This window comes from Tianweitania aestuarii (assembly GCF_018457165.1).
Taxonomy (GTDB): Bacteria; Pseudomonadota; Alphaproteobacteria; order Rhizobiales; family Rhizobiaceae; genus Tianweitania; species Tianweitania aestuarii.
On the sequence record NZ_JAFMNX010000001.1, the window covers coordinates 624,354 to 681,272 of the forward strand.

A 56,919-nucleotide genomic window follows, 5' to 3' on the forward strand; every position below is an offset into this window, starting at 1 on the left:
GGCAGATCCAACCGCTCGCCGAATGCGCTCATCCAGCCGATCTGTCGCGCGGGCACGCCTACCATCAGGGCGAAATCAGGTACGTCGCGGCTGACAACCGCGCCTGCGCCGATGAAGGCGAATTGTCCGATCGTTGCGCCGCACACAATCGTGCAATTGGCGCCAAGGGTCGCGCCGCGCTTCACGAGCGTGTCGCGGTATTCGTTCTTGCGCTCAACCAGCGCGCGGGGGTTGTGCACATTGGTGAACACCATGGAGGGGCCGCAGAACACGCCTTCTTCGAGCGTCACATTATCGTAAAGCGAGACGTTGTTCTGGATCTTGCACCGGTCGCCGATCACAACCTTGTTGCCGACGAAGACGTTTTGACCGAGCGAAACGCCGCTGCCGATGCGCGCGCCGCCGCAAACATGCGCGAAATGCCAGACGCGGCTGCCGTCGCCGATCTCGGCGCCTTCATCGACAATTGCGCTGGGATGAATCGAGGCGGTCATCAACGGAGGTTCCGCATGAAGGGGTGCTGTTCGCCAGCTGTGGTGATCTCAGCGGAGCGGATATGGGCAACGGTCTCGATCGCAACCCGGTTTTCTTCCAACCCGAAGCCGCGTCCGGCTAAGATTTCTTCATAACTGCGCGTATGAAGATCGGTGAAACCGTCCGAGAACTCGATGCTCTCTCCATCGGCAAGAATAGCGCGGTAGGTGCGCTTGCCCTTCGAACGCTCTTCTTCGGGGATGTCGTTGACATCGACCGAAAGGAACCAACGCACCCGAGCGCGCTCATATTCGAGAAAGCCGGATGCTTTCGTTTCATCATGAAGATGAACGATGTTCTCCTGAAGCCCCCCGAAGGCGAAATGCAGCATATCATAGAAGTGCACGCCGATATTGGTTGCGATGCCGCCGGATTTGCGGTCCTCGCCCTTCCAGCTCTGGAGGTACCATTTGCCGCGCGACGTGATGTAGGTGAGATCGACCTCGACCTTGCGGTCGTGGGGCGCGTTTTGCACCTGCTCGCGTAGGGCTATGATGGCCGGATGCAGGCGCAGCTGCAGGATTGTGTTAATCTTGCGGCCAGTGTCGCGCTCGATTTCCGCCAAGCCATCGATGTTCCACGGATTGAGCACCAGCGGCTTCTCGCAGATCACATCTGCGCCGGAGCGCATGCCGAAGCGCATATGGCTGTCATGCAGGTAGTTCGGCGAGCAGATCGAGACGTAGTCGATGCCTTTGTTCTGCCGGCGGAGTTTGTCAACATGACGATCAAAGCGCTCGAATTCGGTGAAGAAGTCGGCTTCGGGAAAATGGCTGTCGATCACGCCAACGGAGTCGTTGGGGTCAAAAGCAGCAACCAGATCGTTACCCGTATCGCGAATGGCTTTCATGTGTCGCGGCGCGATGTAGCCCGCAGCACCAATCAAGGCGAAGGATTTCATGCGCTCTTCCTGTGTCAAAGCCGCAAGTCCGCCGCACCGAGTGGCAGAACGTGCTTTAAATCGTAAAGGACATGTTCGTCCGAGCCCAGCGCGCGGATGCCGTCTGATCCCATGGCAGCAAACTCCCGATGCGCCACCGCCAGGATCACCCCGTCATAGCTCTGCGGCTCAGGCTTGGTGATCAGGTCGATGCCATACTCATGCTTGGCTTCCTCCGCATCCACCCACGGATCGTAAACATCCACCGCAATGTTGAACTCTTCCAACTCGGCGACGACATCCACCACGCGTGTATTGCGAAGATCCGGGCAGTTTTCCTTGAAGGTTAGTCCCAGCACAAGCACGCGGGCGCCGTTGACCTGGATGCGGCGCTTGAGCATGGCCTTGACCATCTGATTGGCGACGTAAGCGCCCATGCCGTCGTTGATGCGGCGGCCGGCGAGGATCACTTGGGGGTGGTAGCCGAGCGCTTCGGCCTTGTGCGTGAGATAATAGGGATCGACGCCAATGCAGTGGCCGCCAACCAGGCCGGGGCGGAAGGGAAGAAAGTTCCACTTGGTGCCGGCGGCCTTCAGCACGGCTTCCGTGTCGATGCCCATGCGGTTGAAGATGATGGCGAGTTCGTTGATCAACGCGATGTTGAGGTCGCGTTGGGTGTTCTCGATGACCTTGGCCGCCTCCGCGACGCGAATCGAATCCGCCTTGTAGGTGCCCGCCTCGATGATGGAGCCGTAAAGCGCGTCGACCAGATCAGCGACCTCAGGCGTAGATCCTGATGTAACCTTGCGGATCGTGGTGAGACGGTGCGCCTTGTCGCCGGGGTTGATGCGTTCGGGCGAATAACCGGCAAAGAAGTCTTCGTTGAACTTGAGGCCAGACAGACGTTCCAGAACCGGAACGCAGTCGTCTTCAGTGGCGCCGGGATAAACGGTGGATTCGTAGATAACGATATCACCACGCTTGAGAACGCGCCCAAGCGTTTCCGAAGCCTTGATCAGGGGCGTGAGGTCGGGGCGTTTGCTGTCGTCGATCGGGGTCGGAACGGTGACGATATAGATTTGTGCAGCGGCGAGCTCCGTTGGATCGGCGGTGAAGCTCAGATGCTTGGCTTCGGCCAGCTCTTCCGGCGATGTCTCGAGCGTATGATCGGTGCCGCCCTTCAACTCAGCGATGCGCGCCTGATTGATGTCGAAACCGAGTACCTTGCGGTGCTTGCCGAATTCAACCGCCAAGGGAAGGCCGACATAGCCGAGGCCGATCACGGCAAGCGTGGCGTCATCCTTGGGCAGCATGGGCGAGCGCTCACTCATTTCTGATAATAGTCCCTGAACCAGGCCACGAAGCGCGCGATGCCTTCGCGGAAATCGGTTTGTGGGCGGTAGCCTGTCAGGCGTTGCAGAAGATCAGCATCGGCCCAGGTTGCCGGCACGTCGCCCATCTGCATGTCCATGGTGTTGCGCACCGCCTTCTTGCCGAGGCAGTCTTCGATCGCGTCGATGAAATCGAGCAGCTTGACCTTGTCGGAGTTGCCGATGTTGACGATGCGAAAGGGCGCGACGGGCGACAGGCTGTCGCCTTGTACGATCGCGTTTTTCGAGGCGGGCCGCACCGGTGGAGCATCGATCAGGAGGCGGATGGCGCGCACGAGATCGTCGACATAGGTGAAGTCGCGATACATGTCGCCGTGATTGTAGATGTCGATCGGGCGATCATCCAGAATCGCATCCACGAACTTGTAAAGCGCGAGATCCGGTCGCCCCCAGGTTCCGTAAACCGTAAAGAAGCGGAACATCGTGGTCGGCAGGGTCCAGAGGTGAGCATAGGCATGGGCCATGCTCTCATTCGCCTTTTTGGTTGCCGCATAGATGGTGAGCTGGGTGTCGGCTTTTTCCGTTTCGGTGAACGGCATTTCGTCATTGGCGCCATACACCGACGAGGTCGAGGCCATCAGCAGATGTCTCACCTCAAGCCGTCTGGCGGCCTCCATAACGTTGAAGGTGCCGATCACGTTGGCATCCAGATATGCGCGCGGGTTCTCCAGGCTGTAACGAACACCCGCCTGCGCCGCGAGATGCACGATCACATCCGGTGCGAAGTCATTCGCAACCTGGTCAAACCGCGCCTGATCTTCGAGCATGCCTTCAGTTGCGGAGAAGTTGCCGTTTTGAAGCAGCATGGCATGCCGACGCTGTTTAAGGCGGACATCATAATAGTCCGTCATTCCGTCATAGCCGTGGACGCGAAAACCCTCGGCGAGCAACAGCTTGGCCAGATGATAGCCAATGAAGCCAGCTGTACCCGTAACGAGGATGCGTTTCATGCAGTCATGCTCCGGAGCAAGCCGTGGTGTGGCTTAGCGCCAACTCACCATAGGTCGCACGGTTATCGTTGATGCAGGTCAATCCCGACCCTGCAGGTACGCATCCCAGCCGGAAGCGAAAGTTGCCGTCGCTGTACATATGACGATCCCGTAACAAGCCGAAACAAGTCCGAGCAGGTTCCGAAGCGCCTCTGTACCGCGTGTGCAGTTACAACGCTTTGTGTGACATGATCAATATCAGGGTTGCGTGAAATACATGGTGGTGTAGGTTCTGCCGCAGAAACAGCACCCGAAAATTTGTTCATGCCGTCACTCGACCAGTCAATTCCCAGGCTCGGCGCGCAACGCCGCCTGTTCGGCATGACGCGTTTTCAGCTCCTGGGGGGGCTGAGTTTTGCGATCCTGCTCCCGGCACTGTTGCGCATGACCAATGGCGGCGTTTCCGTTCTTTCGGAATCCAACATGCAGACCACGCTGGTAGCCGCATTTTGCGCGCACGTGCTTGGCTATATAACCTATCGAAAGCTTGGCACCGTGCCAGGGATCGCAGGCGCCGGATCGATCTTCCCGACTTTTGCGCTGGCGTATGGATCGATCTTCCTGATCATCTTTTTCTGGCGACTTGATTACAGCCGCTTTCAAGCAGCTGGCAGCTTCGTCATGTCGACGCTCTGGTATTTCGGCATGAGCATTGTGAACCGCCGGATCGCTCCACGGGAACTCGCCATCGTTCCCGGTGGGGCGGTCGATGTGCTTATCAGTATCACCGACATCGTATGGCGCCGCGTCTCTGTGCCGACGGTGCTACCAACAGGCGTGAGCGGCATCGTGGTAGACCTCCGCGCCGATCTTTCGGATGAGTGGGAGCGTTTCATTGCCGACGCGGCTTTAGCCGGAATCCCGGTTTATCACCTGAAACAGGTTCTGGAGTCGCTGACCGGCCGCACAGATATCGAGCACCTCTCCGAGAATACGTTGGGATCGCTCAATCCCAACATGCTCTACCTCAAGATCAAGCAGGCGATGGACTGGGGCTGTGCCCTGATTGCTCTGATTTTACTGTCACCTCTTTTCCTGGTGATCGGCTTGGCCATACGGCTGGACTCGCCTGGTCCTGCGTTTTTCCGCCAGCAGCGAATGGGCTATCGAGGAAAGCCGTTCAACATGCTCAAGTTTCGCACGATGCGTGCTGAGCAGCCTTCCAGTCGCAACAGGGAAACCGCAATTACGCGGGATAATGATGTTCGTATTACGCGGCTCGGACGGTTCCTGCGTCGCTCCCGGCTTGATGAGCTGCCTCAGGCGGTCAACATCTTGCGCGGTGAAATGAGCTGGATCGGGCCGAGGCCAGAAGCGATGGCTTTGTCCGAGCTCTATGAAGAACGGCTGCCATTCTACCGCTATCGCCATATTGTCCGACCCGGGATTACTGGCTGGGCGCAAGTGAACCAGGGGCATGTGTCGAGCGTAGATGAGGTCCTAAGCAAACTTCACTACGACTTCTATTACATCAAGAACTTTTCGCCTTGGCTTGATCTGGTCATTGTTTTGAGAACGATCAAGACGATGCTGACTGGTTTTGGTGCAAAATAGGCGGCTTCTGATTTGTTGATCTGTCTTGCAAACGAGAGCCGCGAGGCCGTCTGCCATATGCGTTATCTGCCGATCAGCGATTACGCATCGTTGCAACATCCTCTCGCTTTGGCATGCCGATGAAAGTCGTCATGACCGTTAACGCAGCCTGGAACATCGTCAACTTCCGGCGGTCTGTGTTGAATGGCCTTATTGCAGCCGGCCACGAGGTGACCGTCCTTGCTCCGCCCGACGACAGTGTAACGGAACTCGCAAGGCTCGGGGCCGCATTCGTGCCGCTGACGATGAACGTGAAAGGCCTCAATCCGCTCGACGATCTGAAACTGCTTGGAACCTTCAAGCGGCATCTTCGCGATGAGCGTCCGGACATTGTTCTGAGCTATACGATCAAGAATAATGTTTTCGGTGCGCTGGCAGCAAAGGCTTACGGCATTCCGTTCATCCCGAATGTCAGCGGGCTCGGTACTGCGTTCTTGTCGAACGGCGCGCTCCGGTTGCTTGCTGAGACCCTTTACCGGCGTGCCTTCAGCAAGCTTCCCATCATCTTTTTCCAGAATGGTGATGATCGTACCTTGTTCGTGCAAAGGCGGCTGGTCCACCCAGAACAGGGACGGCTTCTGCCGGGATCAGGCATCGATCTCGGCCAATTCGCAGCAAGCGATCTGCCAGCGCAGAGCAAACCCACGACCTTTCTGATGATCGCACGCTTGTTGCGTGACAAGGGTGTGGTGGAATTCGTTGAAGCGGCAAGACTGATCAAGTCTCACCTGCCGGAGACCCGGTTTCAGCTTCTCGGCGCTGCCGGCTCGCAGAACCGCTCTGCAATTGATCTCTCAACGGTTCAGGGTTGGGAGCGCGAAGGCGTTGTCGAGTATCTTGGCACCACAACCGATGTGCGTCCCTTCATTGAGGCGGCCCATTGTGTCGTTCTACCGTCTTACCGCGAAGGCGCCCCCCGCACTTTGATCGAAGCCGCAGCCATGGCTCGCCCCCTGATTGCGACCGATGTTCCTGGTTGCCGGTCTATTGTTGATGAAGATGTGACCGGCTTTCTATGTGCCCCTCGGAGCGCCAATAGTCTCGCCGCAGCCATGAAGCGCTTTCTCGATCTGCCTCAGCAAGCACGAACGGCGATGGGATTGGCCGGGCGCCTGAAGATGGAAAGAGAGTTTGACCAGACCATCGTTCTGGCTGCGTACAACAAAGCCATCGGCGAGCTGACAACCCGGCGCCAGTGAGCGGCGGCATAAGCAAGGTGCGGCGCCGAAAAGCGTTGTGCTTGAAGAACCGAGATCAGCGGTTCTTTTCAGCGGTGGATAATCGGTTCGATCGACGCCAATGATTGACTGCGATCGCTGTCAAGGTCGGCCAGAACATCGTATTGACCGTGTCCTTCAGGCTCTCCATCCAGTTGATGGTGCCGGTCCAAAGGATCCAGTCATAGGCATCCAGCGCTTCGTTGAAGAGCGTGGCCGCCAGGGTCAAGGCCCACGCGAGCGCAAGGCGACGCGGGCTTCGACGAAACAGCCAAAGCAGAACGAAGAAGATGAACAGTCCGACATGGACATGCATGGCGTCGTGAGACAGCGAGATCGAGTCCGCGACCCAGGACTTGATGTGATACCAGCGCATTGTCGAAGGCTTTCAGATCAGGGTGACAGTAGGGGTTGATCAGCCACCATCAGGAGAGATGAGCCAAGCAACAAAGCGCAGTCGGCACAACGTCCGGAGAGGCTATCACAAGCCTATGGTTGCATAACAGGAGAATGAGGCGGCAGTGGATCCTCGTGCCTGAGCAAGCCACTCCTCCCTCCCTCTCCCAAACGGGAACCCCACCACCCCGCCACGGATTGTCCCCTCACCATCAACCACGCAAGAGGCAATCACCATGGCCAAGCAGAAAGACACACCCTCGGACACAAACGCGGCCGGCGCTGTGCCTGACGTGCCGGGGCAGGGGGATCTCGGCAAGATCAAGAAGGTCGATCTGTCGCTTCATGGCGATGGCATCAGTCATTGGCAGGACGAGCCGCAGGATGCGGATGGAACGTCGGTGAAGGACAAGGATCGCGACGAGCCATAGGGTGGCATGGCGTTCCGCGCGCCCGGTTCGCGAGCGCGATGCGCAAACATCCCACATGCGGCCTTGGTGATCGGCCGATTCGCTGTTAGTCTGGCGTCAACTCAAAGACATGATGCGCCTGCAGCTGCCTTATGGCGCGCGGTGCGGAAGGATTAATTGTGAAGGATCCCGATCCTGACGCGCAGGCGTCGGCGAACAGGGGGTCGATGCATGGATCGGGGCCGGGCGCGCGCCCGGCTGACGCCGTTTCTTCTTCTGAAGGCGCCGTCTCGCGATCCGCAAGGTCCCCGGCCCAGGAGCCGTCCGCGCCATCGTCCAAGCGGCGGCGCAAGCGAAAGCGCGGTCGGCAAGCTTCCGGTAAAAACGGCGCAGCTGGCATCCCGTCCTCGGCTGCCTTGCAGAATGGTGCGAACGGCTCGGCCAAACCGACCGAGCCTTCGGCAAAGGTCGCGCGTGCCGCTGACGGTTCGCCGCAGCCGGCTGTAAAGAAGCGCCGGCGTCGCTCCCGTGGTGGCAAGAACGGCAACGGCGCTCTTCTTCGCTCCCAACAAAACCCGCAGCCCGATCAACAGCGCAAAGTGCCGCCTGTTGCCCATCCCGCGCCTTCCGCGGTTCAGGTTCGCTTGCCCGAGCGACTCGAGCGCAAGGCGTCGCAGCAACCCGCTTATGCCGCACTTGATCTTGGCACGAACAACTGCCGGCTGCTTGTCGCGGTGCCGACGCGCTCCGGCCAGTTCCGCGTGGTGGATGCGTTTTCGCGCATCGTGCGCCTTGGCGAAGGCCTGACCGCGACCGGCAGGCTGGGTGATGCGGCGATGACGCGCGCCGTGGAAGCGCTCAAGGTTTGCGCCGACAAGCTCGCAACTCGCGATATCAAGCGCGCTCGTTTGATCGCCACCGAAGCATGCCGCTCGGCCGCCAATGGCGAAGAGTTTCTCGATCGCGTGAAGCGCGAAACCGGCTTGCAGCTCGAGATCATCGATCGCGAAACGGAAGCGCGGCTGGCGGTTTCCGGCTGTGGTTCCCTGGTGGAGCGCGGCACGAAGGCCGTGGTTCTGTTTGACATCGGCGGCGGCTCGTCCGAGATCGCCCTTGTGGATGTTTCAGGCGAGAGGCGGCCGCGTTTGGCGCGCCATATCGTGGCCTGGACCTCCTTGCCAGTGGGCGTCGTGTCGCTCGCGGAGCGCTTCGGCGGTCGCACGGTGACGCCGGAAATCTTCCAGGCCATGGTGGCCGATGTGGCCGGCATGCTCGATCGTTTCGATGAACGCGGCAAGCTCGGCGCTTTGGCCAACGGCCCGGATTTCCATCTGCTTGGAACGTCCGGCACCGTCACCACTCTGGCCGGCGTGCATCTCGGTCTCGAACGTTATGATCGCCGCCGCGTCGACGGTCTCTGGCTTGATCGCGCCAATGTGGATGCCATGGTGGCAAAGCTCGTTTCGTGGGATTTCGCCGAACGCGTCGCCAATCCTTGCATTGGCGCTGATCGTGCCGATCTCGTTCTGGCCGGCTGTGCCATTCTGGAAGCCATCCGTGCGGTCTGGCCATCGGAGCGCTTGCGGGTTGCCGATCGCGGTTTGCGCGAAGGCATTCTGAGCGAATTGATGGGCGATGACGGTGCCTGGCGCCGCAACAACACTAACAACACCAATCAGCGGCAGGGTACGCGATGAAACCGCCGAGCAAACGTCCGGGCAGTTCGAAGGCAGGCAGCGGCGCACGCGCGCTGAAGACCCGCATCAAGAAAACCAAGCTGAAGAATTCGTCGCGGCGCTGGCTCGAACGCCATCTCAACGATCCCTATGTCCATCGCTCCAAGATGGAAGGCTATCGCGCGCGTTCGGCTTACAAGCTGATCGAGATCGACGACCGCTATCATATCCTCAAAAAGGGAGCGCGCGTCATCGACCTTGGCGCGGCACCCGGCGGCTGGTGTCAGGTCGCGGTTCAGCGCCTTGGTTCGAGCGATGAAGACAAGCGCGTCGTCGGCATCGATTATCTCGAAATGGACGAGCTACCCGGCGTCACGCTTCTGCAGCTCGACTTCCTCGAGGATGAGGCTCCGGCCAGGTTGATGGAAGCCTTGGGCGGATCGCCGGACATTGTCTTGTCGGATATGGCCGCACCGACCACCGGCCACAGCCGTACCGATCACATCCGCACCATGCATCTGTGTGAAGTCGCGGCCGATTTCGCGATCTCGGTTCTGAAGCCCGGCGGCCACTTCCTCGCCAAGACCTTCCAGGGCGGGACGGAAAACGAGCTGCTTGACCGCTTGAAGAAGAACTTCAAGACGGTCCAGCACGTGAAGCCCGCAGCATCGCGTGCCGAGTCCGTCGAGCTTTATCTTCTTGCGCGCGGCTTCAAGGGACAGGTGCAGCCTTCCGAGCAGAGTGTCGACGACATGGAAGACGCGGACAACGCCGGCGGCGAGTGAGGCTTAAACCACCGGGGGTTGTTGGGCGACAGGATCGGCAGCCGGCGGCAAACGGCGGCGATGTCCGGACATGTCGCTGCCGGCGGCCCGATCCAGCGTCAGGAACGGGATAAACGCTGCCATCGACAGCATGCCGACCATCACGAAGGCGATGGTGAAGGTCTCGTGACCGAGCGGCGCACCGGTAAAGAACGGGGCGAATTCCAGAATGCTGCCGGCGATCGCCACGCCCATGGCCACCGCGATCTGCTGCATGGCCGCGTTGATGGCGGTTGCCTGCCCGGCATCCTTGTTGTCGATCTCTGCAAAAACGAGCGCGTTGGTCGAGGTAAAGAACAGCGAGCGGAAAAAGCCTGCAAACAGCAGAACCACGATGATCACCAGATGCGGCGTGGTTGTCGTGAAGAAGCCGTTGGCGACAACCAGCGCGCCACCCACGAGAGCGGCGGTCATCTGCACCGTGCGAAAGCCGCCGAGCCGCAGCAGCTTGGGCGCCAGGAATTTCATCAACAGCGCACCGCCAGCAGACGCGAAGGTCAGCAGGCCGGATTGAAACGGCGTCAGGCCGAACACCAGCTGAAAGAACAGCGGCAGAAGAAACGGAATGGCGCCGATGCCGAACCGGAACAGCGTTCCTCCAGTGATCGCCTTGCGGAAGACCGGATTGCGGAACAGCTTGAGGTCGAGGATCGGGGCAGGGTGTCGCTTGGCATGGCGGATATAAAGCACGGCCGAGATCGCACCGGTCAGCGTTGCCGCGATGCCGACCCATGTCGGCAAAACGGGCAGGCTGATCATGGACAGGCCGAACACCAGCCCAGAGGCCGCCAGTCCCGCCATCACGAAGCCGACGCCATCGATGCGCCCGCCCTTGTGGCCGGGCATATCCGGCATGATGCGGCCTGCGAAGAAGATCCCGGCAATGCCGATCGGCACATTGATCAGGAAGATCCAGTGCCAGGAAAAGTAGGTGGTGATGAAGCCGCCGACCGGCGGTCCCACGAACGGACCGATCAGGCCGGGAATGGTGAGCAGCGCCATGGCGTTGACGAGCTCGGTCTTCGATGTCGTGCGCACCAGAACGAGGCGCGCGATCGGCGTCATCATCGCGCCGCCCATGCCCTGCAGAAAGCGCGCGCCGACGAACTGGCCGAGTGAGTTGGAAAAGGCGCAGGCGATGGAGCCCAGGACGAAAACCGCGATGGCCGAGCGGAAGACGTTCTTTGCGCCGTAGCGATCGGCCATCCAGCCGCTCACGGGAATGAAGATCGCCACCGAAACAAGATAGGCCGTGAGCGCCAGCTTGAGCGCGATCGGGCTTGTTCCGATATCGCGCGCGATCGCGGGCAGGGAGGTCGAGATGACCGTGGAATCCATGTTCTCCATGAACAAGGCGACCGCGAGCACGATGGGAAGCGCACGGTTGATGCCGCTAGGGGCGTCAGGCAGCTTGTTTTCGACTGGAGAAGCAGAGTCCATAGGAGGCTATCTTTATTGACTGCGCTTCTTTGGACCAGATGTTGAACCCTTCGCAAGGCGTAACGTTGGTGTGAAAGGGCTTGCCGCAGCATTGTGTTCGAACAGCTACCCAAAGAACGCATGTCGCCACGCCCGATTGCCGCCGAACCCATCACTGCCAAACCACTACTGCCAGACCATCGCTGCCAAACCCATCGTTGCAGGAGAGTTTCATGACCAAGGATTTCGATCGTCGTTCTGTGTTCAAACTGGGTGCTGCCGCGGGAACGGCGATGGTCGTCGCGCCGCAGATCATGACCCGCGCCGCTTATGCCGAAGCGCCGCAGAGGCCTGAGGTCGGTAATGCCGGCTTCCACCGCTTCGTCATGGGCGACTTCGAGATCACCGTGATCCTGGATGGCGTCCGTCCGGGCGATGGTCCGTATCCGACCTTCGGCGCCGACCAGAAGGCCGAAGATGTCGAAGCGCTCATGGTGGAGAACTTCCTGCCGCCCAAGCGCATGGTCAACCAGTTCAACCCCGTGCTGGTGAACACCGGCAATGAGCTTGTTCTGTTCGACACCGGCATGGGTCCCGATGGCCGCGCCGCAGGCATGGGGCAGCTGACCCGCCGCCTTGCCGATTCTGGTTATTCGCCGTCCGATGTTACGATGGTTGTGCTCACCCACATGCATGGCGATCACATCAATGGCCTGATGGAAGGCGACCAGCCTGCCTTCATCGGCGCGCGTTATGTCGCCGGCCAGACCGAATGGGACTTCTGGACCTCGCCGGACCGTCAGGGCACGCCGGCCGAAGGCAATGCCAAGGCCGTTCAGGCCAAGGTCGTGCCGTTGAAGGACAAGATGACCTTCATCGAGGACAAGGCGACCGTGACGCCGGGCATCACCGCAATGGCAGCTCCCGGTCATACGCCGGGCCACATGGTGTTCATGCTGGAAACGCAGGGCCGCAAGCTCATGCTGACGGCCGACACCGCCAACCACTTCGTGGCCTCGCTCCAGCGGCCGGATTGGGAAGTCTCCTTCGACATCGACAAGGCGCAGGCGGCCGCGACCCGCAAGGAGATCTTCGGCATGCTGGCATCCGAAAAGATGCCCTTCATCGGCTATCACATGCCGCATCCCTCCGTCGGCTTCGTGGAAGAAATGGGTCCGGGCTTCCGCTTCGTGCCGGCGAGCTACCAGTTCATGGTCTGAGCGGATCGCCGCACCGATCGCGAGACGGCAGGGGATCATTCGCCTGCCGTCTTTTCTTTCTGCCGCCGTCGTGGTAGCAGCCACTGCCATTCTCCACACGGAAGAAAAGATCAGGCCCGCCCCACGGTAGTGCCCGCCTTTTCATTTCCGCATTGCAAGGACTGGCATTATGGCGCGCATCATCGAAACCATCACGGGCGCACATGCGCTGACCTTCGACGACGTGCTGTTGCAGCCCGGTCATTCCGAAGTGATGCCCGGCCAGACCGACATCCGCACCCGCATCGCCCATGACATCGAACTGAACCTGCCGATCCTGTCGGCGGCGATGGACACGGTCACCGAAGCGCGTCTGGCGATCGCCATGGCGCAGGCCGGCGGCATCGGCGTCGTTCACCGCAACTTCACGCCGATCGAACAGGCTGAGCAGGTCCGTCAGGTCAAGAAGTTCGAGAGCGGCATGGTGGTCAATCCCGTGACGATCGGGCCGGATGCGACGCTTGCCGACGCGTTTTCCCTCATGAAGATGCATGGCATTTCCGGCATCCCGGTCGTGGACGGCGCCGGCGTCGGCGGTGCCCGCGTTGGCCGTCTGCTCGGCATCCTCACCAACCGCGACGTGCGCTTTGCGTCCGATACGAACCAGAAGGTTCATGAGCTGATGACGAAGGACAACCTCGTCACGGTGAAGGAAAATGTCAGCCAGGACGAAGCCAAGCGCCTTCTGCATCAGCGCCGCATCGAAAAGCTCCTCGTGGTGGACGATCAGGGCTATTGCGTCGGCCTGATCACCGTCAAGGACATGGAAAAGTCGCAGCTCAACCCGCATGCCTCGAAAGATGCGCAGGGCCGTCTTCGCGTTGCCGCCGCCACAACGGTGGGTGCCGATGGTATGGAACGCGCCGAGCGCCTGATCGAAGCGGGTGTCGATCTTCTCGTGATTGACACCGCGCATGGCCATTCGCAGCGCGTGCTGGACGCGGTCACCGCGGCCAAGAAGATGTCGAACTCCGTGCGCATCATGGCGGGCAACGTCGCCACTGCCGATGGTACCAAGGCCCTGATCGACGCCGGCGCGGATGCCGTGAAGGTCGGCATCGGACCCGGCTCGATCTGCACCACCCGCATCGTTGCCGGTGTTGGCGTTCCTCAGCTGTCGGCCGTGATGGCGGCCGCTGAAGAAGCCGACAAGCAGAACGTGTCGATCATCGCCGACGGCGGCATCAAATATTCCGGCGATCTCGCCAAGGCGCTGGCCGCAGGCGCCAGTGCCGCGATGGTCGGTTCGCTTCTGGCCGGCACGGAAGAAAGCCCCGGCGAAGTCTACCTGCATCAGGGCCGCTCGTTCAAAGCCTATCGCGGCATGGGCTCGGTTGGCGCCATGGCGCGCGGTTCGGCCGATCGCTACTTCCAGGCCGAAGTGCGCGACACGCTGAAGCTCGTTCCCGAGGGCATCGAGGGCCAGGTTCCCTACAAGGGCCCGGTTTCCGGCGTTCTGCATCAGCTCGCCGGCGGTTTGCGCGCGGCGATGGGCTATGTCGGCGCACCGACGCTTCCCGAACTGCGGGACCGCGCGACCTTCGTGCGCATCTCCAGCGCGGGCCTGCGCGAAAGCCACGCCCATGACGTGACGATCACGCGCGAAAGCCCGAACTATCCCGGCGTGATGTAACCGGCACCGTGCGCTTTCTGCGTAATCCGGGCGTTCTGACGGTCGCGGCAATCCCTGTCGCGCTCGTCATGCTTGCTTTCGAGTTCCTGTATCTGCGCCCGCTCACCGGCGGGCAGGCCAGCCTTGATTGGCGCTTCGACGGCTTCAAGCCAGTGGAAGCGCTGTCATGGCTGACAGCACTCGGGCCGCGCGGCCGTGAAGCGGTGCTGGTCTGGCATTATCTCACCGCCGACCTTCTGTTTCCGATCCTCGTTGGCTTTGCGCTTGGCGGCTTCACCTATTATGCGGCCCGCCGGCTTCCTTTCTTCCGCCGTCTGGCGGACGCCACCTTGCGCAAGCTCTGCGTGATCTGGATCCTGCCTTACCTCATGGTCGATTACGGCGAGAACGTCATGATCTCGTCCATGCTGGTGGATCCCGTTGGCGTCAGCCATTCGCTGATCCGCACGGCTTCCGTTTTCGTGATCCTGAAGCACGTCTTCTTCGGTATCGGCCTGGTGGTGATCGCGGTGCTTCTCGTGCTTGCCCGTCGTGCCGAGAACGCCGAAAAACCGCAACAGGATTAGCCGGGAAGCACCCCGCGACCAGCCTGTTCGCTTGCCTTCCACGTCTCGCGAATAAGCCCGGCAAGCGTGTCGCATTCGTCGCGGCGCAGACCATTGCGCCGTTGAAACAGCGCAATGGCCCGCGTCGGCGCCGGTGCGGCGAAGGGCACGATCTTCAGTCCCGCGATCGTGTCGGCCGATGGCACCGCCATCTGCGGGATCAGCGTCACGCCCAATCCATTCGCCACCATCTGAAGCAAGGTCGTCAGGCTGGTTGCGCCGAAGCGCTTCATGGCGACGGGTTTGACCTGCGTGCAAACCGCCAGCGCCTGTTCGCGCAGGCAATGCCCTTCTTCCAGCAGCATCAAGCGTTCGAGCGCCGGACTATCCGGCGGCACGGGCGGGGCGATGAAGTCGGGGTCGGAGGCCGGCACGGCCAGAAAGAAGCTTTCCACAAACAGTGGTGTGGCCGTCAGCTGCCGCTCCTCGATCGGCAGCGCCGCGATAAAGGCGTCGATCTCGCCGGCCAGCAGCGCTCCGGTGAGATGCGGCGTCAGTGCTTCGCGCAGTTCGAGCTGAAACGCCGGAAAGGTTTCGCGCAGGGCTGGCAGGAGAGGGGGCAAGAGATAGGGCGCGATCGTCGGGATCAGCCCCAGCCGGAACCGTCCTTGCATCGAGGACGGGCGCTGTCCGCTGCTTTCGAGGCTGCGCGCCGCTTGCAGGATGCTGGTTGCCTGCGGCAGCAGGATATGGCCCTCTTCGGTGAGGCTGACCGCGCGCCTTGCCCGGTTGAACAAGCGGCAACCCAGCACCTCTTCCAGTTCCGCGATCTGCGCCGAAAGCGCCGGCTGCGTCACGCCGCACAAGGCTGCAGCCCTGCCGAAATGCAGCGTTTCGGCAAGCGCCTCGAAATATTCCAGCTGTCGCAGGCTTGTTCTGATCATCACTTCTTCTTATCGAAACGAGAAGAAATGGCAATTTGCGATTATCGCTGATGCCCGTTACGACACGCGGTGAAAAGGTCGGCAGGCGCCGATCGCCACCCACCCAGCAGCCTTGCCAGGGAGTTTTATCATGGATGATGTGACAAACGAGAAGACCGAGGGCCAGTGCCCAGTGGCCCATGGCGGTGGCAAGAGTGGCGGCCCTGGCGAACGCAAGAAGTCGTCGAACCGCGGCTGGTGGCCCGATGCCCTTGATGTCGAGATGCTTCACCGCAACTCCGACCTCTCGAACCCGATGGGCGGCGATTTCGATTATGCCGAAGAGTTCAAGACGCTCGACCTCGATGCCGTCATGGCCGACCTCAAGGCGCTGATGACCGACAACAAGGACTGGTGGCCGGCCGACTTCGGTCACTATGGCGGCTTGATGGTCCGCATGGCCTGGCACTCCGCCGGCACCTATCGCATCACGGACGGTCGCGGCGGCGCCGGTGCCGGACAGCAGCGCTTTGCGCCGCTCAATTCCTGGCCGGACAACGCCAACCTCGACAAGGCCCGCCGCATGTTGTGGCCGGTGAAGCAGAAATACGGCCGCAAGCTATCCTGGGCGGATCTGATGATCCTGGCCGGCAACGCCGCGCTGGAATCGATGGGCTTCAAGACCTTCGGCTTTGCCGGTGGCCGCGTTGACGTGTGGGAGCCGGAAGAACTCTATTGGGGTCCTGAAGGCACCTGGCTTGGTGACGAGCGTTACAGCGGCGAGCGTCAGCTCGAAGAACCGCTCGGCGCCGTTCAGATGGGCCTGATCTACGTCAATCCGGAAGGCCCCAACGGCAATCCCGATCCGCTGGCCTCTGCACGCGACATCCGCGAAACCTTCGCCCGCATGGCGATGAACGACGAGGAAACCGTCGCGCTGATCGCCGGCGGCCATACCTTCGGCAAGACACATGGTGCAGGCGATCCCTCGCTCGTTGGTCCGGAGCCGGAAAGCGGCGCGCTCGAAGACCAGGGTCTCGGCTGGAAAAGCAAATACGAGACCGGCCACGGCACCCATGCCATTACGGCGGGTGTTGAAGTCACCTGGACGCAGGAGCCCACCAAGTGGAGCAACCTGTATTTCAAGAACCTGTTCGAGAACGAATGGGAACTGACCACGAGCCCGGCCGGTGCCAAGCAGTGGGTTGCCAAAAACGCGGAAGCAACGATCCCGGACGCCTTCGATCCCTCGAAGAAGCATCGTCCAACCATGCTGACCTCGGATCTGGCGCTACGCGCTGACCCGATCTACGAGAAGATCTCGCGCCGCTTCCACGAGAATCCGGACCAGTTCGCCGACGCCTTCGCCCGCGCCTGGTTCAAGCTGACCCATCGCGACATGGGTCCGCGCGTTCGCTATCTCGGACCATGGGTGCCGCAGGAAGAGCTGATCTGGCAGGACGTCGTTCCGGTCAACAACCAGCCGCTGTCCGACAGCGACATCGCCGCTTTGAAGGACAAGATCCTCCAGTCCGGCCTGTCGGTCGCGCAGCTTGTTTCCACCGCCTGGGCCTCGGCTTCGACCTTCCGTCGTTCTGACAAGCGCGGCGGCGCCAATGGCGCGCGCGTTCGTCTGGAGCCGCAGAAGAACTGGGAAGCCAACGAGCCGCAGAAGCTCGATGCCGTTCTGCAGAAGCTCGAAGCGATCAAGACCGAGTCCGGCACGCCGGTTTCGCTCGCCGACCTGATCGTTCTGGCCGGTGCTGCGGGCGTCGAAAAGGCTGCCCGGGATGCCGGTCTCGACATCAAGGTGCCGTTTGCACCCGGTCGCGGCGATGCCTCCCAGGAACAGACCGACGTCCTGTCCTTCGCGCCGCTGGAACCGCGCTTCGACGGCTTCCGCAACTACACGCATTCAACCAAGCAGAAGTTCATGAAGCCGGAAGAGGCTTTGGTTGATCGCGCTCAGTTGCTGACGCTGACCGCGCCGGAAATGACCGTTCTGCTCGGTGGTCTGCGTGTTCTCGGCGCCAACTATGGCGACACCAAGCATGGCGTCTTCACCGACAAGCCGGGCACGCTGACGAACGACTTCTTCGTCAATCTGCTCGACATGGCCACCGAATGGCAGGCACCGGATGCCAACGGCATCTATCAGGGTGTCGATCGCCAGACGAAGGCGCCGAAATGGACGGCAACCGGCATCGACCTGATCTTCGGCTCGCACTCACATCTGCGTGCCTATGCCGAAGTCTATGCGACGAGCGACTCCAAGGAGAAGTTCGCGAAGGACTTCGTCTCGGCCTGGACCAAGGTCATGAACGCCGACCGCTTCGACATCCAGAAGCCGGATCGTCTCGAAGGCTGAGCCTTCACGTTTCCAGAATGAAAGGGCCGGGAGCAATCCCGGCCCTTTTCTTTTGGCCGCCATCTCGTTAGCAAGGTTGCGAACGGGTCAATCCGAACACGGGAAACACCGATATGCGTCTTGGCGGCCGACTTGCGGCAGCAATCGAAGTTCTATCCGACATGGAAAAGCGCCACCGCCCTGCGGCCGACGCTTTGAAGGATTGGGGCCTGTCTCATCGTTTCGCCGGAGCAGGCGACCGCGCCGCGATCGGCAACATCGTTTATGACGCGCTGCGCCGCCGTCGCTCCGCCGCCTGGAAGCTCGACGAGGAAAGCCCGCGCGCCGCAGCCTTTGGCGCGCTCCTGCTCGAATGGGGCGAAACATCAGACAGCCTCGACCGCACGCTGGACGGTGACCGCTTCGCGCCCGAGCCGCTGAGCGAAACGGAAAAATTCGCGATCCGCTCGCGCGATCTTATCCACGCCCCCGATATCATCAGGGCCGACATTCCCGACTGGTGCCAGCCGAATCTCGAGCGCACCTTTGGCGACGATTGGGTCGCTGAGGCTGCCGCTCTTGCCGCCCGTCCGCCGCTCGACCTTCGCGTCAACCGGCTGCAGTCCAACAGGGACAAAGTGCTCGCTGAAATCGCTGAAACAGGGGCAATCGGCGCTGCCATATCGCCAAATGGCATCCGCATTCCCCCAATCGAGGGCTCTGGACGCCACCCGAATGTGCAGGTTGAACCGGCCTTTCAGAAGGGTTGGTTCGAGATCCAGGACGAAGGCTCCCAGATCGCCGCCACGCTTGCTGCCGCCAAACCTGGCATGCAAGTCCTTGATTTCTGTGCAGGAGCCGGCGGCAAGACCCTCGCACTCGCCGCCGAAATGGAAAACCGCGGCCAGATCTTCGCCTATGACGCCGACAAAGCCCGTCTGGCTCCCATTTTCGACCGTTTGAAGCGGGCCGAAACCCGCAATGTCCAGGCCGTTACATCGTTGAAAAGCCTCGACAAACTGGAAGGTGAACTCGATCTCGTTCTGATCGACGCGCCTTGCACGGGTTCCGGCACCTGGCGTCGTCGTCCCGATGCCAAATGGCGTCTCAGCACCCGCCAGCTCGAGGTCCGGATCGGCGAACAAGCCGCCATCCTCGACAACGCCGCCCGCTTCGTCAAACCCGGCGGCCGCCTGGCTTATGTGACCTGTTCCGTCTTTGCCGAAGAAAACACCGACCAGGTCGAAGCCTTCTTGTCGCGCCACCCGGACTTCGTCTGCGTCGATCAAAAAGCGCTTTGGGAACAACAGCTTGGAACCGGAAATGCGCGCTTCTCGGCTTCCGGCATTGTTATGAGCCCGCTCACAACCGGCACCGACGGCTTCTTCTTCGCCGCGCTGGAACGCCGCGCCTGATCGCGACTGGACGGAAGGGGAGGCGGCGCTACCTTCATCAACATGAAGCGCATCGTCTCCCTCGTCCTATTTTTCGTTCTCGTTGTCGGCGGCGGCCTCCTTATCGGTGCCACCAACCGCCCTGGCGAATGGTATCAGGGGCTCGCCAAGCCGCCGTTCAATCCGCCTGACTGGCTGTTCGCACCGGCCTGGACGATCCTCTATCTCTTCATCGCCTTTGTCGGCTGGCGCTGCTGGCAGGCGCGTCCCAGCGGGCGTCGCATGCAGCTCTGGTGGGTGCAGCTGGTGCTGAATTTCCTTTGGATGCCGATGTTCTTCGGCCTGCAGCAGATGGCGCTGGCGCTTATCGTCATCCTCGCGCTGCTTGCTGCGATCCTCGGCTTCATTGCCTTGAGCTGGCGCGTCGATCGGCTGTCTGCATGGCTTTTCGTCCCCTATGCGCTCTGGACCGCCTTTGCGACCTATCTCAACATATCGTTGATGGTGCTGAACTAGCCGGGCACGCTCTTTGCGTTGCGTCACTGCCCGCCATTTGCCATAGCTCCATCAATGGGGAGCGTGATTGATGGCAGCTAGCAAGCTCGTTGCAGGGGCAGACTTCGAGGATCGCGTTCGCGAAAGCTTTGCGCGCCAAAAGGTGATGACCACAATCGGCGCCAAGCTGACGAGTGTCACGCCGGGCATCGTCGAGATCGAGATGGACTTTGCCGACCAGCTCACCCAGCAGCACGGCTTTCTGCATGCCGGCGTCATCTCCATCGCAATGGATTCCGCCTGCGGCTACGCCGCCTACACGGTGATGCCGTCCGATGCCGCTGTGCTCACCATCGAGTTCAAGGTGAACCTGCTGGCGCCGGGCAAGGGCGAGCGCTTCCTGTTCCGTGGCGAAGTCACCAAGCCCGGCCGCACCATCATCGTGGCAGACGGACAGGCTTATGCCTTTGGTGCCGACGGCGAAGCCAAGCTGATCGCCACCATGACGGGCACCATGATGACGGTTGTGGGCCGCGACGGCATTGCCGGCTGAGCTTTTGCACGCCGTAGGCGCAAAACGGCTGTTGTTCGTGATGGCCGCGCCCGCCGAATACGGCCCCTTTCTTCAATCCCGCTTCAAGCCGCTGATGACCGGGATCGGTCCCGTCGAAGCCGCGATCGCCTTGTCCACGGCGCTTGCTCAGTTGCAGCAGGGTGAAACTCTTCCGGATCTCATTATCTCGCTCGGATCCGCCGGCAGCCGGGTGCTCGAGCAGACGAAGGTCTATCAGGCCACCAGCGTATCCTATCGCGACATGGACGCTTCGGCACTTGGCTTCCCGCCCGGCGTCACGCCGCTGCTCGATCTTCCAGCTATTCTGCCGTTGCCGATCCACATTCCGGAAATCGCGACCGCGACATTGTCCACCGGTGCAAACATCGTATCCGGCCAGGCCTATGACCGGATCGAGGCGGAGATGGTCGATATGGAAACCTTTGCGCTGCTTCGAGTCGCCATGCGCTATCAGATCCCGCTGATCGCCCTGCGCGGCATCTCGGATGGAGCCGCCGAGTTGACCCATGTCGACGACTGGACAGCCTATCTGCACATCGTCGATGAGAACCTGGCCTATGCGGTTGATCGTCTCGAACACAGCTTGAACAGTGGGATCATTGCGCTCTGATCTTGCGTAAATCTCCGTATGTCTCTAGACGCTCGCCATGAGCGAAGAACTTGCCCCCGACACAGTCCTAATTATCGATTTCGGCAGCCAGGTCACCCAGCTGATCGCGCGACGCGTGCGCGAAGCGGGCGTGTACTGCGAGATCGTTCCCTTCCAGTCCGCAGACGAGGCGTTCGACCGCATCGCACCCAAGGCGGTGATCCTGTCGGGCGGACCGGCCTCCACCACGGAAATCGGCAGCCCGCGCGCCCCGCAGAAGGTTTTCGATGCCGGCATTCCGGTGCTCGGCATCTGTTACGGCGAGCAAACGATCTGCGCCCAACTCGGCGGTGCGGTTGAAGCCGGCCATCACCGTGAATTCGGGCGCGCCTTCCTCGATATTCAAGACGATTGCGCTTTGTTCGAAGGCCTTTGGGCCAAGGGCACGCGCCATCAGGTGTGGATGAGCCACGGCGACCGCGTCACCGCGCTGCCGGACGGGTTCCGCGTTGTCGCCACCTCGACCGGCGCACCCTATGCCGCCATCGCAGATGACAAGCGCCGCTTCTATGCCGTGCAGTTCCATCCGGAAGTCGTGCATACGCCGGACGGCGCCAAGCTGCTGGCGAACTTCGTTCATCATATCGCCGGCATGAAGAGCGACTGGACGATGCGCGCTTATCGCGAGCACGCCGTGCAGGCGATCCGCGATCAGGTCGGCTCGGGCAAGGTCATCTGTGCGCTGTCGGGCGGCGTCGATTCGTCTGTCGCAGCACTTCTGATCCATGAAGCCGTCGGCGAGCAGCTCACCTGCATCCTCGTCGACCACGGCCTGATGCGCAAGAACGAGGCGGCGGACGTGGTCGCCATGTTCCGCGAGCACTACAATCTCCACCTCATCCTAGTGGACGCCTCCGACCGCTTCATCGGGGCGCTGGAAGGCGAAAGCGATCCGGAAAAGAAGCGCAAGACAATCGGCCGGCTCTTCATCGAAGTGTTCGAGGAAGAAGCCGCCAAGCTTGGCGGCGCCGATTTTCTTGCGCAGGGAACGCTCTATCCCGACGTGATCGAAAGCGTGTCCTTCACTGGCGGTCCTTCGGTGACCATCAAGTCGCACCACAATGTGGGCGGTCTGCCCGAGCGCATGAACATGAAGCTCGTCGAGCCGCTGCGCGAGCTCTTCAAGGATGAAGTGCGCGTGCTCGGCAAGGAGCTCGGTCTGCCCGACAGCTTCATCGGTCGTCATCCGTTCCCCGGTCCCGGCCTCGCGATCCGCTGCCCCGGCGGCATCAGCCGCGAGAAGCTGGAAATCCTGCGCGAAGCCGACGCCATCTACCTCGACGAGATCCGCAAGGCCGGCCTCTACGACGCAATCTGGCAGGCTTTCGCCGTGCTCCTGCCGGTACAGACCGTGGGCGTCATGGGCGACGGCCGCACCTACGAATTCGTCTGCGCACTGCGCGCAGTGACCTCGGTCGACGGCATGACGGCCGACTTCTACCACTACGACATGGAATTCCTCGGCCGCGCCGCAACCCGCATCATCAACGAAGTCCGCGGCATCAACCGCGTCGTTTATGACGTAACGAGCAAGCCGCCCGGAACGATCGAGTGGGAATAACGGCCTCCGTCAACCCTATCCGTTCAGATAAGCGGCCAACTCCTCGGGCGCGGCTTTTGGGAAGGCGTGTCTTAGGAACTCCAGGAAGGCGGATACGCGCGCGTTGAGCAGCCGGCGCGTGGGGTAGAGTGCCCATAGGGCGATGTCGGACTTGGCGACGTCGCCCCAATGCACCAGCCGTCCGCATGCAATGTCGTGGCTGACGAGCGAGATCGGCAGCCTGGCCACGCCGACGCCGGTGCGCACGGCGTCGCGGATCATGATCAGCGATGACAGCCGCAGCACGGGATCAACCGCGATCTCGACCGGACCGCCGGCGGTGTCGACCGTCCAGCTTTGCGCGGTGTCACTGCCGCGCACCACGGCAGGCACTCTGTTATCGGCCGGCCGCGCGAGGTCAGGACACGCCACAACCACCAGCCGGTCATGCAAAAACGGACGACCCACCAGCGTGTCGTCCGGCGCGGGATTGACGCGGATCACGAGGTCATAGCCCTCTTCGATCATGTCCACCGCGCGATCGTCGGTGGTCACTTCCAGGCGCACCTCCGGATAACGGCGCATGAAGTCCGCGGCGAGCCGTCCCATGGCCGTTTGCGAGAACAGCAGCGGCGCACTGATGCGCAACCGTCCGCGCGGCGTTTCACCACCCGAAGCAATGGCGGCGACCGTTTCTTCCAGCTCGCCCAGCAACTGCCCGGTGCGCGCAAAAAGCGCGCGCCCCTCTTCCGTCAGCTTCAGCGTTCGCGCACCACGCTCGAACAGGCGCAGATTGAGGGCGGCTTCCAGTTCCGCCACCCGCCGCGACAGCGTCGCCTTGGGACGATGGCTCGCGCGCGCCGCTTTTCCGAAGCCTTCGTGGCGGGCAACGAGGTTGAAGTCGGCAAGCGCGAGCAGATCCATCGAGTGTTCCACTGGTGAGACGGCGCGTCCAGATTACGTATCTATTCGCTCGTACATGGATCGCCCATCTTCGGTTTGTCAGCAACACAAGTCGAAGGATTGATCCCATGACCATTCTCGTAATCGGTGCCACCGGCCGTGTCGGCCGCCACGTCGTGAACCAGCTCCTTGCCCGCAATGCATCCGTTCGCGTTCTCACCCGCGATCCAGCCAAGGCGGATTTCCCGTCGAGTGTCGAAGTCGTTCAAGGCGATCTGCTCGACATCGATGCGCTGCGCGCCGCTTTTAAAGGGGTCAGCACGTTCTTCCTGCTCAATGCCGTGACGGGCGACGAATTCACCCAGGCGCTCATCACGCTCAACGTGGCGCGTGAGGCTGGCGTCGAGCGCGTTGTTTATCTGTCGGTGTTCGATGCTGACGGCGCGGTCAACGTGCCGCACTTTGCGGTGAAGTACGGCGCAGAGCGCATGCTTGCAGCCATGAACTTTAGTACCACCATCCTGCGCCCGACCTATTTCATCGACAACGAGGTCATGGTGAAGGACGTGATCCTTCAGCACGGCATCTATCCCATGCCGATCGGCAGCAAGGGCGTGGCGATGGTGGACGCGCGCGACATCGCCGAGATCGCCGCACTCGAGTTGATCCGCCGTGACCAGGCACCGGGCAAGCTGCCGATCGAGGTGATCAACGTGGTTGGCCCGCAGACGCTGACCGGCGAGCACGTGGCCGCGATCTGGTCAGAGGTGCTTGGCCGTCCTGTCACATATGGCGGTGACGATCCGAGCGGCTTCGAAGCCAACATGGCGACGTTTATGCCGAAGTGGACTGCCTACGAAATGCGCCTCATGGCCGAGCGCTATGTGAGCGACGGCATGATCCCGCAGAGCGGCGATGTCGAGCGCCTCACGACGCTGCTCGGTCGTTCGTTGCACACCTATCGCGAAACGGCCGAGTCCCTTGCCGCCGCTTAGCAGCGCATGCGGACCCGCAACGATCCAAGTCTTGCAGGCAGGTTGTCACACGCGTTCGACAGCCTGCCTGCGGCAAAGGCTAGTCTCGCGCAGACCTAAGCCACACCCGACCGCGAATTCGTCTTCGTGATCCGCAGCTTGCGCAAGAAGGCCACGATGAACATCGCCGTCAGCACGAGAACGATCGTGGGGGCGGGTGCGCTGTCGATGAAGAAGCTGAGATAGGTTCCGGCCATCATGGCGGTCAGACAGGCGAGAACGGCGGCGACAAGCATCCGGCCGAAGGATCGGGTGATCAGAAAGGCAATCGCACCGGGCGTGACGAGAAGCGCCACTGCGAGGATCAGGCCGACCGAAGTCAGGGTGGCGACGATGGTCAGGGACAGGATCGCCAGCAGACCGTAATGCAGCCATCCGACGCGTAGTCCTGAAGCCTGGGCTTGCGTCGGATCAAAGGCGTGCAGCAGGAAGTCGCGCCATTTCAGGATGAGCACGCTCGACACCCCTAGGGCGATGAGGCCGGTGGTCACAAGGTCGCTGCGGCTGATGCCGAGAAGATTGCCGAACAGGACATGGTCGAGATGCTCGTTGGTGGTGATCCCCGTATAAAGCACGATGCCCAGGCCGAACATGCCGGAGAACACCACGCCCATCACGGTGTCGCGCTTCACCCGGCTGTTTTCGGCCAGATAGCCAGTTGCAAGCGAGCACACCATGCCGGCCGTGAACGCGCCGATGATCAGGGGCAAGCCGAAGATCCAGGCAAGCACGATCCCGGGCAAAACGGCATGGCTCACCGCATCGCCCATCAAGGCCCAGCCTTTTAAGACGAGAAAGCAGGACAGAAGCGCGGTTGGAACCGCCACCAGCAGGCACACGAGAAAGGCGTTCTGCATGAACGGCAGCTGGAACGGCAGCAAAAGAAGTTCGGCAATCATGCTGCCTGCTTTCCGCCTGCATTCACCCGCCGCCGCGCGGCCAGAAGGCCGTGCTTGGGTGCGAACACGAAGGCCAGCAGAAACACCAGCGTCTGGAGCACGACGATGATCCCGCCTGTCGCGCCATCCAGAAAATAGCTCGCATAAGCGCCGATGAAGCTCGTTGCGGTGCCGATGCAGACCGAAAGGACGATCAGGCGCGGAAAGCGGTCGCAAAGCAGGTAGGCCGTGGCACCCGGCGTGACCACCATGGCGATCACGAGAAAGGCGCCGACGGTCTGCATGGCAGCAACGATAGCAGCCGATAGCAGGATGAAGAAGACGGCTTTCAGCAGGTCGGGGCGCAGGCCTATCGAGCGTGCATGGTTCTCGTCGAAGAAGGTGACCATCAGGTCCTTCCACTTGAGAACGAGCACGAACAGGCACACGACCCCGATAATGACGAGCTGCAGCGTGTCCTGCGGGCTGATCGCCAGAATATTGCCGAAGGTGATGGTCTGGATGCTGACGCCGATCGGATTGATCGACACCATGAACAGCCCGAGCCCGAAAAAGGCGGTGAAGATGATCCCGATGATGACGTCGACCTTCAGCCCGGACCGGTCCGACAGAAACAGCATCGCCGCCGCGGCAAGTCCGCCGGATAGAAAGGCGCCGAAGGCGAAAGGAAGGCCGAGCATGTAAGCGCCGGCCACACCCGGAACCACCGAGTGGCTGAGCGCATCGCCGATCAGCGACCAGCCTTTCAGCATGAGATAAGCGGACAAGAAGGCACAAACGCCGCCAACAAGCGCGCTGACCCACATTGCATTGGTCATGTAACCATAACCGAAAGGCTCAATAAGAAGCGCCATCACTGGCGGTCCTCACAAGCGTCAGCCGGCTGAAGGTGGTCGACCGATGGCATGACGGGCGGTTTGTCGCGCAGCATCGTATCGCCCAATGCAAACTGACGCAGAACCCCGCCAAAGGCGCGTTCAAGGTTGTCGCGCGTAAACACCTGATCGGTCGGGCCGCAGGCTAGCACGGTGTTCTTCACGAGCAGGGTACGGTCGCAGAATTCCGGTACGGATGCGAGATTGTGTGTGGAAACCAGCATCACCCGGCCTTCCGCGCGCAGCTCACGCAGAAGCGCGATGATCCGGTCCTCAGTCTGGGCATCCACTCCGGTAAAGGGTTCGTCGAGCAGGATGACGCGGCCGTCCTGCGCGATCGCGCGGGCAAGAAAGGCGCGCTTTCTTTGGCCACCGGACAGTTCGCCGATCTGCCGATGCCGGAGGTCGCACATGCCCACACGGGCCAATGCCGCGTCGACGGCTTGTTTGTCGCTGGCTTTCGGTCTGCGCAGGAAGCCCATATGGCCGTAGCGGCCCATCATGACGACGTCTTCAACGAGAACGGGAAAGCTCCAGTCGACCTCTTCTGCCTGGGGCACGTAGGCCACAAGGTTCTCGCGCAAGGCATCCCGCACACTGCGCCCAAGCAGGCGGATCTCGCCCCGTGCCGCCGGGGCAAAGCCCATGATGGCCTTGAAAAGCGTCGACTTTCCCGCCCCGTTGACGCCGACGAGCGCCGTGACGGTGCCTGAAGGGATGGAGAACGTCGCGTCACGCAGGGCGGTATGACCGTTGCGATAGGTAACGGTGACGTCGCGCACCAAGATACCGTCGGGGGGAGGGGGCGACGCTTTAAGAGGATGCACCGGCTCTGACGTCATGATCGATCTTCTGCATGCGAAGGAAGGGGAGCAACAGTTCTTGCGGCACGGGCGATCTGAGCGGCCACTAGTCGACCGCTCCCGTCATGCCGGTCACGACGGTCTCCGAGGTGACGCGAAGAAGATCGAGATAGGTTGGTACCGGACCATCCGCCTCGCTGAGCGAGTCGACGTAAAGAACGCCGCCGTAGCGCGCACCGGTTTCCCGTGCGACCTGCTGGGCCGGCGCCTGGCTGATCGTGCTTTCACAAAAGACAACAGGAACATCGTTCTGCCGGACGCCGTCGATGACCTTGCGCACCTGCTGCGGCGTGCCGGTCTGGTCGGCATTGATCGGCCACAGGTAGAGCTCCTTCATGCCAAACTCGCGGGCGAGATAGCTGAAGGCCCCTTCGCAGGTCACGAGCCAGCGCTTGCCTTCGGGGATCTCCGCAAGCCGGGCTTTCAGCGGTTCGATGGCCTGGCGGATCTTCTGCTTATAGGCTTCGGCGTTGGTTCGATACGTTTCGGCATGGTCCGGATCGTTCGCCACCAGGGCATCCCTGATGTTGTCGACATAGATCAAGGCGCTGTCGAGCCCCATCCAGGCGTGAGGGTTGGGCTTGCCTTCGTAGGACCCTTCCGCGATCGGCATCGGCGCAACGCCGTCCGAGACGGTCACGGATGGAACATCGCCGATATTGGCGAGGAACTGCTCGAACCAGCGTTCGAGATTCATCCCGTTCCATAAAATGAGATCGGCATCCCTGACGGAAAGAATATCGCGTGGGGTGGGCTCGTAGCCGTGGATCTCGGCGCCGGGCTTCGTCACGGAAACGACCTCGGCCGCATCGCCAGTCACGTTGCGCGCCATGTCAGCGATCACCGTAAAGGTCGTCGCCACCTTGAACTTGTCAGCGCCGTCCTGCGCCAGGGCAGGGTGGGCCAAAGCAAGCAGGCTGGCGCTCAAAACCAGGGCGCGAAGCCGGATCATCATGGGGTCTTCCTCATTCTACAGGTCGCCGATTCACACTCTGCTTATGACAAGCATTCGCATCTAATACGTGCACTTGCAAACCATTTGCAAGTTAGGGCTCGTAAAATCGTTGCGAAAGGCGGGAGCAGATCGCAATGTTTGCCAATGAGCTTGGGTTGACGCGCGAAGAATATCCGCCATATAAAAACCCACATCATAGGCCTGCGGGCCTTTTCCGTGATCATCTGACAGATAATCCGCTGTCTGCGAAGGCATAGCGGTGCTTCGTCATTGATGGATTTCGTTCGATCATGACTGATTGAGCCAATCAATATGAGAGAAAAAGCTCAAAGGATTCATGACTACAAAAATCAGTGCAAAAAACATATTCAAGATCTTTGGCAATAATCCGGACCAGGCTCTGGGTCTTCTGCAAAAGGGTCAGAGCAAGGAAGAGATTTACGCCTCGACAGGGCAGACGGTCGGCGTTGACGATGTCAGCTTCGAGGTCGCAGAGGGTGAAGTCTTCGTCGTCATGGGCCTGTCGGGTTCAGGCAAGTCCACGCTCGTTCGGATGATCAACGGACTGATCAAGCCGAGCGCCGGAGAAATGCTGATCGACGATATCGACGTCGCTTCCTGTTCGCGTGATGTGCTGCGGCGCGTCCGGCGCGAAAAGGTAGCGATGGTGTTTCAGCACTTCGCACTCTTCCCGCATCGCACGGTCGCCGAAAACGTGGCCTTCGGGTTGAAGATCCGCGGCGTGAAGCCGGATGAACGGCGTGAGCGCGCCCAGGCCGCTCTGGAGCAGGTCGGTCTCGGCACGCGCGGCGACAGTTTCCCCGATGAACTTTCGGGCGGCATGCAGCAGCGTGTCGGTCTGGCGCGGGGTTTGGCTTCCGAGCCCGAGATCCTTCTCATGGATGAGCCGTTTGGCGCGCTCGATCCGCTGATCCGCAGCGACATGCAGCAGGAACTGCTGGAACTCCAGCGCTCGCTGAAGAAGACCATCGTGTTCATCACGCATGATCTCAACGAAGCGCTGATCCTCGGCAACACGATCGCCATCATGCGCAACGGCAGCATGGTTCAGATCGGCACGGCCGAGCAGATCGTGTCCAATCCGGCAGACGATTACGTCGCAGCCTTCACTCGTGATGTCGATCGCTCGCTGGTGTTCACGGCGCAAAGCATCGCAGATCCGGCGCAGCCGCTCGATCTCGCAAACACCGATGCGACCGCCGCACTCGCGCATATGGAAACGCACGGCCTCGACGCCGTTCACATGGTCGATCACGGCAAGCTTGCCGGCATCGTCACCTATCGCGACGCCAACACGGCCGTTCGCGATGACGTGGCCCTCAAGCACATCATGCAGGAAGACATGCCGACCGCATCGGCTGAAACCCTGCTGGTCGATCTTTATCCATTGGCCGAAAAGGGCCTGCCGATCGCGCTCACCGATGACGAGGACAGGCTCGACGGCGTTGTTGCGCCGCAGGCGGTCTTCGCGCAACTCAGCAACGGGAAGCAATAAAAACATGCTGAGCCCATCCGACTTTCTATCCATTCCGCTCGACGATTGGGTCAATTCGCTGGTTCGCGATTGGCTGGTGCCGAACTTCCGGCCCTTCTTCCGGTCGTTGCAGTGGCCCGTCACCCAGGTCCTCAAGAGCCTCACCGGCTTTCTTGGTGCGACCCCGATGGTCGTCTTCACGGCTGTTCTGTCGCTGGTCGCCTGGCGCACGGCGGGCAAGGGCGTTGCCCTGTTCACGCTGCTGGCGCTGTGTTTCATTGATGCGATCGGGCTTTGGCCTGAAACGATGACGACGCTGGCAATGGTCGTCACGGCCGTGTTCTTCTGCATCGTAATCGGCATTCCGCTCGGCGTGCTGGCTTCGCGCAGCGACGTCTTCCGCGCCATCCTGCGGCCGATCCTCGATATCATGCAGACGATCCCGTCTTTCGTGTATCTCGTTCCGATCGTGATGCTGTTTGGCGTCGGCATGGCGCCTGGCATCATCGCCACCATCATCTTCGCCCTGCCGCCGATCATCCGTTTGACCGATCTCGGTATCCGTGACGTGCGCAACGACCTGACCGAGGCTGCCGTCTCGTTCGGCGCCACGCCCTGGCAGATGTTGATGGAAGTCCAGTTTCCGCTGGCGCTTCGCACCGTGATGGCCGGCCTCAATCAGACGCTGATGCTGGCTTTGTCCATGGTGGTGATCACCGCCATGATTGGGGCAGGTGGCCTCGGATTGACCGTCTTCACCGGCCTTGGACGCCTCGACGTTGGCGGTGCAACGGCCGGTGGTGTCGGCATCGTCCTTCTCGCGATCATTCTCGATCGCATCAGTCAGGCACTGACCGAAAAGCGTTCGGTCCAGTCGCCTTCTCTCCTCCAGACGATGCGCGGGTTCTTTGCGACGCGCCGTCCGGTTCCGCTGGAGGAGCCCGAAAGGGCAGGATGATCCTGCCCACCCTTCGCGCATCTGCGTGATTTCCCAAGCCCCGCTCAAGCGGGGCGCAAGAAAAATACAAGGAGTTTCTATGAAGACCTCTCACCTGCCACGCCTGCTTGCCCTCGCTCTTTCCACGAGCGCACTGCTTGGTGTTCCTGCTGCCTATGCGCAGGATGGCGAACCGGGTGCCGGCACCACGGTACGGATGGCGCAGGCGACCTGGGATACGGGTTGGTTCCACGCCGAGATCTACAAGCAGCTGCTTGAAAAGCTTGGTTACAGCGTCGATGGTCCGACCACGCTCGACAACCCACCCTTCTACCAGGCCGTTGGCCAGGGCGATCTCGATCTGTGGGTGAACGGCTGGTTCCCGCTCCACAACTCCTATGAGAGCGCCTATTCGCAGGGTGCCGAGCTGGTTGGCACGGTTGCCAAGGGCGGCGCGCTCGAAGGCTATCTCGTCGACAAGGCTTCGGTCGAAAAGTACAACATCAAGACGCTGGACGACTTCAAGCGCGAGGACGTGCAAAAGGCGTTCGACCGCGATGGCGACGGCAAGGCCGATCTGGTTGCCTGTCCTCCAGGCTGGGGCTGCGAGCTGACCATCGAGCATCATCTCGATGCCTATGAGCTGCGCGACCACATCAACCCAATTAAGGCTGCCTATTCCGCGTCCATGGCTGACGCCGTTGCGGCGCATCAGCAGGGCAACCCGATCCTGTTCTACACCTGGACGCCAAACTGGACCGTCAATGCGCTGAAGCCCGGCGAAGACGTGATGTGGATCGAAGTTCCGCGCGTCGACCTGCCGGAAGCACAGAAGGACCTGGAAGAGTCCGCGACGCTGCCTGGCGTTCCCGGCTGCGTGGAAGATCCCTGCCGTCTCGGCTTCCCGGCTAACGACATCCGTCCGGTCGCCAATTCCGAGTTCCTGAAGGAAAACCCTTCGGCCAAGGCATTGTTGGAAGAGGTTTCGATCCCGATCGACGACATCTTTGCGCAGAACGCCAAGATGAACGCCGGCGAAGGCAAGTCGGAAGACGTCAAGCGTCATGCCAGCGAGTGGATCGCCGCGCATGAAGACGAAGTGAATGGCTGGCTCGAAACAGCCCGCGCTGCCAAGCAGTAAACAGAGCGACAATGCATCCCGGCTGGACCTCACGATCCGGCCGGGATCATTCATGTTTGATGGGAAGGAGATCAGCTTTGCTGACCGATACAAACAATGCCCGCGAAGCCATGGACGACACGCTGGGCGGACGCATTTCGCTGGCCCGCGATAATGCCGGTCTGTCGATCGAAGACGCAGCAGACCAGCTGGGTGTTCTGGTTGAAAGCTGGACGGCCTGGGAATGTGACTCGAGCGTGCCACGCGCCAACAAGATGACCACGATGGCCGGCATTCTCGGCGTCAGCCCCTCATGGCTGCTGTCCGGACTGGGGCAGGGCCCGATCGACCACGCGGAAACCGCTTCTTGAGGCGAGGCTGATCTTTCGCCTCTGACTGCCTGACCAAAACCATCTGAACGGATGCGCAGTGTCGTCGACACGCGCGCCGGCTTCCTCAGTTGATCACGCGATGATACGGCGTGACCGGCCGGCCGTCACACAGCGCAGCCTGGATCCAAGACGCGCTGCTGCCTCGATTATCAGAGTTCCCTAAAGTATTCCGGGATGCGCAAAGCAGTCATTTGCGTGGCACAACTGCCATTTCAATAAACCTTTGCTCTTCATAGCATAATTTTAATCTGCCCAGGCGAACTGGCTTCTGCTGCAGCATTATTCTTCGTTTGTTGCCATTGCCGCAGTGCAATAGTCCGCCAAATAATCCGTCCGAATTGATTGGCAGGACGGAAACAATGAACAAGATTGTTGTCATCACGGGCGCTGGTGCTGGCGTAGGACGAGCAACGGCCGACGAATTCGCCCGTGCGGGCTACGATGTCGTTCTCCTGTCCCGCGATCCCGAACGGCTGGAGCGTGCGGCGAGCTATGCCCGCGAACAAGGCGTTCGCGCACTACCGATCCCGACCGATGTTGCCGATGCCGCCGCCGTGGAAGCGGCCGCCGACCAGGCCGAGCGTGAGCTCGGTCCGATCGATGTTTGGGTCAACGTGGCCATGGCGACCGTTTTCTCGCCTGTGTCGAAGCTGACGCCCGAAGAGATCGAACGCGGCACGCAAGTCACCTATCTCGGCCAGGTTCACGGCATGATGTCGGCGCTGAAGCGCATGCGCACGCGCGACCGCGGCGTCATCGTCAATGTCGGCTCAGCGCTGGCCTACCGCTCCGTTCCGCTCCAGTCGGTTTATTGCGGCGCAAAGGCAGCCATTCGCGGCTTCACGGATTCACTGAGGTCCGAGATCATCCACGACAAGCTGAACGTGCGCCTCACCATGGTGGATCTGCCCGCCGTCAACACCCCGCAGTTCGATTGGGCGTTGAACAAGATGGGCCGTCGCCCGCAGCCCGTTCCGCCGATCTTCGAGCCCGAAGTTCCCGCGCGCGCCATTCGCTTCGCGGCAGAACATGACCGCCGCAACGTCTGGGTCGGTTATCCGACCGTACAGGCCATCCTCGGCAACCGCATCGCACCGGCGCTTCTCGATCGCTACCTCGCCAAGAGCGGCTATTCCGGCCAGCTCACGCAGGAGCCCAAGCCCGATGATGCGCCGAGCAACCTGTTCGAGCCGGTGAAGGGCGATTACGGTTCGCACGGCCGCTTCGACAAACGCTCCAAGCCGCGCAGCATCCAGATGTTCACCGACCGCCATCGCACCGCCTTCTGGGGTCTCGCAGCTATCCTGGCCATTCTCGGGCTGCATCGTCTCGCGCGTCGCTTCGACGTCTGACGGGCAAAGCGGTTGACCGTCCCTCTCGAAGACTACGCGATGATCGGCGACGGCGAGACCGTCGCGCTTGTGTCGAAAACCGGTTCGGTGGACTGGCTCTGCCTGCCGCGCTTCGATTCGCCCGCCTGCTGCGCCGCGCTGTTGGGCGACGAGCGGCACGGGTTCTGGAGCCTCGCTCCGAAAGGGGAGGTGCGGGAAACCCGCCAGTCCTACCGCCCGGACACGATGGTCCTCGACACGGAGTTCCGCTGCGAGGGCGGGACGCTTCTGGTCACGGATTTCATGCCGCAACGCGAGGGACGTCCGATCCTGATCCGCATCGCGCGGGTCACGCAAGGGCGCGTCGAACTGGTGTCACGCGCCGCCTTCCGGTTCGACTACGGCAACATGCCGCCCTGGATCGTACCGGAAGCCGGTGGGCTGGCCATGCATGTCGGTCCCGACAAGCTGGCGCTCCATTCAAAGGCGCCTTGGGAGATCGAAGACAACGCCGTGGTCTCACGGCTCACGCTCGATGAAGGGGAGAGCTGTTCGTTCGTTCTGGCTTATGGCCGATCAAACGAAGTTGTTGGCGATGGCGTGGATGTGCAGGAAGCGCTAGGCGACACTGAGCGCGACGGCCGCGACTGGATCGCGCGGATTGCGGTGGACGGCCTTGCCTATCCCGATGCGGTACGCCGCTCGCTTCTGACGCTCAAGACCTTGATCCACCGTCCCACCGGCGGGCTGGTTGCCGCGCCCACGACCTCGCTGCCCGAACAAGCCGGCGGCGACATGAACTGGGATTACCGCTACTGCTGGCTGCGCGACGCGGCGTTCACGCTCGACGCCTTTGTGGAATGCGGCTTCATCGACGAAGCGCGCAACTGGCGCGACTGGATCCTGCGCGCGGTCGCCGGCGCGCCCGACAAGATGCAGATCATGTACCGGGTCGACGGCTCCCGTCGGCTGGACGAAGCCGAAATGTCCTGGCTGCCGGGCTATCGTTTCGCTAGGCCGGTGCGTGTCGGCAATGCGGCTGCGGGTCAGTTGCAGCTCGATGTCTGGGGCGAGCTCATGTCCGCGCTCCACATCGCCCAACGAGCCGGCATGGAGCGAACCGACCAGGGGCGGCATCTCGAGCATGCCGTCGTCGATCATGTCGCTGAAATCTGGACGAAGCCGGATCAGGGCCTCTGGGAAAGCCGGGGCAAGCCGCGTCACTACGTGTATTCCAAGGCAATGGCCTGGGTCGTGCTGGACCGTTTCCTCAGAGGTGAGGGGGGAGACGAACTGACGGATGAGCGTCGCTCCGAACTCAACGCTCTGCGCGACCGCATGCACCAAACGATCTGCACCGAAGGCTTCAATGAGGGTTTGAACAGCTTCACCTCCTTCTACGGCGGGTCGCAGGTGGATGCCTCGCTTCTGCTTCTGCCCAAGATCGGCTTCTTGTCGATGAGCGACCCGCGAATGGTCGGCACGCTTGCGGCAATCGAAGCGCAGCTGGTGCAAGACGGCTTCGTGCATCGCCACCGCATGGAAGCGCTGGTGCCGGAAGGCGCATTTCTCGCCTGCTCGTTCTGGCTGGCCGAATGCTTGCTCGGCGTTGGCCGTCGTGCGGATGCGGTGAAAACGATCGAGGCCGTGCTCGGGGTTGCCGGCAACACCGGGCTCCTGTCGGAGGAATATGACACGCGCTCTTCCCGCTTGACGGGAAACCATCCGCAGGCTCTCAGTCATCTGGCACTGATCCAGGCTGTTCTTGCGCTCAAGCGGTTCGACGATGGGGAACGAAACGACAATGCCGACCTCTAGACGGGAGGCCGGCCGATCCATCTGGCAGGGGGCGCAGCGCATGGTTGCACTGAGCTCGCTTGTTCTTCTGGCGGGTTGCGGTTCCGGCATCAGCTTTCTTGATCCCCACGGCCCCGTCGCCTCCACGCAGCGTGATCTCCTCTTCGAGGTCATTGCCTGGATGATGATCGTGGTGCTGCCGGCTATCGTGCTCGTGCCGTTTGTCGCCTGGCGCTTTCGGCGCACGGGAAACAACAAATCCTATCATCCGAACTGGCAATTCTCCTGGCCGCTTGAAATCATCGTCTGGGGCGTGCCGGTCGTGCTCGTCTGCATCCTGGCGACCCTGATCGCAGGCAAGGCCCGTTCGCTCGATCCCTATGCCGCCATCCCGTCCGACAAGCCCCCGCTGACCGTTGAAGTCATCGGGCTCGATTACAAATGGCTGTTCGTTTATCCCGAACAGAATATCGCAAGCGTCGGCGTTCTGGCGCTCCCCGTAGATCGCCCCGTCCGCTTCCGGCTGACGAGCGACACGGTGATGCAGTCCTTCATGATCCCGGCGCTTGGAAGCCAGATCTACGCCATGGCGGGCATGGTCACCGAACTCAATCTTCTGGCCGACCGTCCCGCGGTTCTGATGGGCCAGAACACGCAATTCAACGGCCTCGGCTTCCAGAACCAGAAGTTCGACACGCTGGCCATGCCCCAAGCGGATTTCGACCGATGGATCGCCAATGCAAAACAGGCTGAGCGTCCGCTCGACCAGGACGCGTATTCGATCGTCTCCGAAAAGGGCAAGCTGGCCGATCTGCGATCCCGCTTCGACTTCGACCCATCCAAAGGCCTGATCTTTTCGAGCGTCGAACCGGCGCTGTTCGCCACCGTGGTTGCCCGATACCGCCCGGAAGCCGCCCATCGTCACGAGAGCGACGAAGCCAAGGGCCCCGCACATAAAGGACATGACCATGCCAACCACTGAGGGCTGGTGGCCGCTTTTGTTTGGTCGGTTGTCCTATGACGCGCTTCCCTTCTACAGCGCCATCGCAACCGCCGCCGCTTCGGTCGTCGTGTTGGGCGCGATCACGGTTGTTGCGCTCATCACCTATCTCGGACGCTGGCGCTGGCTGTGGCGCGAATGGCTGACCAGCCTCGATCACAAGAAGATCGGGATCATGTATGTCGTCATCGCCATGGTGATGCTGTCGCGTGCCGTCGTCGAAGGGTCGATGATGCGGGCCCAGCAGGCGATCGCGCTCGACAATCCCGGCTATCTCGAGCCGGAACATTTCGCTCAGCTGTTCTCCACCCACGGTTCGATCATGATCTTCTTCATGGCCATGCCGTTTCTCACGGGCATCATCAATTTCGCCCTGCCGATGCAGATCGGGGCCCGGGAAGTCTCGTTCCCGCTCCTCAACTCCATTTCGCTGTGGCTCACCGCCGGCGGTGCTGGTTTGATGATGGTCTCGCTCGTCATCGGCAAATTTTCGACCGGCGGCTGGAGCGGGTATCCGCCCTACACGGACGCCGCCTTTAATCCGGGTGTCGGACCGGACTATTGGATCTTCGCCGTCACGCTCAGCTCGCTGGCCTCCACCATGACGGGCATCAACATTGCCGTGACGATCTACAAGAAGCGCTGCGGCGGCATGAGCCCGTTTCGCATGCCGCTGTTTTGCTGGACGTCGCTGTGCACCTCCGTGCTGATGATCTTCGCCCTGCCGCCGCTGACGGTCGCCACCGGCTTGCTCGCGCTCGATCGCTATGTCGGCACGCACTTCTTCACCAATGACGGTGGCGGCAACATGATGAACTTCGCCAACCTGTTCTGGCTGTTCGGCCACCCCGAAGTCTACATCCTGATCCTGCCGGCCTTCGGCGTGTATTCGCAGGTCATCTCGAACTTCTCGTCCAAGATCCTGTATGGCTATGACTCCCTGATCATCGCCACCATGTGCATTGCCGTTCTGTCCTTCACGGTCTGGGTCCACCACTTCTTCACCATGGGCCAGAGTGCCGACCTCAACGCGGTGTTCGGCATCGCCACCATGACGATCGGCATTCCAACGGGCGTGAAGATCTTCGACTGGATTCTGACCATGGCATGGGGCCGTGTGCGCTTCACCGTGCCGATGATCTATTCGCTGGCCTTCATGGTGCTGTTCACCGTCGGCGGCCTGACGGGCATCCTTCTTGCCAATCCGGCGATCGACTTTCAGGTCCACAACTCCGTGTTCCTGGTTGCCCACTTCCACAACATGCTGATCCCCGGCCTGCTTTATGGCATGATTGCAGCCTATACCTACTGGTTCCCCAAGGCTTTCGGCTTCCGGCTCGATGAATGGTGGGGGCGCGTGGCCTGCGGCTGTTGGATCACGGGCTTCTGCCTTGCCTTCCTGCCACTTTATCCGCTCGGCCTGATGGGCATGCCCCGCCGCACGCAGGAGTTCTTCGAACCGGCTTATCTCCCCTACACCATCGTCGCCGGCGTCGGTGCGCTGTTCCTGCTGGCCGCTTTGGCGAGCCTGGTGACCCAGCTGGTTGTGTCGATCCGCCGTCGCGAGGAGCTGGCTGTGCCCGGTGGTGATCCCTGGAACGGGCGCACGCTGGAATGGGCGATCCCGTGTCCGGCGCCCGAATACAACTTCGCGGTTCTGCCCATCGTCGATTCCCGCGACGCCTTCCATGCCTACAAGGAAAAGGGCACCGCTTACCTCGACCATCGCTTTTATTCCGACATCGAGATGCCGAAGAACTCGATGACGGGCGTGGTGTTCGGCATCGCGCTTGCCGCGGCGTCCTTCGGCTTTGTCTGGCACATCTGGTGGCTTGCCGTGCTCGGCGTCCTTGTTGCGATCGCAGCACCCGTCGCGCGCTCCTTCGTGCTCGACACGACGCGCATCATCCCCGCTGAAGAGGTCCGGCGCGACCACGAAGCGTGGCTCGCTCGCCTGCGCAAGCTTCCGCCCGCCGATCGCGCCGTTGAAACGACGCCGCAGAACCGCGGTCTGGCAGAGGCGGCAGCGGCATGAGTACCGCAGCGCGCAACCGGCATCCCGGCATCAATCTCGGCAACACCGATCCGCATACCCACGCTCAGGCTGAAGAAACGCTCTTCGGCTTCTGGGTGTTTCTGATGAGCGATCTGGTCCTGTTCGCTCTGTTGTTTGCCACCTACGCCTCCATGATCGGCGCAACCGATGGTGGACCGGGGCCGAAGGACGTCTTCGAACTGTCGTCTGCCGCGATCGAAACCGGCGTTCTGCTTTTGTCGAGCCTGACGATGGGCATGGCGTCCATCGCCATGAAGTACAAGGAACATCCGACAAGGCTTTATGGCTGGCTTGGCGTCACCCTGCTTCTTGGTCTCGTGTTCCTCGGCCTGGAAGCGCATGACTTCGTCAAGATGGCGTCCGAAGGCGCGACGCCCCAGCGCAGCGGATGGCTGTCGTCCTTCTATGCCCTTGTTTCCACGCACGGGCTTCACGTTCTGGCGGGATGTATCTGGCTCACGATATCGATCATCCAGCTGGCCGTGTTCGGCCTGCGCTCTGAGGTCAAGCTGCGGATCATGCGCCTGTCCCTGTTCTGGCATCTCCTGGATGTCGTCTGGATCTTCATCTTTTCCGTTGTTTATCTCGGAGGGCTGGCATGAGCGCCGAAGTCGAAGAGCAGGAAAAGAAACGCGAACTGCGCTCCTATATCGTCGGCTTCGTTCTCGCGATCAGCCTGACTGCGCTCGCCTTCCTGGTTGTCGCCGCCGATCTGCAAACGTCCACTGCCTATGTCGTGATCGGCATTGCGGCACTCGCCCAGGTCGTCGTCCACTTCCGCTTCTTCCTCCACATCAGCTGGCAACGCTCCACCCGCGACGATCTCCAGCTGATCCTGTTCACGACCTTGATCATCATCCTGATGGCCGGCGGAACGATCTGGATCCTCAACAACCTCCATCATCGCATGATGTAGCGCGATCAAGTCCCGCTCAGGCGCGATAACCGAGTGCCCGGCTGATATCATGGGCGACGCTGCGCACTGACAGGATCAGGAGCTCGCGCCTTTCAACGAAGCGCGACGTCAGCGTGCCGAGGTTCAATGCCGCAATGACATGGCCGTCGCCGTTCCAGATCGGCGCGGCGATGCCTGTTGAGCCCGTGATGAACTCCTGATCGTTCAGCGCATAGCCATCCTGACGCACCTTGATCAGCAGCCTGCGGAAGGCCGCCGGGTCGGTTACGGTATAGCCGGTGTAGGTCAGGAACTGCACGCGAGCGAGATAGCTTTCCAGCACATCCGCCGAGGAATGGGCGAGAAGAATGCGGCCCGTCGCGGTGCAATAGGGCGTGATCGCCGCATCCATGTTGACGTCGTAGCGGACATGCTGATGGCTGACGCATTTCGCGAGCCGGCGAATGTCGCAATGCGCGTTCATGCTCGACAGCAGCACGGTTTCTCCCGACATGTCCCGTAGCCTTTCCATATGCGGTCGCGCGATCGCAACGATCGGTTCTTCATGCAGGCGGAAGGGAAAGCCGTGGCTGGATTCGATCAGAACATAGCGGCCGCCGCTGTCCTGTTCGAGGTGGCCTCGCGCCGTCAGCGTTTGAAGCAGCCCATGCGCACTCGATTTGGGAAAACCGAGGTCGCGCGTGATCTGCGACAGGGTCACGGGATCGCGGCGCTGAGACAGGTAATCGAGCAGGTCGAGAATGCGACCGGCGCTTTTGACTTCGGAGTTCATGGATGTGAACAAAACCACGATTGCGGTTACTTTTTAGGCTTGTAACACTTTTGAGGCAGAGGCGATACGCAATGCGCCACCATCAGACCCTGAAAGTCCGCGATGACCGTGACACGTGACCATGATCAGCAGCAACCCTGGACCTGGGCCGACGATGTCTGGCGCCAGAAGGTAGACAAGGCGCGGGCAGGGCGCTCGCTGATGCCAAAGCAGTGGAAGAACGGCGCACGCATGGCCGTTGCTATCTCGTTCGATTCCGATCACGAGACTTTTGAACTGCGAAACGGCGGCGCATCCATCGGCAAGCTGAGCCAGGGTCAGTATGGCGCGCGTCGCGGCATGCCGCGCATCCTGAAGCTGCTCGAAACCTACGGCATCCCGGCCTCTTTCTTCATGCCTGCTGTGTCGGCGATGATCAATGCTGACGAGGTCAAGGCCGTGATTGCTGGCGGTCACGAGCTTGGCATCCATAGCTGGATCCACGAATTCAATTCGCGCCTGGATCACCAGACGGAGCGCGATCTGGCGTTCCGCGCTGCCGATATGCTGGAAAAGCTGTCCGGCGTGCGTCCGGTCGGCATGCGCACCGCATCCTGGGATTTCAGCCCCTATACCCTGGCCATCGCGCGCGAGATGCGTCTCCTTTACGACTCCTCGCTGATGGCCGACGATGAGCCCTACGAACTGTTGGAAGACGGCGAAGCCACCGGCATCGTCGAAATCCCCGTGGAATGGATCCGCGACGACGCGCCTTACATGGCGATGGACCGCATGGCCGGCGCGCGGCCCTATGGTGGCCCGGCAATGGTCGCGGACATTCTGCGTCGCGAGATGGATGTCGCCTGGGAAGAAGGCGGATTGTTCCAGGTGACGCTGCATCCACATCATATCGGGCATCGCTCCCGCATCTTCGTTCTGGAAGAGACCATCCGTCATGCGAAGGCCAAGGGCGATGTCTGGTTCTGCACCCATGCGGAACTGGCGCGTTATTGTGCCGACCAGGCCAATCTTTCCGTCGCGGCAGACCGCTGAGCCTGCTGGCGGGCGGACTGCAAAAACCAATAAACAAGAGGGTGAAGCAATGAGAAGTAGACTAGCATCTGTTGCGGCCGTCGTTATGGCGCTGTTGACCACGACGGCGATGGCGCAAACTAAGGACACGCTGACGATCGACCTGCAGAACGACGCGGCGACGCTCGATCCGCATCTGCAGTGGAACACCGACAGCTACACGGTTTACCGCAACATCTTCGACAATCTGCTGACGCGCGACGCATCCGGCAAGATCGTGCCGCAGATCGCGACCGAGTGGACCTACGACAACGACACCACGATCACCTTCAAGATCCGTGACGACGTCACCTTCCAGGATGGTTCGAAGCTGACGGCGGACGATGTCGCCTTCTCGATCAACCGCATCATCGATCCGGAACTGAAGAGCCCGCAGCTCTCGCAGTTCAACCAGATCCAGACCGCCGAAGTCGTTGATCCGACCACGGTGAAGGTCACCACAAAGTCTGCCTATCCGGCGCTGCTCGCACAGCTCGTGAAGCTGTCCATCGTGCCCAAGGCCTATGTGGAAAAGGTCGGCGATCAGGAATTCAACCTGAACCCAATGGGCAGCGGTCCCTACAAGCTGGTTGAATGGAAGAAGGGCATCGAAACCGATCTCGAAGCCTTCCCAGAATACTGGCGCGGCGAGCCGCCGTTCCAGAAGGTGGTGTTCCGCGCGGTTCCCGACGTGTCCACGCGCATCGCCGACCTCAAGACCGGCAAGGCGGATCTGATCCGCGACGTTCCGCCGGATCAGGCTGCCAGCATCGAAAGCGACAGCAACACCCAGCTTCTCACGGGCGAAACCGAGCGCGTCGGCTATCTCTACATCAACGCCGAAGCCGGTCCGACCAAGGATGTGCGCGTGCGTCAGGCGATCGCCTACGCAATCGACAAGCAGGGCATCGTGGATGCGTTGCTCGAAGGCTACGGCCGGGCCGTCAACGTCGTCGGTGCCGAGCCGATCTTCGGCTACGACCCGGACGTGGAAGGCTATGACTACGATCCGGAAAAGGCTGCCGAGCTGATCAAGGAAGCCGGTGCCGAAGGCGCCACGCTTGAATTCCTGACCTCGCCGTCTTATCCGCGCGCTTTGGTTGAAGCCATCCAGCAGATGTTGAGCGATGTGGGTCTCAAGGTCGACATCTCGTCGAGCGATCAGGCAACCTTCCTGAAGCGTCGTCAGGGCGATGCAGAGAACGCCGGCAGCCTCGCATTCGGTGCATGGTCCTGCGCCTGCCAGGATGCCGATGGCATCATCTATCCGCTGTTCCGCAGCGGCAGCATCTGGGCGAAATATAAGAACGAGAAGTTCGACGCCCTGGTGGATGAAGCGCGCACCATTCTCGATGAGAACAAGCGCAAGGAACTCTACAAGCAGGCCTACGAAATCCTGCGCGAAGACGTTCCGGGCATCGGCCTTTATCAGGTGTTCGCGCTTTATGGCGCAGCGAAGAACCTGGAATGGACCCCTTCAGCCAATGAATCCATGTTCGTCATGGACATGAGCTGGAAGCAGTAAGAGCGAGATGCGATCGTGATCAATTACGCCGTCCAGCGCTTTATTCAGGCAATCATCGCAATTGTCGGCGTGCTCACGATCGTTTTCGTTGTGATGCATCTTTCGGGGGATCCGACCTTGCTTCTGGTCCCCCAGGATGCCTCGGCCGAAATGATTGCCGAACTGCGCAGCCAGCTTGGCTTTGATCGGCCGATCTATGTGCAGTATCTCGATTACATCTATGGTTTGACGCATCTGGACTTCGGCATGTCCGTGGTCCAGCGCGTTCCCGCTCTCGACATCGTCGCGTCGCGCCTGCCTTACACGATCCAGCTCGCCGCCGGCGCGCTTCTGGTCGCCATCGGCGTCGGCATTCCAGCCGGCATCATCATGGCCACCATGCGCGGCAGCGTGATCGAACGCATCCTGACCGCCATCGTCGTCACCGGCCAGAGCGTCCCGACCTTCCTGTCGGGCATTCTCCTGATCTTCGTGTTCGGCGTGACCCTGCGCTGGCTGCCGACCTCAGGCGCAGGCGAGCTTTCGGCCATGATCATGCCGTCGATCGCGCTCGGCGCGCTTTCGATGTCCACATTTGCCCGCATGACGCGGATCGCGATCATCGACGAGCTGAGCAAGGATTATGTCCGCGCCGGTCGCGCTCGCGGCCTGTCGCTCGGGCAGGTGGTGTTCCGCCACGTCCTGCGCAACGCCTCGATTCCGGTCATCACCATCGCGGCGCTGGAGATCGGCAACCTGCTCGCTGGCGCCGTCATCATCGAAACGGTGTTTGCCTGGCCGGGCATCGGGCAGCTCGCCATCCAGTCCATCCAGTCGCGCGACTTCCTCGTTGTTCAGGTCATCGTGCTCCTGATCTCCTTCGTTTACGTGCTGACCAGCGTTCTGGCCGATCTCGTTTACGTATTCGTCGATCCCCGCATCCGGCTGGTCAGGTGAAGAAATGTCCGTGATGACAAGCGCCCATATCGTTCGCCAACGCCTCCGTCGCGTTCCGCTGTCGGTGATCGTGGTTTCCATCATTCTGGCCGTAATCGTGCTTCTGGCCGTGTTCGCACCCCTCGTCGCGCCCTTCGATCCCAACAAGCAGACGCTTTTGGCGCGCTTGAAGGAACCGGGCTTCTCCTACCGCGGCATGACCTATTGGCTCGGAACGGATGATCTTGGACGCGATCTCCTGTCGCGTACGCTCTACGGTGCCCGCGTCTCGCTCGGCGTCGCCTGCCTGTCGGTCGTCGTGTCCACCATCGTCGGCGTGTCGCTCGGCATGGTGGCCGGGTGGTTCCGTGGCTGGACGGAAACGATCATCATGCGTCTGGTCGACATCATGATGTCGATCCCCGCGATCCTGCTGGCGGTTCTGACTGTTGCCGTGCTCGGACCGGGCTTCATGAAGCTGGTTCTTGTGCTCGGCCTCACCCGCTGGCCGCGTTATACCCGCATCGCCTATGCCCAGACGCTGCAGGTCTCGAACCTGCCGTTCATCAAGGCCTCCGAGCTTGCCGGTGCAGGCGCCATTCGCATCCTGCTGCATCACGTCCTGCCCAACATCGCCGGTCCGATCCTGATCGTGGTGACGGCGGAGTTCGGCCTGATGATCCTGATGGAATCCGGCCTGTCCTTCCTCGGCCTCGGCATTCAGCCGCCATCCGCCAGCTGGGGCTCGATCATGAGCACCGGTCGGCAATATATCGAACGAGCCTGGTGGATCGTCGCCGTTCCCGGCTTCGGCCTCTTCCTTCTCGTCTTTTCCGTCAACGTGCTCGGTGACTGGCTGCGCGACCAGCTCGACCCGCGCTCCCGTTCTCGCTGAGGTTCACGCATGACATTCCAAGACAAGACAATGGTCATCACGGGCGCTGCCGGCATTTTCGGCGGCTGGACGGCCGCCTATTTCGCCAAGCGCGGTGCTCGGCTCTGCCTCAGCGACGTCCGCATGGATGCTCTGGAAAAGGTTGCCGCCGATCTCAACCTCGACCCGAAGACGACCCTGCTGCACGCCACCGAACTGACGAGCGATGCCTCCATGCTCGAACTCGTTGATCTGGTGCGGCGCGAATGGAAGGCGCCGGATATCCTCGTCAACAATGCCGGCATTTATACCCGCTTCAGCCTGCTTGAAATGGAGTTCGACGACTGGGACCGCGTCTTCGGCGTCAATCTGCGCGCACCCTTCGTGCTGACGCGCGAAATGGCCAAGCTGATGATCGCGGAGAACAAGGCCGGCTCTGTGATCAACATCTCCTCAGGTGCCGCCCGCAAGATGAACCAGAACTCCGTGCCTTATTGCACCTCCAAGACGGCGCTTGAGCGCCTGTCGAAGGGCTTTGCGATGGAGCTCGCGCATCACAACATCCGCGTCAACATCGTGGAGCCCGGCTTTGCACCGGGAAGCGAGGTCTCGGCCTTGAGCGACGATTACGTGGAGAACATGCTGCGCAACATTCCGCTTGGCCGCGCCAGCGGTCCGGAAGATGCGCCCGGCGCCATCGCTTATCTCTGCTCGGAAGATGCCGGCTTCATCACCGGTGCCGTTCTGAGCGTCGATGGCGGCAATTCCATCGGCAACTACAAGCGCCCGGCAGCGCCCGCGCCGGCAAGCGCAGGCTGAAGGAGCACCGCATGAATACGGCGGCGAGCCCCCTTCTGTCCGTGGACAACCTGACGGTCGAGATCGGCGGCGCCAATGTTGTCGATGGCGTGTCGTTCGATGTCGCGCCCGGCAAGGTGATGGCGCTGGTCGGTGAATCCGGCTGCGGCAAGTCCCTGACCTCCTATGCCCTGCTCGGCCTTTTGCCGGATGCGGCACGGCGCACGGCCGGAACCGTCCGCCTCCAGGACCGCGATCTGACCGCGTTGTCGGAGCGGCAGCTGCGCAAGGCGCGCGGCAAGGAGATCTCGATCATCTTCCAGGAGCCGAGCGCCTCGCTCGATCCCCTGACCACCGTCGGCGCCCAGATCGCGGCGGCCTACCAGACCCACAACAACGTGTCGCGCAGCGAAGCCTATGACCGCGCGCGACAGATGCTCGCCGATGTCGGCATCCCCGATCCCGACCGTCGCCTGCATCAATACCCGTTCGAACTCTCCGGCGGCATGTGCCAGCGCATCATGATCTCGATCGCGCTGATCTGTAGCCCGCAGGTGCTCGTCGCCGACGAACCGACCACGGCGCTCGACGTCACCATCCAGGCGCAGATCCTGGACCTGATGAAGAAGCTCGTCGCCGATCGCGGCACGTCGATCGTCATCATCACCCACGACATGGGCGTGGTGGCCGATATCGCTGATGATGTCGCGGTCATGTATGCCGGACGCATCGCCGAGATCGCGCCCGTGCAATCCTTGTTCGATGATCCGAAGCATCCCTATACCGCGCTTCTTCTCGCCAGCGTTCCCAAGCTTCACCATGCGCCGAAAACCGATCTGGCGACGATCGAGGGCAGGGTGCCGACCTTGAGCGAATTCGGCGCCGGTTGCCGCTTTGCCGATCGCTGCCCTTTGGCGACCGAAAAGTGCCGTATCGAGCAGCCCCCCTTGTTTGATTGCGGCGGAGGCCACCGCTCAGCCTGCTGGCATATCGATCGCATGCCTGAAATCCGGAAAGTAGCCGCATGAGCGAGAGCCAGGAAAACGTCCTCGAAATGCGCGACGTTGCCGTCCACTTCGGCGGCCGTGGCGGCTTCTTCGGCTCGTCGGGCGCGGTCGTAAAGGCCGTCAACGGCGTTGATCTCGATATCAGGAAGGCTGAAACCGTCGCGCTTGTCGGTGAATCCGGCTGCGGCAAGTCTACGCTGTCCAACACCATCGTCGGGTTGCAGACGCCGGTTTCGGGCAGCGTCAAGATCAGCGGCGAAGAGGTTGTCGGCGCCGACAGCCGCAAGCTCAACGACATCCGCCGCAAGGTGCAGATGATCTTCCAGGATCCGGCTCTGTCGCTCGATCCGCGCTCCACCATCGGCGCTACCATCGGCGAACCGCTTCTCGTGCGTGGTATTGCTCGCGGCAAGGCTTTGAAGGAGCGCGTTGGCGAGCTGCTGACGCAGGTCGGCCTGCGGGCCGAACATGCGGACCGCTATCCCCACCAGTTCTCCGGCGGTCAGCGCCAGCGTGTGGTGATCGCCCGTGCCCTCGCGCTCGAGCCGGATCTGCTGATCTGCGACGAACCGGTATCCGCGCTCGACGTGTCGGTGCGCGCGCAGATCCTCAACCTCCTGGTCGCGCTACAAAAGCGAATGGGCGTGTCCTACCTCTTCGTGTCGCACGATCTCAGCGTCGTCCGTCACATCTGCGACCGGGTTGTCGTGATGTATCTCGGCCGCTTTGTCGAAATTGCCGAGCGCGACACCTTCTTCGCCAATCCCAAGCACCCCTATACCCGCGCCTTGATGTCGGCCGTTCCGGAAGCCGATCCGGCAGTGCAAAGAAGCAAGCAGCGCTTTGTTCTTCAGGGCGAGTTGCCGAGCCCGGCCAATATCCCGTCCGGCTGTGCCTTCCACACGCGTTGTCCCTTGGCCACCGAGATCTGCTCGACGGTCCGGCCCGAACTGACGCCGCGTCCCGACGGCGCCCTCGTTGCTTGCCACCATGCCTGAAGGTGCCCCCATGGTTGATCCTGCTATTGAAGAAACCATCGCGCTTCCACAGCTGAAAGCCGAAGCGGAAATCAGGGTCGATCGCTGGGGCATCCCTCATATCCGGGCAGAAGGGGAAGACGACCTTTTTCTTCTTCAAGGCTTCAACGCAGCGCGCGATCGCCTTTGGCAGCTCGACCTTTGGCGCAAGCGCGGTCTCGGCCACCTGTCGGCCGACTTCGGCCCCGGCTATCTCGCCCAGGACCATGCCGCTCGCCACTTCCTGTATCGCGGCGACATGAACCGGGAATGGCTGGCTTATGCACCCGACACGCAAGCCATCTGCACCGCCTTCGCCGCCGGCGTGAACGCCTATATCGCGCTCTGCGAAAAGGAGCCGGAGCGCCTGCCGCCCGAGTTCGCCGTGTTCAACACCCGTCCCGCGCTCTGGCAGCCGGAAGACGTGGTGCGCATCCGTTCGCATGCGCTGACCCGCAACGGCCTGTCCGAAATCCTGCGCGCCAATGTCATGGCGAAAACCGATGCCGCAACCGATCTCCTGCGCTTCGAAATCGATCCGCCGGTCGAGGTGAAGCTCGCGGACGGCCTGTCTTTCGCAGACATCCCCTTGGAAGCGATGCGGCTTTTCAAGCTCGCAACCGCGCCCGTCACGTTCCAGAAGGAGCGGCTATCCGCCGGCATTGCCGACATTTGGACGTGGTCCGAGGTGACGGATCTGGGCGAGGTCGTTCAGCGCAGTGCCGAAGAAGGCTCTAACAATTGGGCCGTTCACGGCACGCGCACGCAAAGCGGCCGTCCGATTCTCGCCAGCGATCCGCACCGCGCCCATGCCGTGCCGTCGCTTCGTTATCTCGTTCATCTGGAAGCGCCGGGCTTCAATGTCATCGGAACCGGCGAACCCAGCGCACCCGGCGTTTCGATCGGCCATAACGAGCGCACCGCCTTCGGCCTCACCATCTTCGGCGCCGACCAGGAAGACATCTACGTCTATGAAACCCGCGAGGGCGATCCCGATTCCTACCGCCATGCCGGTGGCTGGGAAAAGATCGAGCGGGTCGAAGAGCGTTTCGTGGTCAAAGGCCATGACGAGCAGCGTCTGAAGCTCTCCTTCACCCGCCACGGCCCGGTGCTGAGCGAGGATCATGCGCGGCGTCGCGCGGTGGCCATGCGCACAGTCTGGCATCATCCGGGCTCGGCCGCTTATCTCGGCAGCCTGTCTTATATGCGAAGCCCGTCTGCGGAAGCCTTTGCCGCCAGCCTCGACCATTGGGGCACGCCATCGGTCAATCATGTCAGCGCAGATATCGAAGGCAATATCGGCTGGTTCACGGCAGGCTTTACGCCGGTGCGCCACAACTGGCACGGGTTGCTGCCGGTTCCGGGCGATGGCAGCCACGAATGGGACGGCTTCCTGCCGGCGCAGGATCTGCCCCGCGCCTTCAATCCCGCCAGCGGCTTCGTGGCTTCCGCCAACGAAATGAACCTGCCCAGGGATCGCGACCCTTCGGCAACGTCGATCGGCCATGAATGGGCAGAAGGCAGCCGGGCAAAGCGCATCAAGGCCGTGCTGGCCGGTGACCGCAGCCATACGCTTGCGGCCTCCATGGCGCTGCAAACGGATGTGTATTCGCGTCCGGCCGAAGTGATCGTCAGCCTGTTCAAGGCCATCGCTCTGGAAACAACGCTCGATGCGTCGCAGGCCCGCGCGCTCAGGCTATTTGAAGGCTGGAACTACCATCTGGACGCAAGCAGTGCGCCCGCAGCCTTGTTTGAAGTGTGGTGGATGAAGCATCTGCGCCCCGGCCTTCTCCAGCATTTCGCGCCCGACCAGACGATCCGCCAGCTCCTTCTGCCCGGCGATTTCGACAGGCTTCTTTCGCTTCTCGAGACGCCGGAAGACCTCTGGAGCAGTGACGAACGAAACGAATTGCTCCTGTGGACCCTCACCAAGGGCTTCGACGATTGCATCACGAGACTGGGCAAAGATCCGTCCGCCTGGCGCTGGGGCGATCTCCACCGTGCCCTGTTCGAACACGCCGCAAGCCGCGTCAAAGACACGAACAAAACCGACTGGAACGTTGGCCCGCTGCCGGTCGGCGGCAGCCGCTCGACCCCGATGCATGCAGCCTACCGGCTTGGCGACTTCGGCGTGAATGCCGGTGCATCCGTGCGTCTGGTCATGGATGTCGGCGCCTGGGACAACAGCGTTTGCGTCAACACACCCGGTCAGTCCGGCGATCCCCGTTCGCCCCATTATGCCGACCTGTCCGAGCCGTGGTCGCGCGGTGACTACGTGCCGCTGCTTTACAGCCGCGACAAGGTGGATGCCGCAACCACGCATCTGATAAGGCTGGTTCCAGTTAAAGCCGGGGAGGTCCGTACATGAGCCATTTCATCGCCAGTGACGCCATCGCTGTGGAGCCTCTCCTCGAAGAGCTTCGTGCATGGGTCGAGCTCGAAACGCCGAGCGCCGATGCGCAGGCCGTCAACCGTCTGGCCGACCGCATCGAGGCTGACGCCAAAGACGCAGGCTTCACCGTGGAGCGCACTGCGGGCACGCTCGGCTACGGCGACATTCTCGCCGTCCGCACGCCCCGGCCGCAGGACGCAAACACCAAAAGCGTTCTGATCCTCGCTCACATCGACACCGTTCACGCTACCGGCACGATCAAGGACAAGCTGACGCTGCGCCAGGAGGGCGACCGGCTCTATGGTCCCGGCATCTACGACATGAAGGCCGGCGTGCTGATGGCGCTTGAGGCCATGAAGCTTGCAACAAAGGCCGGCCACAACCTCCCCATCGACCTGCTGATCGTGCCCGACGAAGAGGTCGGCTCCAAGAGCTCGCGCCCCATGATCGAGCGCTTTGCGGGCAGCGCCGCTTATGTGCTCGTGGTCGAACCGGCCCGCAACGGCGGCAAGATCGTGACGGCGCGCAAGGGTGTCGGCATGTTCGACATTACGGTGCGCGGTCGCGCCTCGCATGCCGGCGTGCGTCCGCTCGACGGCCGCTCGGCCATCCGCGCCGCCGCCCGCCTCGTCCTGGAACTCGAAGCGCTGAACGATCCCGAACGCGGCATCACCGTCACCACCGGAACGATCCAGGGCGGCACCGGCCGCAACACCGTGCCAGCGGAATGCCGCCTGCAGCTCGACCTGCGCCTTCCCGACGCCGCAATGGCAGACGAGGTGATCAGCGCCGTTCAAAAGATGACGCCTGTTGATCCCGACATCACCTTCGAGATTTCCGGCAGCCTCAATCGCCCGCCTTTCGCCCAAAGCGAGGACGGCGCGCGCCTCTTCGATCATGCGGCCGAAATCGCATCCAGGCTCGGCTTCACGCTGGAAGGCATGGAAACAGGCGGCGGTTCGGACGGCAACTTCACTGCCGCTCTCGGTGTGCCGACCCTCGACGGTCTCGGTGCCGACGGTGCCGGCGCTCACACCTTCGACGAACACATCCTGGTCAGCAGCCTTGCACCCCGCACCGCGCTGCTCGCCAATCTGATCGCCTCGCTGGACCACACGGCGTGAGCGCAACGCTGTTCATGCGGGAGTTCTTGGTGTGAGCGCGACGCAGATCCTTGTCTTCATGGTGATGGCAGGGATCGCCGCCTATGTTCAAACCCTGACCGGCTTCGCCTTCGGCCTCATCCTCATGGCGGCCGTGGCACTCGGTGAAATCCTGCCGCTGCGCGATGCAGCGGTGGTCACCGGCCTTCTGACGCTCGTCAACGCCGCAGTGATGCTGCGCAACGGCTGGACCGAGGTTCTGAAAAGACAGTTCCTGCTCGTTCTCCTTAGCAGCCTGCCGTCGCTGGTGGTCGGCTATTTCGTGCTCGAACATCTGGCCGATCAGGGGCTGGTGATCCTGCGCATCCTGCTCGGCGCGATCATCATCGTTTCGTCGCTGCAGCTGATCATGCCGCCCAAGCGCGAGCAGCGGCTGGCCAGCGATCGCTCCTTTGTGGCCTTCGGCAGCATATCGGGGCTTATGAGCGGTCTGTTTTCCACCAGCGGTCCGCCGCTCGTTTACCACTTCTACCGCCAGCCACTGCCGCTTCTGGCGATCCGCGAAACCCTCGTCGCCATCTTCGGCGTCAACTCGCTGATCCGTCTCGGCGTCGTGTTTGCCGACGGCACCTTCCCGGACAAACGCTACTGGGTCGCCTTCCTGGCCATCATCCCCGTTGTCGCCGGCACGCAACTCGCCCGCCGCTTTCCCCCGCCGATCTCGCCGCAAACGCTGAAGAAGATCGTCTTCATCCTGCTTTGCGCCTCCGGCGCCTCGCTTGCGCTACCGGCAATCCCCGCCGCCCTGCGCATGGCTGGCTACTGAGTGGCCTCTGGTTCGATGCTTTCCAGATAACGCACGAAGGCGCGCCCGCCTTCGATCAGATCGGCACGAAACGCTTCAGCGAGCGCTTCGGCATCGCGCTTGCGCAGCGCTTCCAGGATGTGAAGGTGCTGATGCGGCCCGTCATAGCTCGGATGCCCGAACGGATAGAGGTAGTTCAACAGCGGCCCGATCTGGATCCATAGCCGCTCGAGGATCTCGATCAGCTGCGGCATGCCGGAACGGCGATAGATCAGGAAATGAAACTCGTAATTGGCGAGCAGGGCGGCGGGATAATCCTTGTCCGCTTCCGCACGGATCAACGTCTCGTGGACCTTTTCCAGCTGCTCGATGAAAGCCTTGTCCACATGCGGCAGTGCTTTCACCGCCGCATGCGGTTCCAGCATCAGCCGGATCTCGCGCGTTTCCAGATATTCGTTCAGGGTCAAACGACGCACGCGAATATAATAGCCGGGCTTCATTTCCAGCGCGCCATCGCGAACGAGCTGTAGCAGCGCTTCGCGAACCGGCGTTTCGCTTGTGCCGAGCGATTGTGCGAGCTCACGGATCTTCAACCGCACGCCCGGCTGCATCCGTGCCGCCATCAGCTGATAGCGCAACTGGCTGTAGATCTGCGCCGACAGGCTTTTCGACTGAATATCCGTAAAGGCCTGCATTGCGCCTCTCCATCCGTCCTCGCGATGCCCGAGACGTGCACCGTTCCTGCCTTGCAGCAGGTTCCGATTTCCCGCGCCACCATAAAGCGCTTGCCGCTCATTGATACATGATATATCAAAAAGGGAGCAAGTGAGGGGTGGAAGAGATGGATCGCCGAGCTTTCGATATTGATGCCGCTTTGAAGGCGCGCGCCGCCAAGGTCATTCCGGGCGGCATGTGGGGCCACCAGAACAGCGCGCGCCTTCCCAAGGGCTATCCGCAATATTTCACCCGAGGCGAGGGCTGTCGGACCTGGGACGTGGATGGCCGCTCCTATATCGACTACATGTGCGCCTGGGGTCCGATGATCCTCGGCTATTCCGATCCCGATGTGGAAGCCGCCGCCGCGCGCCAGCGCGCCGAAGGCGATGGGCTGAACGGACCGACCCCGCGTCTCGTGGAATTGGCCGAACTCGTGGTCGACACCGTCGCCCACGCCGATTGGGCGATGTTCTCCAAAAACGGCACCGATGCCACCACCGCTTGTGTCACCACCGCGCGTGCCGGCACGGGTCGCCGCAAGGTTCTGGTGGCGCGCGGCGCTTACCATGGTGCGATCCCCTGGTGCACGCCGTCGGTTGCCGGCGTCACGGAAGAAGACCGCGCCCATCTCGTGCCCTATGACTACAACGATGCCGCCAGCCTCGAACAAGCGGTGGCTTCGGTAAAGGGCGATGTCGCGGCCATTCTTGGAACCGCGTTCAAGCATGATCTCGGCAAGGAACACATTCTGCCGACCCGCGAATTCGCCCAGGCCGCCCGACGTCTGGCCGACGAGGCCGATGCAGCGCTCATCGTCGACGATGTTCGTGCCGGTCTTCGGCTCGACCTCGGCGGCAGCTGGGAACTGGTCGGCGTGAAGCCCGACCTCTCCGCCTGGAGCAAGGCGATCGCCAATGGTCGCGCGCTCGGCATGATGACCGGCAACGACCGCTTCCGCGAAGCAGCCACCAAGATCTACACCACCGGCTCGTTCTGGACCGCAGGCGTGGCGATGGCCGCTTCGATCGCGACGATCACCAAGCTGCGCGAAGAAAACGGCGTCAAGCGCATGGTGGCCGCCGGTCAGCTCCTGCGCGATGGCTTGCAGAAGCAGGCCGACAAATACGGCGTGCCGCTGAAGCAAAGCGGCCCCGTACAGATGCCGGTCTTCCTGTTCGACAATGATGATGATCGCTCGCTCGGCAATCGCTTCTGTCTCGAAGCCCTGTCGCGCGGCGTTTATTTCCACCCCACCCACACGATGTTCCTGTCGGTTGCCCATACCGATGCGGTGATCAACGAAACGCTAGAAATCACGGACGAGGTTTTCAAGGCAATCGCCTGACCCGCGAACGATCGAGCCAGCCGACACAAACGCAAAAAAAGGGGAGCCTTCGATGAGCGACGCTGAACAAGGCGACCGGCGCAACTTCTCGGAAGACTATCTGGCCGAGCGAGCCAAATTCATCCGCCTGGAAACCTTGCGCCTGACGCGCATCGCCGGTGCCGGCCATTATTCCAGCACCTTCTCGGCCGCCGAACTGTTCGCAGCCCTCTACTACGGTCATCTCAGGCTCGATCCCGCCAATCCGAAATGGGAGAACCGGGACCGCTTCGTGCTCAGCAAGGGTCATGCCGCGATCGGCCTGTACCCCGTTCTGGCCGATCTCGGCTTCTATCCCCCATCCAAGCTCGACGATTTCACCCGTCTCGGCAGCGCCTTTGGCGATCATCCGGACATGAAGAAGATTCCGGGCATCGACTTCTCATCCGGATCGCTCGGCCACGGCCTGTCGGTCGCACTCGGCATGGCGATCGCCGGGCGCATGAAGAACCATACCTATCGCACCTATTGCATGCTGGGCGATGGTGAGTTGAACGAAGGCCAGATCTGGGAGGCCGCCATGGCGGCCGGTCACTTCCAGCTGCAGGGTCTCGTCGGCATCGTGGATCGCAACCAGCTTTCGATCGACGGCCCGACCGAAAAGGTCATGTCGGTGGAGCCCCTTGTGGATCGCTTCACGTCGTTCGGCTGGGACGTTCAGCGGATCGACGGTCACAACCTTTCGGCCATCATGGCTACACTGGCCGCGCTCAAGCCGGCCGGCACCGGTCGCCCGCAGATGATCATCGCGGATACGGTGAAGGGCCGCGGCGTCAAATATATGGAGCTGTCGCTCGACTGGCATGTCGGCAATCTCGTTGGCGACGATTACGACGATGCCTGGGCGGAAATCGAAGCCGGGCTGCAGCCGTTCGAAAAGGAAGATGCCTGATGAGCGCTGCAGGACAGGACCAAAGCACGCTGTTTCGCGGCGACGAGGGCGAACTGCGCCTCAAGAATGCGAAGTCGGTTCGCGGAACGCCGGCCAAGGCGATGCCCGCCTTCATCCTTGGCGAAGAACTGGCCGATCTCGCCGACAATGATCCGCGCATCGTGGTTGCGACCGCCGACCTCGCCAATTCCAGCCGTGCCCGCGATTTCGCCAATCGCCATCCGGACCGCTTCATCGATTTCGGCATCGCCGAGCGCAACATGATCACGGCGGCTGCCGGTATGGCGTCCTGCGGCCTTGTTCCTTATGTCGCGACCTTTGCGTCCTTTGCCGGCATCCTGGCGGCCGAAGCGATCAAGACCGATTGCGCCTATCCCCGCATGCCGGTGCGCGTTCTCGCCCATCATTCCGGCATCTCGATGGGATTTTACGGCACCAGCCATCACGCCACCGAAGATCTCGGCATGATGCGACCGATTGCCGATCTCACTGTGGTCTGCGCGGCCGACGCCAACCAGCTTCGCGCCATCCTGCGGGCGTCCGTGGATCATCCGGGTGCGATGTATATCCGCCTCGGCCGTGGCCGCGATGCCGAAGTCTATGGGGAGGTCCCTGCGGATTTCGCCCTGGGCAAGGCCACCACGCTGCGCGATGGCACGGACCTCACCATCATCGCAACGGGCTCGCAGGTCCACGCCTCGCTGATGGCGGCGCAAAAGCTTGGCGAGACCGGTATGTCGGTGCGCGTGATCGACATGCACACGATTAAGCCGCTCGATGGAGATGCCGTGCGCGCCGCCGCGCGTGAAACAAAGGCGATCCTCACCGTCGAGGAGCACAACGTCATCGGCGGCCTGGGCTCGGCTGTTGCAGAAGTGCTGGTCGACGAAGACCGGATCCCCTTCCGCCGCCACGGCATCCACGATGAGTTCTCTCTCATCGGCCCACCGGCCGCCCTTTACGCGCATTACCGGCTCGACGCAGACGGCATCACCGCCGTGGCGAAGGAGTTCCTGCAGATCAACTAAGCCACCGACAGGCTTCCGTAAAACAGCCATAAGGGAACGCGGAGGCCCTGTTCTAGCAAGCTTCAATGGGAGACTGTGATGGAAGGCATCTTTAGAACCGCTGCGCGAGCAGCCGCTGCATGGGCTGCTCTTGGCGCCATGGGTGTGATCCTGCCCGCTGCGGCACAGGATCGTCCGCTCGTGATTGCGCGCAATCTCGAAATCAACTCGCTCGATCCGCATCGCGCCTTTTGTGACACATGCCAGATCTATCTCAGCGCCACCTATCAGGGGCTGGTGAAGCTCGCAGCCGACGACCGGTCTGTTGAACCCTCGCTGGCCACCGAATGGTCGGCCAACGAAAACCAGACCGAGTTCACCTTCAAGCTCGATCCAAAGGCCGTCTTCTCGGATGGCAGCCCGGTTGAAGCCAAGGACGTCAAATGGACGTTCGAACGGCTGAAGAACCTGCAGGGCGACCCTTCCTTCATGATGAAGGGCGTTACCGCCATCGAAACGCCTGACGACAAGACCGTTATCGTGAAGATGGAAAGCCCGAATTCCGAGTTCATCGGCATTCTCGCGGCACCCTATACCGGCATCATCAACAGCGAAGTCGCATCGTCGAACGGCGCGTCGGCGGGCGATGATGCGGCCACGGCCGACAAGGGCGAAACATGGTTCCTCGCCAATTCCGCCGGCAGCGGCCCTTATGTTCTCGACACCTATCGCCCGGATGATGAGCTGCGCTTCCGTGCCAACGACAAGTTCTGGGGCACGGCTCCGGCGATCAAGGAGATCGTGATCGACCAGTCTGCCGACGCCGTGTCGCAGGCGCAGATGCTGCAAAGCGGTGCAGCCGACATTGCGATGCAGGTTGATCCCGACACAGCCGAAACGATCGCGTCGCCGGACCTGACGATCGAAACCGTCCCGTCCTACAACTACATCTACGTGTCCTTCTCGCCCGGTGCCGAAGGCAACCAGACGCCGCTCGACCTGGAAGTTCGCCAGGCGCTGGCCTACGCCATCGATTATCAGGGTGCGATCGACTTCACCGTCGGCGGCAAGGGCGCGCTGCAGGCCTCTCCGATCCCGAACGGCTTCCCGGGCACCGAAGACCTGCCGATGCCGGAAGAGAACCTGGATAAAGCCAAGGAGCTTCTTGCCTCGAAGAACCTTCAGGACGGCTTCACGGTTGATGCAACCGTCGCCTCGATCAACGTCTATGGCGTGGATCTCGCGCTCCTCATGCAGAAGCTGCAGCAGGATCTGTCGCGCATTAACGTCACCTTGAACATCCAGCCGGTCGCTTCGGCGGTTTGGCGCCAGCAGATCGCCAATCCGGGCATTCCCTTCAGCGCGCGCTTCTATGCGCCGGACTACTACGGCTCGGCCCAG

General features: G+C 61.6%; 53 protein-coding genes (2 of these 53 running past the window's edge). 39 read left to right on the forward strand and 14 right to left on the reverse strand.

What is annotated here, in order from left to right; genetic code table 11:
* The 4 genes in view from JYU29_RS02960 to JYU29_RS02975 are tightly spaced (at most 14 nt apart) and all read right to left on the reverse strand, a layout consistent with a single transcriptional unit that may run on beyond the window.
* Positions 1-494 carry the 5' portion of an acyltransferase gene (locus JYU29_RS02960; RefSeq protein ID WP_213983260.1) on the reverse strand. The gene continues 94 nt to the left of window position 1, outside the view, so 494 of the gene's 588 nt are visible here — the first part of the coding sequence; its start codon is at positions 492-494; its stop codon lies beyond the left edge, outside the window.
* Positions 494-1,435, reverse strand: coding sequence for a Gfo/Idh/MocA family protein (locus tag JYU29_RS02965; RefSeq protein ID WP_213983261.1), 942 nt, complete (start codon positions 1,433-1,435; stop codon positions 494-496). The genes JYU29_RS02960 and JYU29_RS02965 overlap by 1 nt, the downstream gene beginning before the upstream one ends.
* A 14-nt stretch (positions 1,436-1,449) precedes the next feature.
* On the reverse strand, positions 1,450-2,745 hold the full coding sequence (gene tviB, locus JYU29_RS02970) for a Vi polysaccharide biosynthesis UDP-N-acetylglucosamine C-6 dehydrogenase TviB (protein ID WP_284144890.1): 1,296 nt from the start codon (positions 2,743-2,745) through the stop codon (positions 1,450-1,452).
* On the reverse strand, positions 2,742-3,755 hold the full coding sequence (locus JYU29_RS02975; protein ID WP_213983262.1) for an NAD-dependent epimerase/dehydratase family protein: 1,014 nt from the start codon (positions 3,753-3,755) through the stop codon (positions 2,742-2,744). The genes tviB and JYU29_RS02975 overlap by 4 nt, the downstream gene beginning before the upstream one ends.
* Before the next feature lie 303 nt (positions 3,756-4,058).
* On the opposite strand from JYU29_RS02975, the gene JYU29_RS02980 reads away from it, so the two are divergent.
* The gene (locus tag JYU29_RS02980) at positions 4,059-5,348 is read left to right on the forward strand and encodes an exopolysaccharide biosynthesis polyprenyl glycosylphosphotransferase (protein WP_213983263.1); all 1,290 of its coding nucleotides are present in this window, start codon (positions 4,059-4,061) and stop codon (positions 5,346-5,348) included.
* Between the two features lie 131 nt (positions 5,349-5,479).
* Complete coding sequence (locus JYU29_RS02985; RefSeq protein ID WP_250157161.1) at positions 5,480-6,586, forward strand: glycosyltransferase family 4 protein; 1,107 nt, start codon at positions 5,480-5,482, stop codon at positions 6,584-6,586.
* A 55-nt stretch (positions 6,587-6,641) separates the two neighbouring features.
* Here JYU29_RS02985 and JYU29_RS02990 read toward each other — a convergent pair whose 3' ends face one another.
* Positions 6,642-6,980, reverse strand: coding sequence for a hypothetical protein (locus tag JYU29_RS02990; RefSeq protein ID WP_213983265.1), 339 nt, complete (start codon positions 6,978-6,980; stop codon positions 6,642-6,644).
* 256 nt (positions 6,981-7,236) lie between these two features.
* On the opposite strand from JYU29_RS02990, the gene JYU29_RS02995 reads away from it, so the two are divergent.
* The 3 genes from JYU29_RS02995 to JYU29_RS03005 all read left to right on the forward strand — a co-directional run bounded on the left by JYU29_RS02995 (position 7,237) and on the right by JYU29_RS03005 (position 9,871).
* Positions 7,237-7,431: a hypothetical protein gene (locus JYU29_RS02995; protein ID WP_213983266.1), complete on the forward strand. Its 195-nt coding sequence runs from the start codon at positions 7,237-7,239 to the stop codon at positions 7,429-7,431.
* 206 nt (positions 7,432-7,637) lie between these two features.
* Positions 7,638-9,107, forward strand: a complete 1,470-nt coding sequence (locus tag JYU29_RS03000) for a Ppx/GppA phosphatase family protein (protein ID WP_488657288.1) — start codon at positions 7,638-7,640, stop codon at positions 9,105-9,107.
* Positions 9,104-9,871, forward strand: a complete 768-nt coding sequence (locus tag JYU29_RS03005) for an RlmE family RNA methyltransferase (protein ID WP_213983268.1) — start codon at positions 9,104-9,106, stop codon at positions 9,869-9,871. The genes JYU29_RS03000 and JYU29_RS03005 overlap by 4 nt, the downstream gene beginning before the upstream one ends.
* A gap of 3 nt (positions 9,872-9,874) precedes the next feature.
* On the opposite strand, the gene JYU29_RS03010 is transcribed toward JYU29_RS03005, so the two are convergent.
* Entirely contained in the window at positions 9,875-11,299 is a 1,425-nt protein-coding gene (locus JYU29_RS03010; RefSeq protein WP_213984234.1) for an MFS transporter, read from the reverse strand.
* A 263-nt stretch (positions 11,300-11,562) separates the two neighbouring features.
* On the opposite strand from JYU29_RS03010, the gene JYU29_RS03015 reads away from it, so the two are divergent.
* From JYU29_RS03015 to JYU29_RS03025, 3 genes are all read left to right on the forward strand, one after another.
* The gene (locus JYU29_RS03015; protein WP_213983269.1) at positions 11,563-12,549 is read left to right on the forward strand and encodes an MBL fold metallo-hydrolase; all 987 of its coding nucleotides are present in this window, start codon (positions 11,563-11,565) and stop codon (positions 12,547-12,549) included.
* A gap of 169 nt (positions 12,550-12,718) precedes the next feature.
* On the forward strand, positions 12,719-14,221 hold the full coding sequence (gene guaB / locus JYU29_RS03020; protein ID WP_213983270.1) for an IMP dehydrogenase: 1,503 nt from the start codon (positions 12,719-12,721) through the stop codon (positions 14,219-14,221).
* 8 nt (positions 14,222-14,229) lie between these two features.
* Positions 14,230-14,787: a hypothetical protein gene (locus JYU29_RS03025; RefSeq protein WP_213983271.1), complete on the forward strand. Its 558-nt coding sequence runs from the start codon at positions 14,230-14,232 to the stop codon at positions 14,785-14,787.
* On the opposite strand, the gene JYU29_RS03030 is transcribed toward JYU29_RS03025, so the two are convergent.
* A complete protein-coding gene (locus JYU29_RS03030) occupies positions 14,784-15,710 on the reverse strand; it encodes a hydrogen peroxide-inducible genes activator (protein WP_213983272.1) in 927 nt (308 codons plus the stop codon). The two genes, JYU29_RS03025 and JYU29_RS03030, sit on opposite strands and share 4 nt — an antisense overlap.
* 130 nt (positions 15,711-15,840) lie before the next feature.
* Between JYU29_RS03030 and katG the strand changes: the two genes are divergently transcribed.
* The 6 genes from katG (at position 15,841) to guaA (ending at position 22,709) form a co-directional block, all read left to right on the forward strand.
* Entirely contained in the window at positions 15,841-18,057 is a 2,217-nt protein-coding gene (gene katG, locus JYU29_RS03035) for a catalase/peroxidase HPI (protein WP_213983273.1), read from the forward strand.
* Positions 18,058-18,170: 113 nt separating this feature from the next.
* On the forward strand, positions 18,171-19,451 hold the full coding sequence (locus tag JYU29_RS03040) for an RsmB/NOP family class I SAM-dependent RNA methyltransferase (protein WP_213983274.1): 1,281 nt from the start codon (positions 18,171-18,173) through the stop codon (positions 19,449-19,451).
* Between the two features lie 42 nt (positions 19,452-19,493).
* On the forward strand, positions 19,494-19,946 hold the full coding sequence (locus tag JYU29_RS03045; RefSeq protein ID WP_213983275.1) for a TspO/MBR family protein: 453 nt from the start codon (positions 19,494-19,496) through the stop codon (positions 19,944-19,946).
* A 70-nt stretch (positions 19,947-20,016) separates the two neighbouring features.
* Positions 20,017-20,478 carry a PaaI family thioesterase gene (locus JYU29_RS03050; protein WP_189501025.1) on the forward strand — a complete coding sequence of 154 codons (462 nt, stop codon included), beginning with the start codon at positions 20,017-20,019 and terminating at the stop codon, positions 20,476-20,478.
* Positions 20,479-20,482: 4 nt separating this feature from the next.
* Positions 20,483-21,109 (forward strand): 5'-methylthioadenosine/S-adenosylhomocysteine nucleosidase, encoded by a 627-nt coding sequence (locus tag JYU29_RS03055; protein WP_431192834.1) that lies wholly within the window; start codon positions 20,483-20,485, stop codon positions 21,107-21,109.
* A 37-nt stretch (positions 21,110-21,146) separates the two neighbouring features.
* A complete protein-coding gene (guaA, locus tag JYU29_RS03060; protein WP_213983277.1) occupies positions 21,147-22,709 on the forward strand; it encodes a glutamine-hydrolyzing GMP synthase in 1,563 nt (520 codons plus the stop codon).
* A gap of 15 nt (positions 22,710-22,724) precedes the next feature.
* Here guaA and JYU29_RS03065 read toward each other — a convergent pair whose 3' ends face one another.
* On the reverse strand, positions 22,725-23,612 hold the full coding sequence (locus JYU29_RS03065) for a LysR family transcriptional regulator (RefSeq protein WP_213983278.1): 888 nt from the start codon (positions 23,610-23,612) through the stop codon (positions 22,725-22,727).
* 107 nt (positions 23,613-23,719) lie between these two features.
* On the opposite strand from JYU29_RS03065, the gene JYU29_RS03070 reads away from it, so the two are divergent.
* A complete protein-coding gene (locus JYU29_RS03070; protein ID WP_213983279.1) occupies positions 23,720-24,586 on the forward strand; it encodes an SDR family oxidoreductase in 867 nt (288 codons plus the stop codon).
* Positions 24,587-24,681: 95 nt separating this feature from the next.
* Here JYU29_RS03070 and JYU29_RS03075 read toward each other — a convergent pair whose 3' ends face one another.
* The 4 genes from JYU29_RS03075 to JYU29_RS03090 form a co-directional block, all read right to left on the reverse strand.
* Positions 24,682-25,524 carry a metal ABC transporter permease gene (locus JYU29_RS03075; protein ID WP_213983280.1) on the reverse strand — a complete coding sequence of 281 codons (843 nt, stop codon included), beginning with the start codon at positions 25,522-25,524 and terminating at the stop codon, positions 24,682-24,684.
* Complete coding sequence (locus JYU29_RS03080) at positions 25,521-26,378, reverse strand: metal ABC transporter permease (protein ID WP_213983281.1); 858 nt, start codon at positions 26,376-26,378, stop codon at positions 25,521-25,523. The genes JYU29_RS03075 and JYU29_RS03080 overlap by 4 nt, the downstream gene beginning before the upstream one ends.
* Positions 26,378-27,241, reverse strand: a complete 864-nt coding sequence (locus tag JYU29_RS03085; protein WP_213983282.1) for a manganese/iron ABC transporter ATP-binding protein — start codon at positions 27,239-27,241, stop codon at positions 26,378-26,380. The genes JYU29_RS03080 and JYU29_RS03085 overlap by 1 nt, the downstream gene beginning before the upstream one ends.
* 67 nt (positions 27,242-27,308) lie before the next feature.
* Entirely contained in the window at positions 27,309-28,217 is a 909-nt protein-coding gene (locus JYU29_RS03090) for a metal ABC transporter substrate-binding protein (protein WP_213983283.1), read from the reverse strand.
* Between the two features lie 337 nt (positions 28,218-28,554).
* On the opposite strand from JYU29_RS03090, the gene JYU29_RS03095 reads away from it, so the two are divergent.
* The 10 genes from JYU29_RS03095 (at position 28,555) to cyoD (ending at position 39,261) form a co-directional block, all read left to right on the forward strand.
* Entirely contained in the window at positions 28,555-29,733 is a 1,179-nt protein-coding gene (locus JYU29_RS03095) for a quaternary amine ABC transporter ATP-binding protein (RefSeq protein ID WP_213983284.1), read from the forward strand.
* Between the two features lie 4 nt (positions 29,734-29,737).
* On the forward strand, positions 29,738-30,670 hold the full coding sequence (locus JYU29_RS03100) for an ABC transporter permease (protein ID WP_213983285.1): 933 nt from the start codon (positions 29,738-29,740) through the stop codon (positions 30,668-30,670).
* A 79-nt stretch (positions 30,671-30,749) separates the two neighbouring features.
* Positions 30,750-31,790 carry a glycine betaine/L-proline ABC transporter substrate-binding protein ProX gene (gene proX, locus JYU29_RS03105; RefSeq protein WP_213983286.1) on the forward strand — a complete coding sequence of 347 codons (1,041 nt, stop codon included), beginning with the start codon at positions 30,750-30,752 and terminating at the stop codon, positions 31,788-31,790.
* A 77-nt stretch (positions 31,791-31,867) separates the two neighbouring features.
* Positions 31,868-32,140, forward strand: a complete 273-nt coding sequence (locus tag JYU29_RS03110; RefSeq protein WP_213983287.1) for a helix-turn-helix domain-containing protein — start codon at positions 31,868-31,870, stop codon at positions 32,138-32,140.
* Positions 32,141-32,520: 380 nt separating this feature from the next.
* Positions 32,521-33,513 carry an SDR family oxidoreductase gene (locus JYU29_RS03115; protein ID WP_213983288.1) on the forward strand — a complete coding sequence of 331 codons (993 nt, stop codon included), beginning with the start codon at positions 32,521-32,523 and terminating at the stop codon, positions 33,511-33,513.
* Between the two features lie 12 nt (positions 33,514-33,525).
* Positions 33,526-35,310: a glycoside hydrolase family 15 protein gene (locus tag JYU29_RS03120; protein WP_213983289.1), complete on the forward strand. Its 1,785-nt coding sequence runs from the start codon at positions 33,526-33,528 to the stop codon at positions 35,308-35,310.
* Between the two features lie 40 nt (positions 35,311-35,350).
* A complete protein-coding gene (locus JYU29_RS03125) occupies positions 35,351-36,271 on the forward strand; it encodes a cytochrome ubiquinol oxidase subunit II (RefSeq protein ID WP_213983290.1) in 921 nt (306 codons plus the stop codon).
* The gene (locus JYU29_RS03130; protein ID WP_213983291.1) at positions 36,252-38,324 is read left to right on the forward strand and encodes a cbb3-type cytochrome c oxidase subunit I; all 2,073 of its coding nucleotides are present in this window, start codon (positions 36,252-36,254) and stop codon (positions 38,322-38,324) included. Before JYU29_RS03125 ends, JYU29_RS03130 begins: the two co-directional genes overlap by 20 nt.
* Positions 38,321-38,947, forward strand: coding sequence for a cytochrome c oxidase subunit 3 (locus JYU29_RS03135; RefSeq protein ID WP_213983292.1), 627 nt, complete (start codon positions 38,321-38,323; stop codon positions 38,945-38,947). Before JYU29_RS03130 ends, JYU29_RS03135 begins: the two co-directional genes overlap by 4 nt.
* The gene (gene cyoD, locus JYU29_RS03140) at positions 38,944-39,261 is read left to right on the forward strand and encodes a cytochrome o ubiquinol oxidase subunit IV (protein WP_213983293.1); all 318 of its coding nucleotides are present in this window, start codon (positions 38,944-38,946) and stop codon (positions 39,259-39,261) included. Before JYU29_RS03135 ends, cyoD begins: the two co-directional genes overlap by 4 nt.
* A 16-nt stretch (positions 39,262-39,277) precedes the next feature.
* Here cyoD and JYU29_RS03145 read toward each other — a convergent pair whose 3' ends face one another.
* The gene (locus tag JYU29_RS03145; RefSeq protein WP_213983294.1) at positions 39,278-40,033 is read right to left on the reverse strand and encodes an IclR family transcriptional regulator; all 756 of its coding nucleotides are present in this window, start codon (positions 40,031-40,033) and stop codon (positions 39,278-39,280) included.
* A 102-nt stretch (positions 40,034-40,135) separates the two neighbouring features.
* On the opposite strand from JYU29_RS03145, the gene JYU29_RS03150 reads away from it, so the two are divergent.
* Genes JYU29_RS03150 through JYU29_RS03195 form a run of 10 tightly spaced genes read left to right on the forward strand, consistent with a single transcriptional unit; the run spans position 40,136 to position 51,539 of the window.
* Positions 40,136-41,065 (forward strand): polysaccharide deacetylase family protein, encoded by a 930-nt coding sequence (locus JYU29_RS03150; protein ID WP_213983295.1) that lies wholly within the window; start codon positions 40,136-40,138, stop codon positions 41,063-41,065.
* A 49-nt stretch (positions 41,066-41,114) separates the two neighbouring features.
* A complete protein-coding gene (locus JYU29_RS03155; RefSeq protein ID WP_213983296.1) occupies positions 41,115-42,608 on the forward strand; it encodes an ABC transporter substrate-binding protein in 1,494 nt (497 codons plus the stop codon).
* Between the two features lie 15 nt (positions 42,609-42,623).
* The gene (locus tag JYU29_RS18275) at positions 42,624-43,544 is read left to right on the forward strand and encodes an ABC transporter permease (RefSeq protein ID WP_213983297.1); all 921 of its coding nucleotides are present in this window, start codon (positions 42,624-42,626) and stop codon (positions 43,542-43,544) included.
* A 4-nt stretch (positions 43,545-43,548) separates the two neighbouring features.
* On the forward strand, positions 43,549-44,418 hold the full coding sequence (locus JYU29_RS03165; protein ID WP_213983298.1) for an ABC transporter permease: 870 nt from the start codon (positions 43,549-43,551) through the stop codon (positions 44,416-44,418).
* 9 nt (positions 44,419-44,427) lie between these two features.
* A complete protein-coding gene (locus tag JYU29_RS03170) occupies positions 44,428-45,216 on the forward strand; it encodes an SDR family NAD(P)-dependent oxidoreductase (RefSeq protein ID WP_213983299.1) in 789 nt (262 codons plus the stop codon).
* 11 nt (positions 45,217-45,227) lie between these two features.
* Positions 45,228-46,223 carry an ABC transporter ATP-binding protein gene (locus JYU29_RS03175; RefSeq protein WP_213983300.1) on the forward strand — a complete coding sequence of 332 codons (996 nt, stop codon included), beginning with the start codon at positions 45,228-45,230 and terminating at the stop codon, positions 46,221-46,223.
* Positions 46,220-47,200, forward strand: coding sequence for an ABC transporter ATP-binding protein (locus tag JYU29_RS03180; protein ID WP_213983301.1), 981 nt, complete (start codon positions 46,220-46,222; stop codon positions 47,198-47,200). Before JYU29_RS03175 ends, JYU29_RS03180 begins: the two co-directional genes overlap by 4 nt.
* Positions 47,201-47,210: 10 nt before the next feature.
* Positions 47,211-49,586 carry a penicillin acylase family protein gene (locus JYU29_RS03185; RefSeq protein ID WP_213983302.1) on the forward strand — a complete coding sequence of 792 codons (2,376 nt, stop codon included), beginning with the start codon at positions 47,211-47,213 and terminating at the stop codon, positions 49,584-49,586.
* The gene (locus JYU29_RS03190) at positions 49,583-50,734 is read left to right on the forward strand and encodes a M20 family metallopeptidase (protein WP_213983303.1); all 1,152 of its coding nucleotides are present in this window, start codon (positions 49,583-49,585) and stop codon (positions 50,732-50,734) included. Before JYU29_RS03185 ends, JYU29_RS03190 begins: the two co-directional genes overlap by 4 nt.
* 31 nt (positions 50,735-50,765) lie before the next feature.
* Entirely contained in the window at positions 50,766-51,539 is a 774-nt protein-coding gene (locus JYU29_RS03195; protein WP_213983304.1) for a TSUP family transporter, read from the forward strand.
* On the opposite strand, the gene JYU29_RS03200 is transcribed toward JYU29_RS03195, so the two are convergent.
* Positions 51,533-52,213, reverse strand: coding sequence for a GntR family transcriptional regulator (locus JYU29_RS03200; RefSeq protein WP_213983305.1), 681 nt, complete (start codon positions 52,211-52,213; stop codon positions 51,533-51,535). The two genes, JYU29_RS03195 and JYU29_RS03200, sit on opposite strands and share 7 nt — an antisense overlap.
* A gap of 146 nt (positions 52,214-52,359) precedes the next feature.
* Between JYU29_RS03200 and JYU29_RS03205 the strand changes: the two genes are divergently transcribed.
* The 4 genes from JYU29_RS03205 to JYU29_RS03220 all read left to right on the forward strand — a co-directional run.
* Entirely contained in the window at positions 52,360-53,580 is a 1,221-nt protein-coding gene (locus JYU29_RS03205) for an aminotransferase class III-fold pyridoxal phosphate-dependent enzyme (RefSeq protein WP_213983306.1), read from the forward strand.
* A 52-nt stretch (positions 53,581-53,632) separates the two neighbouring features.
* Positions 53,633-54,511, forward strand: coding sequence for a transketolase (locus tag JYU29_RS03210; protein ID WP_213983307.1), 879 nt, complete (start codon positions 53,633-53,635; stop codon positions 54,509-54,511).
* Entirely contained in the window at positions 54,511-55,539 is a 1,029-nt protein-coding gene (locus JYU29_RS03215; protein ID WP_213983308.1) for a transketolase family protein, read from the forward strand. The genes JYU29_RS03210 and JYU29_RS03215 overlap by 1 nt, the downstream gene beginning before the upstream one ends.
* A gap of 78 nt (positions 55,540-55,617) precedes the next feature.
* A protein-coding gene (locus tag JYU29_RS03220; protein ID WP_250157164.1) for an ABC transporter substrate-binding protein crosses the window boundary here: on the forward strand, positions 55,618-56,919 show its 5' portion. Its footprint extends 294 nt past the window's final position; only the first 1,302 of its 1,596 coding nucleotides appear in the window; it begins with the start codon at positions 55,618-55,620; the stop codon falls past the right edge of the window.

Bases quoted from the DNA above. Each gene is read 5' to 3' on its own strand.
- JYU29_RS03180 (WP_213983301.1), top strand. From the start codon at position 46,220: ATGAGCGAGAGCCAGGAAAACGTCCTCGAAATGCGCGACGTTGCCGTC.
- JYU29_RS03165 (WP_213983298.1), top strand. From the start codon at position 43,549: ATGTCCGTGATGACAAGCGCCCATATCGTTCGCCAACGCCTCCGTCGC.
- JYU29_RS03150 (WP_213983295.1), top strand. From the start codon at position 40,136: ATGACCGTGACACGTGACCATGATCAGCAGCAACCCTGGACCTGGGCC.
- JYU29_RS02990 (WP_213983265.1), bottom strand. From the start codon at position 6,980: ATGCGCTGGTATCACATCAAGTCCTGGGTCGCGGACTCGATCTCGCTG.
- JYU29_RS03090 (WP_213983283.1), bottom strand. From the start codon at position 28,217: ATGATGATCCGGCTTCGCGCCCTGGTTTTGAGCGCCAGCCTGCTTGCT.
- guaA (WP_213983277.1), top strand. From the start codon at position 21,147: ATGAGCGAAGAACTTGCCCCCGACACAGTCCTAATTATCGATTTCGGC.
- JYU29_RS03175 (WP_213983300.1), top strand. From the start codon at position 45,228: ATGAATACGGCGGCGAGCCCCCTTCTGTCCGTGGACAACCTGACGGTC.
- JYU29_RS03065 (WP_213983278.1), bottom strand. From the start codon at position 23,612: ATGGATCTGCTCGCGCTTGCCGACTTCAACCTCGTTGCCCGCCACGAA.
- JYU29_RS03130 (WP_213983291.1), top strand. From the start codon at position 36,252: ATGACCATGCCAACCACTGAGGGCTGGTGGCCGCTTTTGTTTGGTCGG.
- JYU29_RS03205 (WP_213983306.1), top strand. From the start codon at position 52,360: ATGGATCGCCGAGCTTTCGATATTGATGCCGCTTTGAAGGCGCGCGCC.
- JYU29_RS03215 (WP_213983308.1), top strand. From the start codon at position 54,511: ATGAGCGCTGCAGGACAGGACCAAAGCACGCTGTTTCGCGGCGACGAG.
- JYU29_RS03040 (WP_213983274.1), top strand. From the start codon at position 18,171: ATGCGTCTTGGCGGCCGACTTGCGGCAGCAATCGAAGTTCTATCCGAC.
- JYU29_RS03070 (WP_213983279.1), top strand. From the start codon at position 23,720: ATGACCATTCTCGTAATCGGTGCCACCGGCCGTGTCGGCCGCCACGTC.
- guaB (WP_213983270.1), top strand. From the start codon at position 12,719: ATGGCGCGCATCATCGAAACCATCACGGGCGCACATGCGCTGACCTTC.
- tviB (WP_284144890.1), bottom strand. From the start codon at position 2,745: ATGAGTGAGCGCTCGCCCATGCTGCCCAAGGATGACGCCACGCTTGCC.
- JYU29_RS03145 (WP_213983294.1), bottom strand. From the start codon at position 40,033: ATGAACTCCGAAGTCAAAAGCGCCGGTCGCATTCTCGACCTGCTCGAT.
- JYU29_RS03210 (WP_213983307.1), top strand. From the start codon at position 53,633: ATGAGCGACGCTGAACAAGGCGACCGGCGCAACTTCTCGGAAGACTAT.
- JYU29_RS03000 (WP_488657288.1), top strand. From the start codon at position 7,638: ATGCATGGATCGGGGCCGGGCGCGCGCCCGGCTGACGCCGTTTCTTCT.
- JYU29_RS02980 (WP_213983263.1), top strand. From the start codon at position 4,059: ATGCCGTCACTCGACCAGTCAATTCCCAGGCTCGGCGCGCAACGCCGC.
- JYU29_RS03075 (WP_213983280.1), bottom strand. From the start codon at position 25,524: ATGATTGCCGAACTTCTTTTGCTGCCGTTCCAGCTGCCGTTCATGCAG.
- JYU29_RS03015 (WP_213983269.1), top strand. From the start codon at position 11,563: ATGACCAAGGATTTCGATCGTCGTTCTGTGTTCAAACTGGGTGCTGCC.
- JYU29_RS03170 (WP_213983299.1), top strand. From the start codon at position 44,428: ATGACATTCCAAGACAAGACAATGGTCATCACGGGCGCTGCCGGCATT.
- JYU29_RS03100 (WP_213983285.1), top strand. From the start codon at position 29,738: ATGCTGAGCCCATCCGACTTTCTATCCATTCCGCTCGACGATTGGGTC.
- JYU29_RS03135 (WP_213983292.1), top strand. From the start codon at position 38,321: ATGAGTACCGCAGCGCGCAACCGGCATCCCGGCATCAATCTCGGCAAC.
- JYU29_RS03050 (WP_189501025.1), top strand. From the start codon at position 20,017: ATGGCAGCTAGCAAGCTCGTTGCAGGGGCAGACTTCGAGGATCGCGTT.
- JYU29_RS02995 (WP_213983266.1), top strand. From the start codon at position 7,237: ATGGCCAAGCAGAAAGACACACCCTCGGACACAAACGCGGCCGGCGCT.
- JYU29_RS03125 (WP_213983290.1), top strand. From the start codon at position 35,351: ATGGTTGCACTGAGCTCGCTTGTTCTTCTGGCGGGTTGCGGTTCCGGC.
- JYU29_RS03095 (WP_213983284.1), top strand. From the start codon at position 28,555: ATGACTACAAAAATCAGTGCAAAAAACATATTCAAGATCTTTGGCAAT.
- JYU29_RS02985 (WP_250157161.1), top strand. From the start codon at position 5,480: ATGACCGTTAACGCAGCCTGGAACATCGTCAACTTCCGGCGGTCTGTG.
- cyoD (WP_213983293.1), top strand. From the start codon at position 38,944: ATGAGCGCCGAAGTCGAAGAGCAGGAAAAGAAACGCGAACTGCGCTCC.
- JYU29_RS03085 (WP_213983282.1), bottom strand. From the start codon at position 27,241: ATGACGTCAGAGCCGGTGCATCCTCTTAAAGCGTCGCCCCCTCCCCCC.
- JYU29_RS03190 (WP_213983303.1), top strand. From the start codon at position 49,583: ATGAGCCATTTCATCGCCAGTGACGCCATCGCTGTGGAGCCTCTCCTC.
- katG (WP_213983273.1), top strand. From the start codon at position 15,841: ATGGATGATGTGACAAACGAGAAGACCGAGGGCCAGTGCCCAGTGGCC.
- JYU29_RS03185 (WP_213983302.1), top strand. From the start codon at position 47,211: ATGGTTGATCCTGCTATTGAAGAAACCATCGCGCTTCCACAGCTGAAA.
- JYU29_RS03045 (WP_213983275.1), top strand. From the start codon at position 19,494: ATGAAGCGCATCGTCTCCCTCGTCCTATTTTTCGTTCTCGTTGTCGGC.
- proX (WP_213983286.1), top strand. From the start codon at position 30,750: ATGAAGACCTCTCACCTGCCACGCCTGCTTGCCCTCGCTCTTTCCACG.
- JYU29_RS03155 (WP_213983296.1), top strand. From the start codon at position 41,115: ATGAGAAGTAGACTAGCATCTGTTGCGGCCGTCGTTATGGCGCTGTTG.
- JYU29_RS03080 (WP_213983281.1), bottom strand. From the start codon at position 26,378: ATGGCGCTTCTTATTGAGCCTTTCGGTTATGGTTACATGACCAATGCA.
- JYU29_RS03115 (WP_213983288.1), top strand. From the start codon at position 32,521: ATGAACAAGATTGTTGTCATCACGGGCGCTGGTGCTGGCGTAGGACGA.
- JYU29_RS02975 (WP_213983262.1), bottom strand. From the start codon at position 3,755: ATGAAACGCATCCTCGTTACGGGTACAGCTGGCTTCATTGGCTATCAT.
- JYU29_RS03030 (WP_213983272.1), bottom strand. From the start codon at position 15,710: ATGATCAGAACAAGCCTGCGACAGCTGGAATATTTCGAGGCGCTTGCC.
- JYU29_RS03200 (WP_213983305.1), bottom strand. From the start codon at position 52,213: ATGCAGGCCTTTACGGATATTCAGTCGAAAAGCCTGTCGGCGCAGATC.
- JYU29_RS02965 (WP_213983261.1), bottom strand. From the start codon at position 1,435: ATGAAATCCTTCGCCTTGATTGGTGCTGCGGGCTACATCGCGCCGCGA.
- JYU29_RS03005 (WP_213983268.1), top strand. From the start codon at position 9,104: ATGAAACCGCCGAGCAAACGTCCGGGCAGTTCGAAGGCAGGCAGCGGC.